This is a genomic window from Ensifer sp. MJa1 (assembly GCF_037026475.1).
Taxonomy (GTDB): Bacteria; Pseudomonadota; Alphaproteobacteria; order Rhizobiales; family Rhizobiaceae; genus Ensifer.
The window spans coordinates 1-57,671 of record NZ_JAKUMO010000015.1 but is presented as its reverse complement, the minus strand read 5'-3'; the positions used below and the strand labels follow the sequence as shown (position 1 = coordinate 57,671).

At 61.8% G+C, this 57,671-nt stretch carries 50 protein-coding genes (1 of these 50 running past the window's edge); 44 read left to right on the top strand and 6 right to left on the bottom strand.

The annotated features are described in order from the left end of the window. The 14 genes from MKZ91_RS19765 to lpxB form a co-directional block, all read left to right on the top strand. A protein-coding gene (locus MKZ91_RS19765; protein ID WP_336172786.1) for a cell envelope integrity EipB family protein crosses the window boundary here: on the top strand, positions 1-191 show its end. The gene continues 637 nt to the left of window position 1, outside the view; 191 of the gene's 828 nt are visible here — the last part of the coding sequence; its start codon lies beyond the left edge, outside the window; its stop codon occupies positions 189-191. Between the two features lie 184 nt (positions 192-375). Next, on the top strand, positions 376-1,143 hold the full coding sequence (rpsB, locus tag MKZ91_RS19760; protein WP_336172785.1) for a 30S ribosomal protein S2: 768 nt from the start codon (positions 376-378) through the stop codon (positions 1,141-1,143). A 254-nt stretch (positions 1,144-1,397) separates the two neighbouring features. Beyond that, positions 1,398-2,321, top strand: coding sequence for a translation elongation factor Ts (gene tsf / locus MKZ91_RS19755; protein WP_336172784.1), 924 nt, complete (start codon positions 1,398-1,400; stop codon positions 2,319-2,321). Between the two features lie 191 nt (positions 2,322-2,512). Next, positions 2,513-3,235: a UMP kinase gene (pyrH, locus tag MKZ91_RS19750; RefSeq protein WP_043622205.1), complete on the top strand. Its 723-nt coding sequence runs from the start codon at positions 2,513-2,515 to the stop codon at positions 3,233-3,235. A 52-nt stretch (positions 3,236-3,287) separates the two neighbouring features. Then, a complete protein-coding gene (gene frr / locus MKZ91_RS19745; RefSeq protein WP_336172783.1) occupies positions 3,288-3,848 on the top strand; it encodes a ribosome recycling factor in 561 nt (186 codons plus the stop codon). A 37-nt stretch (positions 3,849-3,885) separates the two neighbouring features. Continuing rightward, positions 3,886-4,629 (top strand): isoprenyl transferase, encoded by a 744-nt coding sequence (locus tag MKZ91_RS19740; RefSeq protein WP_336172782.1) that lies wholly within the window; start codon positions 3,886-3,888, stop codon positions 4,627-4,629. Continuing rightward, positions 4,629-5,462: a phosphatidate cytidylyltransferase gene (locus MKZ91_RS19735; RefSeq protein WP_336172781.1), complete on the top strand. Its 834-nt coding sequence runs from the start codon at positions 4,629-4,631 to the stop codon at positions 5,460-5,462. The genes MKZ91_RS19740 and MKZ91_RS19735 overlap by 1 nt, the downstream gene beginning before the upstream one ends. A 29-nt stretch (positions 5,463-5,491) precedes the next feature. Beyond that, positions 5,492-6,625: an RIP metalloprotease RseP gene (gene rseP / locus MKZ91_RS19730; RefSeq protein ID WP_336172780.1), complete on the top strand. Its 1,134-nt coding sequence runs from the start codon at positions 5,492-5,494 to the stop codon at positions 6,623-6,625. A 250-nt stretch (positions 6,626-6,875) separates the two neighbouring features. Then, positions 6,876-9,209 carry an outer membrane protein assembly factor BamA gene (bamA, locus tag MKZ91_RS19725; protein ID WP_336172779.1) on the top strand — a complete coding sequence of 778 codons (2,334 nt, stop codon included), beginning with the start codon at positions 6,876-6,878 and terminating at the stop codon, positions 9,207-9,209. A gap of 46 nt (positions 9,210-9,255) precedes the next feature. Next, positions 9,256-10,323 (top strand): UDP-3-O-(3-hydroxymyristoyl)glucosamine N-acyltransferase, encoded by a 1,068-nt coding sequence (gene lpxD, locus MKZ91_RS19720; protein ID WP_336172778.1) that lies wholly within the window; start codon positions 9,256-9,258, stop codon positions 10,321-10,323. Continuing rightward, positions 10,316-10,780: a 3-hydroxyacyl-ACP dehydratase FabZ gene (fabZ, locus tag MKZ91_RS19715; protein WP_034796695.1), complete on the top strand. Its 465-nt coding sequence runs from the start codon at positions 10,316-10,318 to the stop codon at positions 10,778-10,780. The genes lpxD and fabZ overlap by 8 nt, the downstream gene beginning before the upstream one ends. Before the next feature lie 2 nt (positions 10,781-10,782). Beyond that, positions 10,783-11,592, top strand: coding sequence for an acyl-ACP--UDP-N-acetylglucosamine O-acyltransferase (lpxA, locus tag MKZ91_RS19710; protein WP_442892318.1), 810 nt, complete (start codon positions 10,783-10,785; stop codon positions 11,590-11,592). Positions 11,593-11,597: 5 nt separating this feature from the next. After that, the gene (locus MKZ91_RS19705) at positions 11,598-12,485 is read left to right on the top strand and encodes an LpxI family protein (RefSeq protein ID WP_336172773.1); all 888 of its coding nucleotides are present in this window, start codon (positions 11,598-11,600) and stop codon (positions 12,483-12,485) included. Next, entirely contained in the window at positions 12,482-13,675 is a 1,194-nt protein-coding gene (lpxB, locus tag MKZ91_RS19700) for a lipid-A-disaccharide synthase (RefSeq protein ID WP_336172771.1), read from the top strand. The genes MKZ91_RS19705 and lpxB overlap by 4 nt, the downstream gene beginning before the upstream one ends. Positions 13,676-14,014: 339 nt before the next feature. Here lpxB and gltA read toward each other — a convergent pair whose 3' ends face one another. After that, the gene (gene gltA, locus MKZ91_RS19695; RefSeq protein ID WP_336172770.1) at positions 14,015-15,304 is read right to left on the bottom strand and encodes a citrate synthase; all 1,290 of its coding nucleotides are present in this window, start codon (positions 15,302-15,304) and stop codon (positions 14,015-14,017) included. Between the two features lie 450 nt (positions 15,305-15,754). Between gltA and MKZ91_RS19690 the strand changes: the two genes are divergently transcribed. The 9 genes from MKZ91_RS19690 to exoR all read left to right on the top strand — a co-directional run bounded on the left by MKZ91_RS19690 (position 15,755) and on the right by exoR (position 29,365). Then, positions 15,755-18,088, top strand: a complete 2,334-nt coding sequence (locus tag MKZ91_RS19690; RefSeq protein ID WP_336172886.1) for a ComEC/Rec2 family competence protein — start codon at positions 15,755-15,757, stop codon at positions 18,086-18,088. Between the two features lie 175 nt (positions 18,089-18,263). Further along, positions 18,264-19,373, top strand: coding sequence for a tonB-system energizer ExbB (gene exbB / locus MKZ91_RS19685; protein ID WP_336172768.1), 1,110 nt, complete (start codon positions 18,264-18,266; stop codon positions 19,371-19,373). A gap of 3 nt (positions 19,374-19,376) precedes the next feature. After that, positions 19,377-19,802: a TonB system transport protein ExbD gene (gene exbD / locus MKZ91_RS19680; RefSeq protein ID WP_336172766.1), complete on the top strand. Its 426-nt coding sequence runs from the start codon at positions 19,377-19,379 to the stop codon at positions 19,800-19,802. A 249-nt stretch (positions 19,803-20,051) separates the two neighbouring features. Then, complete coding sequence (locus tag MKZ91_RS19675) at positions 20,052-20,717, top strand: protein-L-isoaspartate O-methyltransferase family protein (RefSeq protein WP_336172765.1); 666 nt, start codon at positions 20,052-20,054, stop codon at positions 20,715-20,717. Between the two features lie 288 nt (positions 20,718-21,005). Continuing rightward, entirely contained in the window at positions 21,006-22,370 is a 1,365-nt protein-coding gene (locus tag MKZ91_RS19670; protein ID WP_336172763.1) for a TolC family outer membrane protein, read from the top strand. Positions 22,371-22,574: 204 nt separating this feature from the next. Next, positions 22,575-23,378 (top strand): PopZ family protein, encoded by an 804-nt coding sequence (locus tag MKZ91_RS19665; protein ID WP_336172762.1) that lies wholly within the window; start codon positions 22,575-22,577, stop codon positions 23,376-23,378. A 120-nt stretch (positions 23,379-23,498) separates the two neighbouring features. Then, a complete protein-coding gene (locus MKZ91_RS19660; protein ID WP_336172761.1) occupies positions 23,499-26,339 on the top strand; it encodes a valine--tRNA ligase in 2,841 nt (946 codons plus the stop codon). Positions 26,340-26,803: 464 nt separating this feature from the next. Continuing rightward, positions 26,804-28,081, top strand: coding sequence for an OmpP1/FadL family transporter (locus tag MKZ91_RS19655; RefSeq protein WP_336172760.1), 1,278 nt, complete (start codon positions 26,804-26,806; stop codon positions 28,079-28,081). 477 nt (positions 28,082-28,558) lie between these two features. Then, a complete protein-coding gene (gene exoR, locus MKZ91_RS19650; RefSeq protein ID WP_336172758.1) occupies positions 28,559-29,365 on the top strand; it encodes an exopolysaccharide production regulator ExoR in 807 nt (268 codons plus the stop codon). Positions 29,366-29,406: 41 nt separating this feature from the next. Here exoR and xth read toward each other — a convergent pair whose 3' ends face one another. Then, the gene (gene xth / locus MKZ91_RS19645; RefSeq protein WP_336172757.1) at positions 29,407-30,198 is read right to left on the bottom strand and encodes an exodeoxyribonuclease III; all 792 of its coding nucleotides are present in this window, start codon (positions 30,196-30,198) and stop codon (positions 29,407-29,409) included. Positions 30,199-30,404: 206 nt separating this feature from the next. Here xth and MKZ91_RS19640 point away from each other — a divergent pair, with 206 nt between their 5' ends. Further along, positions 30,405-31,868: a phospholipase D-like domain-containing protein gene (locus MKZ91_RS19640; protein WP_336172755.1), complete on the top strand. Its 1,464-nt coding sequence runs from the start codon at positions 30,405-30,407 to the stop codon at positions 31,866-31,868. A 30-nt stretch (positions 31,869-31,898) separates the two neighbouring features. On the opposite strand, the gene erpA is transcribed toward MKZ91_RS19640, so the two are convergent. Further along, positions 31,899-32,231, bottom strand: a complete 333-nt coding sequence (erpA, locus tag MKZ91_RS19635; RefSeq protein WP_336172754.1) for an iron-sulfur cluster insertion protein ErpA — start codon at positions 32,229-32,231, stop codon at positions 31,899-31,901. An 87-nt stretch (positions 32,232-32,318) separates the two neighbouring features. Next, complete coding sequence (locus tag MKZ91_RS31635) at positions 32,319-32,543, bottom strand: hypothetical protein (RefSeq protein WP_442892317.1); 225 nt, start codon at positions 32,541-32,543, stop codon at positions 32,319-32,321. Between MKZ91_RS31635 and MKZ91_RS19630 the strand changes: the two genes are divergently transcribed. The 15 genes from MKZ91_RS19630 (at position 32,444) to MKZ91_RS19560 (ending at position 49,866) form a co-directional block, all read left to right on the top strand. Continuing rightward, on the top strand, positions 32,444-33,661 hold the full coding sequence (locus tag MKZ91_RS19630) for a deoxyguanosinetriphosphate triphosphohydrolase (RefSeq protein ID WP_336172753.1): 1,218 nt from the start codon (positions 32,444-32,446) through the stop codon (positions 33,659-33,661). The two genes, MKZ91_RS31635 and MKZ91_RS19630, sit on opposite strands and share 100 nt — an antisense overlap. A 96-nt stretch (positions 33,662-33,757) precedes the next feature. Beyond that, positions 33,758-35,518, top strand: a complete 1,761-nt coding sequence (gene argS / locus MKZ91_RS19625) for an arginine--tRNA ligase (protein ID WP_336172751.1) — start codon at positions 33,758-33,760, stop codon at positions 35,516-35,518. 63 nt (positions 35,519-35,581) lie between these two features. Next, on the top strand, positions 35,582-38,593 hold the full coding sequence (locus tag MKZ91_RS19620) for an SPOR domain-containing protein (protein ID WP_336172750.1): 3,012 nt from the start codon (positions 35,582-35,584) through the stop codon (positions 38,591-38,593). Positions 38,594-38,748: 155 nt separating this feature from the next. Then, a complete protein-coding gene (gene nagZ / locus MKZ91_RS19615; protein WP_336172749.1) occupies positions 38,749-39,765 on the top strand; it encodes a beta-N-acetylhexosaminidase in 1,017 nt (338 codons plus the stop codon). A 75-nt stretch (positions 39,766-39,840) separates the two neighbouring features. Continuing rightward, positions 39,841-40,659 carry a segregation and condensation protein A gene (locus MKZ91_RS19610; RefSeq protein ID WP_336172885.1) on the top strand — a complete coding sequence of 273 codons (819 nt, stop codon included), beginning with the start codon at positions 39,841-39,843 and terminating at the stop codon, positions 40,657-40,659. After that, complete coding sequence (gene scpB, locus MKZ91_RS19605; protein WP_336172748.1) at positions 40,652-41,380, top strand: SMC-Scp complex subunit ScpB; 729 nt, start codon at positions 40,652-40,654, stop codon at positions 41,378-41,380. Before MKZ91_RS19610 ends, scpB begins: the two co-directional genes overlap by 8 nt. 79 nt (positions 41,381-41,459) lie before the next feature. Then, on the top strand, positions 41,460-42,572 hold the full coding sequence (locus MKZ91_RS19600; protein ID WP_336172747.1) for an ABC transporter ATP-binding protein: 1,113 nt from the start codon (positions 41,460-41,462) through the stop codon (positions 42,570-42,572). A 90-nt stretch (positions 42,573-42,662) separates the two neighbouring features. Continuing rightward, positions 42,663-42,869, top strand: coding sequence for a twin-arginine translocase TatA/TatE family subunit (locus tag MKZ91_RS19595; RefSeq protein WP_336172745.1), 207 nt, complete (start codon positions 42,663-42,665; stop codon positions 42,867-42,869). Positions 42,870-42,943: 74 nt separating this feature from the next. Next, entirely contained in the window at positions 42,944-43,648 is a 705-nt protein-coding gene (tatB, locus tag MKZ91_RS19590) for a Sec-independent protein translocase protein TatB (protein WP_336172744.1), read from the top strand. Continuing rightward, entirely contained in the window at positions 43,645-44,487 is an 843-nt protein-coding gene (gene tatC / locus MKZ91_RS19585) for a twin-arginine translocase subunit TatC (protein WP_336172743.1), read from the top strand. Before tatB ends, tatC begins: the two co-directional genes overlap by 4 nt. Positions 44,488-44,533: 46 nt before the next feature. After that, positions 44,534-45,817: a serine--tRNA ligase gene (serS, locus tag MKZ91_RS19580; protein WP_336172742.1), complete on the top strand. Its 1,284-nt coding sequence runs from the start codon at positions 44,534-44,536 to the stop codon at positions 45,815-45,817. A gap of 26 nt (positions 45,818-45,843) precedes the next feature. Further along, positions 45,844-46,611, top strand: coding sequence for a 5'/3'-nucleotidase SurE (surE, locus tag MKZ91_RS19575; protein ID WP_336172741.1), 768 nt, complete (start codon positions 45,844-45,846; stop codon positions 46,609-46,611). After that, complete coding sequence (locus MKZ91_RS19570) at positions 46,612-47,265, top strand: protein-L-isoaspartate(D-aspartate) O-methyltransferase (RefSeq protein ID WP_336172740.1); 654 nt, start codon at positions 46,612-46,614, stop codon at positions 47,263-47,265. It begins immediately after the preceding gene. A 183-nt stretch (positions 47,266-47,448) separates the two neighbouring features. Further along, on the top strand, positions 47,449-48,093 hold the full coding sequence (locus MKZ91_RS19565; RefSeq protein ID WP_336172739.1) for a biotin biosynthesis protein BioC: 645 nt from the start codon (positions 47,449-47,451) through the stop codon (positions 48,091-48,093). A 222-nt stretch (positions 48,094-48,315) separates the two neighbouring features. Next, positions 48,316-49,866: a peptidoglycan DD-metalloendopeptidase family protein gene (locus tag MKZ91_RS19560; RefSeq protein WP_336172738.1), complete on the top strand. Its 1,551-nt coding sequence runs from the start codon at positions 48,316-48,318 to the stop codon at positions 49,864-49,866. A 163-nt stretch (positions 49,867-50,029) separates the two neighbouring features. On the opposite strand, the gene MKZ91_RS19555 is transcribed toward MKZ91_RS19560, so the two are convergent. Further along, positions 50,030-50,899: an ATP-binding protein gene (locus tag MKZ91_RS19555; RefSeq protein WP_336172737.1), complete on the bottom strand. Its 870-nt coding sequence runs from the start codon at positions 50,897-50,899 to the stop codon at positions 50,030-50,032. Between the two features lie 292 nt (positions 50,900-51,191). Here MKZ91_RS19555 and yajC point away from each other — a divergent pair, with 292 nt between their 5' ends. The 5 genes from yajC to MKZ91_RS19530 all read left to right on the top strand — a co-directional run bounded on the left by yajC (position 51,192) and on the right by MKZ91_RS19530 (position 56,011). Then, complete coding sequence (gene yajC / locus MKZ91_RS19550; RefSeq protein WP_336172736.1) at positions 51,192-51,527, top strand: preprotein translocase subunit YajC; 336 nt, start codon at positions 51,192-51,194, stop codon at positions 51,525-51,527. Between the two features lie 45 nt (positions 51,528-51,572). Continuing rightward, the gene (gene secDF, locus MKZ91_RS19545; protein ID WP_336172735.1) at positions 51,573-54,143 is read left to right on the top strand and encodes a protein translocase subunit SecDF; all 2,571 of its coding nucleotides are present in this window, start codon (positions 51,573-51,575) and stop codon (positions 54,141-54,143) included. Between the two features lies 1 nt (position 54,144). Beyond that, entirely contained in the window at positions 54,145-54,531 is a 387-nt protein-coding gene (locus tag MKZ91_RS19540) for an Mth938-like domain-containing protein (protein WP_336172734.1), read from the top strand. Between the two features lie 20 nt (positions 54,532-54,551). Beyond that, a complete protein-coding gene (locus MKZ91_RS19535; protein ID WP_336172732.1) occupies positions 54,552-55,394 on the top strand; it encodes a phytoene/squalene synthase family protein in 843 nt (280 codons plus the stop codon). A 149-nt stretch (positions 55,395-55,543) separates the two neighbouring features. Then, positions 55,544-56,011 (top strand): hypothetical protein, encoded by a 468-nt coding sequence (locus tag MKZ91_RS19530; protein ID WP_336172731.1) that lies wholly within the window; start codon positions 55,544-55,546, stop codon positions 56,009-56,011. A gap of 93 nt (positions 56,012-56,104) precedes the next feature. Here MKZ91_RS19530 and trmFO read toward each other — a convergent pair whose 3' ends face one another. Next, positions 56,105-57,523 carry a methylenetetrahydrofolate--tRNA-(uracil(54)-C(5))-methyltransferase (FADH(2)-oxidizing) TrmFO gene (gene trmFO / locus MKZ91_RS19525; RefSeq protein WP_336172730.1) on the bottom strand — a complete coding sequence of 473 codons (1,419 nt, stop codon included), beginning with the start codon at positions 57,521-57,523 and terminating at the stop codon, positions 56,105-56,107. Positions 57,524-57,671 lie beyond the last annotated feature (148 nt).

The following is a 57,671-nucleotide window of genomic DNA, read 5'->3' as shown; positions in this document are numbered from 1 at the left end:
ACAACTATTGGCCGGTGACGATTTCCTATTTCAACGACGACAAGAGCGGCGATGCCCTGCCGATCTACCGGATGTCGTTCAAGCTCTATGAAAATGGAATCACCCGGGACCTGACGATGGACTACGGCGATTTTGTCTTGAGCGGAAAGCTCGCGGACCTCGAAGTCTTCAATTCGGAAGACTGCAAATAGCGGATCTCGGCAAAAAGCCGGTTCCAAGGCTTGATTTCTCGGGCGGTTGCCGTTAAGGGGCTGCCCATTCCACACGTGAGGCATGGGATGTTCCGGGAGAAATCCGGATCGTTCCGCCGGTGGGCGTCTCGAAAGAATGCGCTCGACGTCTCGCGGAGGTTCAACCGGAAAAGGAGACAAAGGCATGGCATTGCCTGATTTTAGCATGCGTCAGCTTCTGGAAGCTGGCGTTCACTTCGGCCACCAGACGCACCGCTGGAACCCGAAGATGAAGCCGTACATTTTCGGCGATCGTAACAACGTTCACATCATCGACCTCGCACAGACCGTTCCGATGCTGTCGCGCGCGCTGCAGATCGTAAGCGACACCGTCGCCAACGGCGGCCGCGTTCTGTTCGTCGGCACCAAGCGCCAGGCTTCGGAAATCATCGCTGACGCTGCCAAGCGTTCGGCCCAGTACTACGTCAACGCTCGCTGGCTCGGCGGCATGATGACCAACTGGAAGACGATCTCGAACTCGATCCAGCGCCTGCGCAAGCTCGACGAGATCCTCGCTTCGGAAGCTTCGGGCTTCACCAAGAAGGAACGCCTGAACCTCGAGCGCGAACGCGAAAAGCTGAACCGCGCTCTCGGCGGTATCCGTGACATGGGCGGCACGCCGGACCTGATGTTCATCATCGACACCAACAAGGAATCGATTGCGATCGAGGAAGCCAAGCGCCTCGGCATTCCGGTTGTTGCCGTCATCGACTCGAACTGCGATCCGGACCAGATCGACTATCCGATCCCTGGCAACGACGACGCTTCGCGCGCCATCGCTCTCTACTGCGACCTGATTGCTCGCGCTGCCATCGACGGCATTGCGCGCCAGCAGGGTGCATCGGGCCGTGACCTCGGCGCTTCGATCGAGACCCCGGTCGAGCCGGCGCTCGACGAGTCTGCCGACGCCTGATCGGTCCCTGGCGGCAGGTGAAACACTGCCGCCCCAATGAAAAATCGGGACGAGGCCGTTTGTGATGAAAAATCTGAACGGCCTTGTTCTTTTCAGCCGGGGATGGCTCGGCCGGCGCGGCTAACAGAGCCCGGATATCGCCGCGATGACGTGTTCATCATGGTGTCACATAGAAAAGCCATTCCCTGCCAAACCTCCTGGCTTTGCGCCACGCGCGGGCAGCGCCCCGCCAAACAGACAAAGAGGCAAAAACGATGACTGTGACTGCAGCAATGGTGAAGGAACTGCGCGAGAAGAGCGGCGCAGGCATGATGGATTGCAAGAAGGCGCTTGCTGAGACCAACGGCGACATGGAAGCGGCGATCGACTGGCTGCGCGCCAAGGGTATCGCAAAGGCCGACAAGAAGTCGGGTCGTACGGCTGCCGAAGGCCTCATCGGCATCGTCAGCGGCGGCGTCAAGGCCGTCGTCGTCGAAATCAACTCCGAGACCGACTTCGTTGCCCGCAACGAAGCCTTCCAGGAGCTCGTTCGCGGCGTTGCCAACGTAGCGCTGACCACCGACGGCACCGTTGACGCCATTGCGGCTGCAACCTACCCGGCAACCGGCAAGTCGGTCGACGAGACGATCAAGGATGCGATCGCCACCATCGGCGAAAACATGACGCTGCGTCGCGCAGCTCTGCTTCAGGTCGAAGACGGCGTTGTTGCCACCTACATCCACAACGCTGCTGGCGACGGCATCGGCAAGCTCGGCGTTCTCGTCGCGCTGAAGTCGATCGGCGACAAGGAAGTGCTCTATTCTGTCGGCCGTCAGGTTGCGATGCACATCGCTGCGACCAACCCGCTGGCGATCCGCTCCGAGGAAGTCGATGCTGCCGTCGCCGAGCGCGAGCGCAACGTCTTCATCGAACAGTCGCGCGCTTCGGGCAAGCCGGACAACATCATCGAAAAGATGGTTGAAGGCCGCATGCGCAAGTTCTTCGAAGAAGTCGCTCTGCTGTCGCAGGCCTTCGTCATGAACCCGGAAATCACCGTCGCCCAGGCCGTCAAGGATGCTGAAAAGCTCGCCGGCGCGCCGATCGAAGTCGTCGGCATGGCTCGCCTGCTGCTCGGCGAAGGCGTCGAGAAGGAAGAGTCCGACTTCGCTGCCGAAGTTGCAGCTGTCGCCAAGGGCTGATTTCTTCACCCATATTGGGAAAACCTTGGGGCATCGCGTGACAACGCGGTGCCCTTCGTGTATCGGGCTTCGTCAATGCGCCGGACCCGCCGGAAAGTGCTCCGCTGCGGTTGAAACCGAGAAGCGCAATATGTCCTTATTCGCTGTGCGCTTGTTTCGCGCACGCGTAACCGATCTGTTCAGGAGCGATGATGCCGGCCGAGCCACTCTACAAGCGTGTTCTACTCAAAGCCTCCGGTGAGGCCCTGATGGGCAGCCAGGGGTTCGGCATTGACGTTGCGGTCGCTGACCGTATCGCGGCCGACATCGCCGAAGCACGCGCCATGGGCGTCGAAGTGGGCGTTGTTGTCGGCGGCGGCAACATCTTCCGTGGCGTCGCGGTGGCATCCAAGGGCGGCGACCGGGTAACCGGCGACCATATGGGCATGCTGGCGACGGTCATCAACGCGCTGGCGCTCGCGACCTCGCTGCGCAAGCTCGACATCGACACCGTCGTCCTGTCGGCGATCGCGATGCCGGAGATCTGCGAGAGCTTCTCCCAGCGCGCGACGCTCTACCATCTTTCCCTCGGTCGCGTGGTCATCTTTGCGGGCGGCACCGGCAATCCCTTCTTCACCACCGATTCGGCTGCAGCGCTGCGCGCAGCGGAAATGGGCGCCCAGGCCATCTTCAAGGGCACGCAGGTCGACGGCATCTATTCGGCCGACCCGAAGAAGGATCCGACCGCGACGCGCTTCGACCGCCTGACGCACAGCGAGGTCCTTGAAAAGGGGCTTGCCGTCATGGATGTTGCCGCGGTTGCACTTGCACGCGAGAATGCCATTCCGATCGTTGTCTTCTCGATCCACGAGAAGGGTGGGTTCGCGGAAATCTTGACCGGCGGCGGTCGCGCGACCATCGTCACGGACAACTAAGAAGCTGCAGTACGGCCCCGGGCCGGCGAATGATAGAACGGGAGTTTCGACCATGAGTGAAGGTGTTGACCTGAAGGAACTGAAGCGTCGCATGGACGGTGCCATTTCCGCATTCAAGAGCGATATCGCATCGCTTCGTACCGGCCGCGCGTCGGCGAACGTTCTCGATCCGGTGACCGTCGAAGCCTATGGCTCGCGGGTACCCCTCAACCAGGTGGCGAACATCACGGTTCCCGAGCCGCGCATGTTGTCCGTGTCGGTCTGGGACAAGCAGATGGTTGGTGCGGTCGATCGCGGTATTCGCGAATCGAACCTCGGCCTCAATCCGATCATCGACGGCCAGAACCTGCGCATTCCGCTGCCGGAACTCAACGAAGAGCGCCGCAAGTCGCTGGTCAAGGTTGCCCATGACTACGCCGAAAAGGGCAAGGTCGCCGTGCGCCACGTTCGCCGCGACGGCATGGATGACCTGAAAAAAGCCGAAAAGGATGGGGAGATCGGTCAGGATATCAGCCGTTCTCAATCCGAGCGCGTGCAAAAGATGACCGACGAAACGATTTCCGAGATCGACCGCTTGCTCGCCGATAAGGAAAAGGAAATCATGCAGGTCTGATCTGCTCGTGATCTGAGTCTCCATTCGCGGACGCCTTATGCAAAACCTCATTTCCACAAACGTTCCGGAACACGTTGCCATTATCATGGATGGCAACGGGCGTTGGGCGAACGCGCGTGGGTTGCCACGCACGATGGGGCATCGCAAAGGCGTCGAGACCGTTCGCGATGCCGTCAAGACGGCAGCCCAATTGGGTATTCGCTACCTCACCCTATTTGCCTTCTCCTCGGAAAACTGGAGCAGGCCAGCGGCAGAGGTGAGCGACCTGATGGGCCTGCTCAAGACCTTCATCCGCCGGGATCTCGCCGACCTCCATCGCGAGAATGTCCGGATCCGGGTCATCGGCGATCGCTCGAACCTGCGCGGAGACATTCTGCCGCTGCTGGTGGAGGCGGAAGAAACGACGCGGGCAAACACCGGAATAACCCTGGTGATCGCCTTCAATTATGGCGCACGCGACGAGCTCAGCCGCGCCATGCGGCGTCTGGCAGCCGAGGTCGCCGAGGGGCGTCTGCGCCCGGAAGACATCACGCCCGAGCGTATTGCCGCGACACTTGACACAGCCGGCATGCCGGACCCGGACTTGATCATCCGCACGAGCGGCGAGGAACGCCTGTCGAATTTCCTTTTGTGGCAGGGTGCCTATTCGGAGCTGATCTTCGTTCCCGAACTTTGGCCCGACTTCACCCGGGAGATCTTCCTGGCGGCACTTGAGAAATATGCCTGCCGGGAACGTCGCTTCGGCGGCCTCGCGGAGCCGACGCTGGCGGTTGGCTCCTGATGCAGACTGAACTCAAGCTTCGCATCGCTTCGGGAGTGGTGCTCGCGGCGGTTGCCCTGGCGGCAACCTGGTTCGGCGGGCTCGCCTTTCAGCTACTTTCGGTCCTGATCGCGCTTTTGGTCTACTACGAATGGTCGACCATTACCGGGCTTGCCGAGAAGGACTTCCAGGGAAACGCCTTCGGCTGGTTGGCCATGGCCACGATCGCGATGCTCGTGGTTACCGGCTACATCGGCTACAGCCTCCCGGTCCTCGCTCTTGCGGTTGGTCTGGCGGTGCTGTGGGTTTTCGTCCAGAAGACCAGCTGGTGGTTGCCCGGCGGCATTGCCTATGCCGGTCTGACCGGCATCTCGATGGCGGCGCTTCGCGGCGCCGATGATCTCGGCCTGATCGCGACGCTGTTCGTTTTTGCCGTCGTCTGGGCGACGGATATCTTCGCCTATTTCACCGGCCGGGCCATCGGCGGCCCCAAGCTCGCGCCGCGCATTTCGCCCGGCAAGACCTGGTCCGGCGCTATCGGCGGTACGATTTGCGGCATTGTCGCGGGCGTTGCCGTTTTTATGGCTTATTTTTCGCTGCAAGATCTACGTATCCCGATCATTGCCCTGGTGCTTTCCGTGTCCAGTCAGGTCGGAGACCTGTTTGAATCCTTCATCAAGCGCCGCTTCGGCGTGAAGGATTCCAGTCATCTCATTCCGGGCCACGGCGGGGTCATGGATCGGGTCGACGGTCTGATTTTCGCCTGCGTCGCAGCGTTGATTCTGGTCATGATTCAGTATTTCGTCAGCGATGGGCGCCAGATCGCCTTCGGATCGGTCCTGCTTGGCCTTTGACGCCGGCCGCAGGTGCTTGAGGAACGTTCATGACATATCTGTTTGATGCGCTGCAGCTCTTGACCGGCTACATCATCCCCTTTCTTCTGGTTCTGACCCTGCTGGTTTTCGTGCACGAGATGGGGCACTACCTCGTCGGCCGTTGGTCGGGCATCCGTATCCTGGCCTTTTCAATTGGCTTCGGTCCTGAGCTTTTCGGCTGGACGGACCGGCATGGAACCCGCTGGAAGCTGTCGGCGATCCCGCTTGGCGGCTATGTCAAGTTCTTCGGCGACGAGGATGCGGCAAGTGTGCCGGACTACAAGCGGCTGGAGGCGTTGGCGCCGGAGGAGCGCGGCCGGACCTTCCTTGGCGCAAAGCTCTGGAAGCGGGCGGCGACCGTTGCCGCCGGCCCTGTTGCCAACTTCATCCTCGCCATCGCGATCTTTGCCGTGCTCTTTTCCATCTATGGGCGCCAGGTGGCCGATCCGGTGGTGGCGCGCGTGAACGAAAACAGCGCAGCCGCCCAAGCGGGCGTCCTTCCCGGCGACCGCCTCGTTTCCATTGATGGCACACCGGTTTCGACATTCGACGACATTCGTCGCTACGTCAGTGTGCGGCCCGAGCTGCAGATCACCATCCGAATCGAGCGCAATGGCGCCACGATCGATCTGCCGATGGTGCCGCAGAGAACGGAACTGACCGACCAGTTCGGCAACAAGATGGAAATCGGCGTCATCGGCATTCTGACCGATCTGGAAGCCGGCAATTTCCGCACGGTGACCTATGGGCCGATCGAGGCGGTCGGGCAGGGCGTCCTGCAAAGCTGGCATGTGATCACCGGCACGTTCGACTACCTCGGCAATGTGCTGACCGGGCGGATGAAAGCCGACCAGATCGGCGGGCCGATCCGCGTTGCTAAGGTTTCGGGACAGATGGCCACGCTCGGCATCCCGTTCCTGCTGAACATCGCCGCCATCCTCTCAGTTTCCATAGGATTGCTTAACCTCATGCCGGTCCCGGTGCTTGATGGCGGCCACTTGATGTTCTATGCGGTTGAGGCCTTGCGCGGGAAGCCGGTTGGCCCAGCTGCGCAGGATGTCGCATACCGGATTGGCTTTGCCATGGTGCTGATGCTCATGGTGTTTGCCACCTGGAACGACATATCGATGTTCTTCGGCTAGCGTTCGGCCGGGGAAACGGCGAGGGGAAATTCGACGGATACTGTGAACGATTGGTTTTCAGCGGCTTGCGACGCAAGGATTTGTTTACGATAACTCGAAGCTGTAGTGGCCGTTAAGCCACGGTTCGAATTGAAGTAAACAGAAATTAACGAGCTGGCTTGCTTGTATGGGAAAAGCGGTTAAAACGGCAACCGTGACCGGAGTCGGCACGAAACTGCCGCGCGACGTTTGGAAAAGGTAAGATTTGAACATGAAAGCTGGTTCAAGGTTTTTGAACGCGGTGTCGGCGGCTGCGCTGTCAACAAGCATTGTTGTTTCTGGCGCTGGTGTTGGTTTGCTCGCAGGCACGTCCGTCGCAGAAGCTGCGGTCATCAATCGTGTTGAGGTGCGCGGAGCCACGCGCGTCAGCGCCGAGACTGTTCGCGCCAACATCACGATCGTCCCGGGCAAGGCTTTCAGCAATGCCGACATCGACGCTTCCGTGAAGCGCCTCTACGCGACCGGCTACTTCTCTGATGTCAGCATCAATGTTGCCGGCGGCACGCTGGTTGTCAGCGTCAGCGAAAACCAGCTCGTCAATCAGGTCGTCTTCAACGGCAACCGCAAGATCAAGGACGACAAGCTGCAGGGCGTCGTGCGCACGCAGCCGCTCGGTCCGTACAGCGAAGCGACAGTCGAGACCGACATCCAGTCGATCAAGGACGCCTATGCTGCCATCGGTCGCGGTGACGTGACCGTCACGACGCAGGTCGTTCCGGTCGCAGAAGGCCGTGTCAACCTTGCATTCGTGATCAACGAAGGTGAGCGCACCAAGATCTCCGAGATCAATTTCGTCGGCAACGAAGCCTACAGCGACGGTCGTCTGCAGTCGGTCATCGCGACGAAGGAATCGGGTATCTTCTCGTTCATCACCCGCAAGGACGTCTACAATCCCGACAAGCTGCGCGCGGACGAAGAGCTGCTGCGCCAGTTCTACTACAACCGCGGTTACGCCGACTTCCAGGTTGTCGCGTCCGAGGCCACGCTTAACGAGGCGACCAACGAGTATACGGTGACGATCACCGTCGAAGAAGGTCCGCGTTACGATTTCGGCGCCGTCAATGTCGAATCGACCGTCGAGGGCGTCAACGCCGAAGAGTTGAAGGGTCTTATCCAGAGCCGTCAGGGTTCGGTCTACAAGGCCAAGGACGTTCAGGACACGATGAGCGAGATCTCGAAGCGTGTCGCTTCGGAAGGTTATCCGTTTGCTCGCGTGACGCCGCGCGGCAACCGCGACCTTGCCAATCACACCATCGCTGTCGATTACCTCGTCGACCAGGGCGAGCGCGCCTATGTCGAGCGCATCGAAATCCGTGGCAACACCCGTACGCGTGACTATGTCATCCGTCGCGAGTTCGACATGGGTGAAGGCGATGCATTCAACCAGGAAATGGTTGCGCGCGCCAAGCGCCGCCTCGAAGCCCTCGGCTACTTCTCGACCGTCAATATCTCGACGGCCCCGGGCAGCGCTGCCGACCGCGTCGTGGTGATCGTTGATGTCCAGGATCAGTCGACCGGCTCGTTCGGTATCGGTGCAGGTTACTCTGCCGGTAGCGGCGGCGGCTTCCTCGTTGAAGCGTCGATCGAAGAAAAGAACTTCCTGGGTCGTGGTCAGTACATCCGCGTTGCTGCCGGCCGTGGCGACGAAAGCCGTACCTACAACGTCTCGTTCACCGAGCCGTATTTCCTTGGCTACCGTCTGGCCGCCGGCTTCGACGTCTTCAAGAACGAGAACGACTTCGACGACGACAACTACAGCTACGAAGATCAGGGCTTCAGCCTACGCGTAACCGCGCCGATCACCGAAAGCCTGTCGACGACGCTGCGTTACAACTTCACGCAGTTCGACTATAGCGGTAACGTCGCGAAGCTGTCGTCGCCGTACGTTCGCGCGGTTGAGGGCGGAAACTGGGTCCGTTCGTCGGTATCGCAGTCGATCACCTACAACACGCTGGACGACGCCCAGTTGCCGCACGACGGTATCCTGGCGACCTTCACGCACGAGTTCGCCGGTCTTGGCGGCGACTCTGACTTCTACAAGATGACCGGTAAGGCCAAGTGGTACTACACTGTCAACGACGAGGCGGACATCATCGCGTCGCTTGCTGGTAGCGCCGGCCATGTCTTCGAAACCGGCAGCGATCTGCAGGTGTTCGACCAGTTCCAGCTCGGCTCCAACGATATTCGCGGCTTCGAACGCAACGGTATCGGTCCGCGCGACCAGGCTACGGGCGACGCGCTCGGCGGCACAACGTACTTCACGGCTTCGGCCGAAGCGACGTTCCCGCTTCCGGGGGTACCGCGTGACAGCGGCTTCCGTGGTGCGGTCTTCGCCGATGCCGGCACGCTCTACAGCAGCAAGGTCACGATGGCACCTGGCGAAACGGTCGAAGGCAACGACTCCTCGCTGCGTGCCTCCGTCGGTATCGGCTTGATCTGGGCATCGCCGTTCGGTCCGCTGCGTGTCGACTACGCCTGGCCGGTCGCGAAGGAAGATTTTGACCGCGTTCAGAACTTGAAGTTCGGTATTTCCTCGTCGTTCTGATAAGAAGCAGTCCAGAACTGCCGAATAAGATCGTTCTGGAGTGTCCATGGAACAGAACTGGTTTTTTCCGCCCCACGAGGGGATTCGCCTGGGTGACCTGGCGGATCAGATTGGGGCGGAATTGGTGGATGGCGCGGTTGCAGACCGTGCCATCCGAGCGGTAGCGCCGGTCTACCGGGCAAAGCCCGGCGACGTCTGCTACATGTTGTCTCGCAAGAGCCGCGCTGAACTCGAAACGTGTCAGGCGTCCGCGATCATTTGCGACAAGACGATCTCTGCTCTCGTTCCTGCCCATATCCCGGTTTTGCTGGCTGCGCGGCCGCACACGGCATTTGCGCTGGCTGGCACGTTGCTGCACGAAGTCGCAATGCGTCCGGCGCGCAATACGAGCGTTGGTGGTGTCGCGCCCGGCGCTTTCGTCGACCCGACCGCGCGTCTTGAAGACGGTGTCGAGGTGGAGCCGACCGCAGTTGTCGGCGCTGGTGCGGAGGTCGGCCGCGGTACGCGGATCGCAGCTGGCTCGGTCATCGGGCCTGGCGTGCGCATCGGCCGCGATTGCACGATCGCCGCTGGCGCAAGCGTGCTGTGCGCCCTGGTTGGCAACAATGTCATCATTCACCCAGGCGCCCGTATCGGCCAGGACGGATTTGGCTATGCGCCCGGTCCCAAGGGCGGGATGATCAAGATCGTTCAGGTCGGGCGCGTGATCATCCAGGACCACGTCGAGATCGGCGCGAACACGACGATCGACCGCGGCACGATGGATGACACGGTGATCGGCGAGGGGACGAAAATCGACAATCTCGTCCAGGTTGGTCACAATGTGCGCATCGGTCGCTATTGCGGCATCGTCAGTGGGGTCGGTATCGCCGGCAGCACGAAGATCGGCGACGGCGTGATGATTGGCGGCGGCAGCGGCGTCAATGGCCACATTACCATTGGCGACGGAGTCCAGATCGCCGCGATGAGCGGCGTGGCGGCCGATGTTCCGGCCGGCGAGCGTTATGGTGGTATTCCAGCGCGCCCGATGCGTGATTTCCTGCGCGACGTTGCGGAAATGGCCATGCGGGCAGAGGAAAGACAGAAAAAGAAGAAGGGCGGCACGAATGAGTGAAGCAGCAACGGTTCTCGGTACGGCGGACATCCAGGAAATCCTGAAACTGCTTCCGCATCGCTATCCATTTCTGCTCGTTGATCGGATCATCGAGATCGACGGCGACAACTCGGCGATCGGCATCAAGAACGTCTCGGCGAACGAGCCGCATTTCACCGGCCACTTCCCTGAACAGCCGATCATGCCTGGCGTTCTCCTGGTCGAGGGCATGGCGCAGACGGCGGGTGCGATCTGCGCGCGCAAGGTCGGCACCGGAACGAATCTCGTCTACTTCATGACCATCGACAACGCACGGTTCCGCAAGCCGGTCGTTCCGGGTGATCGCGTTGAATTCCATGTCGTCAAGCAGAAGCAGCGCGGCAATATCTGGAAATTTCACTGTGATGCAAAAGTTGACGGGCAACTTGTCGCGGAAGCTGATATCGGCGCGATGATCGTCAGCAAGGAAGACGCCTGAACATGATTGCAGCAACAGCGAAGGTCCACCCGTCCTCGATCATCGAAGATGGGGCAGTGATCGGCGAGAACGTCAAGATCGGCCCGTTCTGCCATGTCGGGCCGAAAGTCGTTCTGAGCGACGATGTCGAGCTTCTGAGCCACGTCGTCGTGACTGGCCGCACCTCCGTCGGCAAGGGAACGAAGATCTTCCCGCAGGCCGTCATTGGCGCCGATTCGCAAAGCGTGCATCACAGCGCCGTCGATACTGCGTTGATCATCGGCGCGAACTGCACGATTCGCGAAGGCGTGACGATGAACACCGGCACCGTCGAGTACGGCGGGCAGACCGTCGTCGGCGACAACAATCTCTTCCTTGCCTATTCGCACGTGGCGCATGATTGCCGGCTCGGCAGCAACATCATCCTGTCGAACAACGTGATGCTGGCAGGCCACGTGACGGTCGAGGATCGCGCGATTCTTGGCGGTGGCTGTGCTGTTCACCAGTTCACGCGTGTCGGGCGCCAGGCCTTCATCGGCGGCCTTTCCGCCGTCAGCTACGATGTCATCCCCTATGGTATGCTCAACGGCAATCCGGGCGTGCTCAGCGGCTTGAATGTCGTTGGCATGACGCGCGCCGGCATAGACCGCGCCACCATCCACGTCGTTCGCCGTGCCTACAAGCAGATCTTCGAGGGACCTGAATCGATCCGCGCCAATGCGGCTGCCATTCGTGATGAGTATGCCGACTGCGCACCGGTCATGGAGATCCTCGATTTCATAGCCGCCGAAAGCGACAGGGCGCTGTCGTCGCCTCAGCGCGGCAAGGCGTGAGCGTGATGTCGGCTGCTGCGAGCTCCGCAGCGACCGGCGGGAGGCTTGCCATCATCGCCGGCGGAGGAGCGCTTCCGCACCACGTGGCCGAAGCGCTGCGTGCGCGCGGCGAGAACCCGTTCATCATCGCGTTGTCGCGCGAGGCTGAGGAAGCCGATTGGGTCGGCTTTGACCATTCGGTCCTTGGCATCGGTGATTTTGCCAATATCAGCCGGACGTTCCGCGACGAAGGGATCGATCGCGTCGTTCTTTCCGGCTGGGTTCGCCGCCGGCCCGAATGGCGCGACATCCGCCCGACGCTGCGAACGCTCGCAAAGATACCGTCCGTCCTGAAGACACTGGTCTCCGGCGGAGACGACGCTGTGCTGCGCATGGCCATGGAACTGATCGAGGCGAGTGGCGCGCACGTCATCGGCGTGCACGAAGTGGTGCCGAACCTGCTTGCGGATCCGGGGCCTATCGGCGCGTTCGCGCCCGATGGCGACGATCGCCGTGATATCGAAGCAGGGATCGCCGCTGCCAACGCGCTTGGAGCTCTTGATGTCGGGCAAGGCGCTGTTGCGATTGGGGGGCGCGTCGTGGCGCTCGAGGGCGCCGAGGGTACCGATCAGATGCTGGAGCGTGTCATTGCCTTGAAGGCAGAGGGGCGGGTGTCTTCTCGCCGCCGCGGCGTTCTCGTCAAGCTGTGCAAGCCGGGGCAGGATTTGCGCGCCGACCTGCCGTCAATTGGGCCCTCGACGGTTGCGCTGGCAGAAAAGGCCGGGCTTGCGGGTATTGCGGTCGAAGCGGGGCGCGCCCTCGTGCTGGAGCGCGCCGAGGCAGTCGACATTGCCAACCGCGCCGGGCTGTTTGTCGTCGGGGTGGAACGGGCGTCCGCGAGGGCAGGGCGATGAGCGGCGCCAACTACAGGCTCGCCGTTATCGCCGGCGAAGTATCCGGAGACCTGCTCGGCGCCGATCTCGTGCGCGCGCTTCGGGTGCAAAGCGGACAGAATATCGAGCTCATCGGGGTCGGCGGCGAGGCACTGGAGGCCGAGGGCCTGCGATCGCTGTTCGATTATTCCGAGCTGTCGATCATGGGCTTTACCCAGGTGTTGGCACGCCTGCCGATGCTGATCATGCGGATAAGCCAGACGGCAAAGGCGATCATTGCCGCGCGACCCGATGCGTTGCTCATCATCGACAGCCCCGATTTCACCCATCGCGTCGCGCGCAAGGTTCGCGCAGTGCTGCCGGATCTGCCGGTCATCAATTATGTCTGCCCCAGCGTATGGGCCTGGAAGCCGGAGCGCGCGCCACGTATGCGCGCCTACGTGGACCACGTGCTCGCCGTCCTGCCGTTCGAACCGAAGGCGATGGCGGAACTGGAAGGTCCCCCGACCACCTATGTCGGCCACCGGCTCGCCAGCGATGCCAACGTGCTCGCCGTCCGTGCCAGCCGACAGCAACGCCTGTCGGGGGCGAGGGACGGTCGGGTTTCGACCTGCCTGCTTTTGCCAGGTTCGCGCGCCAGTGAGGTCAGTCGCCTGCTGCCGATCTTCGGGGCGATGGTTGAGGAGCTTGCCAGCCGCCATGCCGGCATCCGCTTCGTGCTGCCGACCGTGCGGCGACAGGAAAAGCTGGTGCGGGACATCACCTCTTCCTGGGTCATCCAGCCGGAAATCACCGTGGGTGCCGCAGAAAAATGGGCGGCCTTCGATCGTGCCGATGCGGCAATTGCAGCCTCGGGCACCGTCATCCTCGAACTGGCGCTGGCCGGTGTGCCCGTCGTTTCGACCTATGATCCAGACTTCCTGGTCAAGCTCCTGCACAAGCGCATTCGCATCTGGAGCGGCGCGCTTCCCAATCTGATTGCGGATTTTCCGATCGTGCCAGAGTACTTCGGCGAATCGATCCGCCCAGGTGCCCTGACGCGCTGGGTCGAGCGGCTGTCGGCGGTAACGGCGCAACGGGCGTCGATGCTTGACGGCTTTGCGCAAGTCCAGCAGCGCATGGCAACGAGCCGTGCGCCCGGTGAAATGGCGGCCGAGATCGTGCTTCGCTATCTCAAGAAGAACGCGTCTTCGCAGAGCGAACTTACCTGAACACGCAGGCAGTGGTCGCCACCGTCCACGATGCCGTAGCCGCTCCAGCGGACGTTGAATGCGTTTTACCGATGGATATCGGCCCATGCACGCCCACGGGGACGGAGGCGTTGTGTTAAGCGGCCGCCTGCACGTGCGGAACCAGTCGAATTGTGGCGCAGGAGGCCTCGTCGCCGTCTTGCAACGAAAAAGCCCGGTCGTCACCGGCCGGGCTTTCTTTCTGTATCGCCTAGAGCGCCGTGCGTTCATTCGAACGCACAAAGGACGCTCTAGCACTTTGATTCTAGAGCATCTTTCCGCCCGCAAGTGTCTCCATTTGAAGGCAGGATGCTCTAGCGATTAGCGCTTGGAGACCGGCACGTAGTCGCGCTGCGGAGCGCCGACATAGAGCTGGCGCGGGCGGCCGATGCGCTGTTCCGGATCCTCGATCATCTCGTTCCACTGTGCGATCCAGCCGACCGTGCGGGCAAGCGCGAAGAGAACGGTGAACATGGTGGTGGGGAAGCCCAGCGCCTTCAGCGTGATGCCCGAGTAGAAGTCGATGTTCGGATAGAGCTTCTTCTCGATGAAGTACTCGTCGGTAAGCGCGATGCGCTCGAGTTCCATTGCGACTTCGAGCAGCGGGTCGTCCTTGTGGCCGAGCTCGGCAAGCACTTCATGCGTGGTCTTCTGCATGATCTTGGCGCGCGGGTCGTAGTTCTTGTAGACGCGGTGGCCAAAGCCCATCAGGCGGAACGGGTCGTTCTTGTCCTTGGCGCGGGCAATGAACTCCGGAATACGGTCAGCCGTGCCGATTTCAGCCAGCATGTTGAGCGCTGCTTCGTTGGCGCCGCCGTGAGCCGGGCCCCAGAGGCAGGCGATGCCGGCCGCGATGCAGGCGAACGGGTTTGCGCCCGACGAGCCGGCAAGGCGAACCGTCGAGGTCGACGCGTTCTGCTCGTGGTCGGCGTGCAGGATGAAGATACGGTCCATGGCGCGCGACAGAACCGGGTTGACGACATATTCCTCGCAGGGAACTGCGAAGCACATGCGCAGGAAGTTCGAAGCGTAGTCGAGGTCGTTCTTCGGATACACGAAGGGCTGGCCGATATGGTACTTGTAGGCCATGGCCGCGATCGTCGGCATCTTGGCGATCATGCGCAGCGAAGCGACCATGCGCTGGTGCGGATCGGTGATGTCGGTCGAGTCGTGGTAGAAGGCAGACAGCGCGCCGACGCAGCCGCACATGACGGCCATCGGGTGCGCGTCGCGACGGAAGCCGGTGAAGAAGCGCGACATCTGCTCATGCACCATGGTGTGGTGCGTGACGCGATAGTCGAAGTCAGCCTTCTGCGCCTTGGTCGGCAGTTCGCCGTAAAGCAGCAGGTAGCAGACTTCGAGGAAGTCGCCGTGTTCGGCCAACTGCTCGATCGGGTAGCCGCGGTGCAGAAGCACGCCCTCGTCGCCGTCGATATAGGTGATCTTGGATTCGCACGACGCCGTGGAGGTGAAGCCCGGGTCGTAGGTGAACATCTTCGTCTGCTTGTAGAGCGAGCCGATGTCTACAACGTCAGGGCCGATCGACCCTGATCGCACCGGAAGTTCCGCCGACTTTCCATCGAATGTTACAACCGCGCTTTTTTCAGTCATCGGACCCTCCGTCTTATGGCACCGTGGCATAGAGATATGCCGCGCAAATGAACGTTGCGAATTTGCTATATGATTTATTTTCGACTGCCAAGCTGTACGAAAGGCAAATTGTGCGATGCGAAAATGTGCATACGGCGACGCAACAATCGCATGTTACGGCAATAAGTCCAGACAGATCAACAACCTCCTCGGATGATGAGGCGGTACCATTCTATATAGGTTTGCCGCTTTTTTCGGCAGGTATCGCTCCGGTTGCAGTTGCGCGCCATTGCTTGCATGATTGCGCGCGGACTTCTCCGGGGTAAAAGTGCAGGCGCGATGAGCGATATCGAGATGCGGCAGGCGTCGCACGATTTGGAGCGGGCCGGCTTCTTGCCGCTTCGCTCCGATGTTGCAGACGCTGGCCCCGTCTCGGCGGCAGAAGTGCGACGCTTCTTGCCTTTACGCTCGATGGGGGAATTGACGCTGGCGATTGGCCGGCGGTCGCAAAGGCTCGGAGCGGCGCTGCGGGAAGCGGTCGAGCAGGAGCGTGCATTCGGACACGGCTTCGTCTTGATCCCGGTGCTGCTGGCTTTCGGCGTCCTCCTGTGGCTGTCGCTGCCTTTTGACCTCGGAATCGCCAATCTTGCACTGCTGCTTTGCATTTTCGGAATGGCGGCGATCGCGTGCCGGCGGAGGTTCGCTCCGCTGCGGGCACCCTTGGGCGCGGCCGCGCTGCTGGCGGCAGGCATGGTGCTGGTCGCCGCCGAGGCGGCACGCCTCGATACCGTCATTCTCGATGCGCCGGTGACAACCAACTTGCGTGGCGTGGTGTTGTCGCGTGAGCAGGATGACCGCGGCCGATGGCGCTATGGCATCGAAATCAAGGAGACAGACAAACCTCGACTGCGACGCCAGCCGTTGCGGGTAACTGTGGTTGCACGAAATGCCGGGGAGCCGTTTGCTGTCGGGTCGACGATTAAGGGCAGGGTGCGGCTGTCGCCGCCCTCCGGGCCGGCATTGCCGGGCCTCAACGATTTTGCCTTCGACAGCTTCTTTAGGGGGATCGGCGCGGTCGGCTTCTTCTACGGTGCGCCTGAGAGCGGCGAGGGCGCTCCATCCGGGCAAACGCCGACACTGCTTTCGTCCCTGGCGACGAAGGTGGCCATGATGCGCGAGGCGGTCGGCGAACGGATCCGTGCGGCGATCGGCGGCGATACAGGCGCCTTGGCTGCAGCCCTGGTCACGGCGGAGGAGCGGGCGATCAGCCGTGAAACGGTTGAGGTTCTGCGCCAGTCCGGGCTCGCGCATGTGCTGGCAATATCCGGTCTCAACATGGCCCTTGCGGCCGGCACGTTCCTCATCGGCGCGCGCACGGTTCTCAGCATGGTTCCGGGCCTCGCCCACCGGCTGCCGATCAAGAAGATCGCAGCGGCCGGAGCGCTCGTGATGGTCTGTCTTTACATTCTCATCTCCGGTGGTGCCGTCTCGGCTCTGCGGGCCTGGATCATGATCTCGATCATGCTCGTTGCCGTGTTCTTCGACCGCATGTCGATCAGCCTGCGTAACGTAGCGCTTGCCTCAATCGTCATTGTGGTCACGACGCCCTCGGCCGTTGCCGGGCCGGGGTTCCAAATGTCCTTCGCCGCAACCTTGGCGCTGGTTGCCGGCTATGCACGCTGGCGCCAGCGGCACACGGGCAGCGGTCGGCCGGTGGAGGGGAAGGGGCGTGGCGGCCGTATCGCCGGCAGTGCCGCAGCGGGCGTCATTATCACCTCGCTGATCGGCGGTTTGGCGACGGCTGTCTATTCGATCGCCTATTTTCATCGGATGCCGGCCTATGGTTTGCTCGCCAACGTGCTCACCATGCCGTTGATCAGCATCGTGGTCATGCCCTTCGGTCTGTTCGCCATGCTGCTGATGCCGTTCGGGCTTGAGCATTATCCTCTGCTGGCGATGGGCTGGGGGCTCGACCGGATGCTCGACGTAGCCCGCTTCGTGACATCGCTCGACGGCGAAGTCGTAACCGGACGCATCGGGCATCTCGGATTTGTGCTGATCGCCATTGGTGGCGTCGTTCTTTGCGTGTTGCGGAGTTGGCTTGCGGCCTCCGGAGCCGTGCTGATCCTCGCCGGGTTTGTGAGCCTCGCGTTCGAAGACCGGAGCCTTCCCGATATCACGATTGCCGAGGACGGCCGCCTGGTCGGCCTGGTCAGCGACGAGGCGATCGCGACCAACCGGTTGCGCCCGTCAGATTTTCTGTTTTCCCAATGGCAACGAGCACTTGCACTCGAAAAGCACGCGCCGCCGAAAGCACTCCAACCGGCAGTGGCCGGCGATCCTTACCCGGCCACCAAATTCGACGCCAAAGCGTCGCATTCGATCGACCAAAAGGACGCGGCTGCCATCCGCGCAGACCTGTCATCAGCGATCGCCTCGAATGCGGACGGCACCTTCGTTTGCCGGGAGAAGCAATGGTGCGCCGCGCGCAGCCGTGTCGGCTGGACAATCATCGCGATCGAGAACCCGCGCCTGTTTCCCGTCTTGTGTGATCAGGCCGATCTGGTCGTCATTGCCGCGCGGATCGATGCGGCGAGCTGCCCGACCGTCCGCGCCCGCATCGTCAGCGCGGAGACCCTTCGTCGCTCCGGCGCGATCGAAGTGCGGGCGGAACCGGGCGGGATGCATGCGCCGCCGACCATGCATTTCCGCCCGGCATTTACCGTGCTTCAGCGTCCTTGGGAGCGCCACCGCGCCTATGATTGGCGCAGCGGAACCTTCGTCGAAGCTCCCCAGGCCTTTTGAAAGCCAGGGCCGGCAATGACTGGTTGCGAAATTATTCTTGATTGATAAACTCCACATATCCTTGTCATTCCATTCACCTTTGCGTAAAGAGCCCGCGAGCAGGCAAGGGAAGCGGCGGAAGGCGGCAGTCCCTTCGTTGCGAAGTGACGAAACGGGCGAGTACGTGAGGAACAAGATGCCGAAACAAGCGCGATCGACGATCAATCTGCTGGCAGCCGCGATGTTGGTCCTGTCATCGGCAGCTTCGCCAACGATAGCATTTGCCCAGGCGACGACGCCCTCGACGCCCGGCACTGTTCAAGGCAGCGAAACGACGCCTACGATTTCCTCCGGCACGCAGAATGCCGCAACCGCGCCGCCGGTGTCGACGCCGGTCACGGATGGCCAACCGGCCGGCAGCAGCGTACCGGTGGTGCAGGCTGGGCCGACTGTACAGGTTGAACCGAGTCCGCAGGTCGAACCGGCCGCTCAGGCGCAGCCTGCACCGCAAGCCGCCCCGGCCGAGAGCGCCGCAGCGAGCGAAGGCGGGGCAAACCCGGTTCTGCCACATGATCTGTCGCCGATCGGCATGTTCCTGGCTGCCGACCTCGTGGTCAAGGGTGTGATGATCGGCCTCGCGCTCGCCTCGGTTGCGACTTGGGCGATCTTCCTGGTGAAGGCGCTCGAACTCTTCGGCGCCAAGGCGCGCCTGACGCGTGCCGTCCGGCTCCTGTCTGTCGCCAACGGCCTTGCCGACGTCAAGGTAGCCTTCGATGGGAAGTCGGGCGCTGCATCCGAGATGGTTGCCGCCGCGATCGACGAGATGGAACGTTCGGAAGCGATCGTCGACCACGCACCGGCCAGCGGCGTCAAGGAGCGCGTCTCCTCGCTGCTGACCCGCATCGAGGTACGCGCCGGCAAGCGCATGACGAGTGGGACCGGTATTCTTGCCTCGATCGGCTCCGTCGGTCCTTTCGTCGGCCTGTTCGGCACGGTTTGGGGGATCATGAATTCCTTCATCGGCATCAGCAAGGCGCAGACGACCAACCTTGCCATCGTCGCCCCCGGTATCGCCGAGGCGTTGCTGGCGACGGCGATCGGTCTGGTTGCCGCGATCCCGGCCGTGGTGATCTACAATTATTTCGCCCGTGCTGTCGGTGGCTACAAGGTCATCCTCGCCGACGCGGCCGCTGCCGTGGAACGGCTCGTCAGCCGTGACCTCGATCATCGCCTGGCGCGCAAGGCACAGCCGCGTCGCCAGGACGGTTTCGTCCATGCCGAGACAACCATCGCAAGGATCGGGTGACCCATGGCCGGAAGAGTAAGCGAAGGCGGCGGCGATCTCGACGAGAACAGCGAGATCAACGTCACGCCGTTCATCGACGTCATGCTCGTTCTGCTGATCATATTCATGGTCGCTGCACCCCTCGCCACCGTGGACATGAAGGTCGATCTGCCGCAATCGGCCGCCAAGCCCGCGCCGCGTGACGACAAGCCGGTGTTTGTGACGCTGAAGGCTGACCTGGTGCTTGCGATCGGCAACGACGAAACGACACGCGAGGGCTTTGCCGACGAGCTGAAGCGCCTCACCGAAGGCAACACCGAGACCCGGGTGTTGCTCAGGGCCGACAAGGCAGTGGACTATGGCGAGCTGATGACGGTCATGAACCTCATCCAGAACGCCGGCTACAGCAAGATCGCGCTTGTCGGACTGGAAGGCGCCCCCGGTCGCTGAGGCGACTGGCGATCTCTACTGCAAAACACCTGATAAAAATGAACGCCGCGCTCCGTCAGCGCGGTGTTCTTCGTTGCCGCCAGGGCTCACCCCCCGTTTTTCCGGCGCATTTTGCCGCTGTCGCTTGAAACCGGCGGGGCGCCGATTTAAGAGCTTACGTCAAAGGCTTTCCGTTGAAAGCTAGAAGACGATCGCGCCGGCTGCCCGGAAAACTGGGCGCCGCGCCTATCCGGATACGAGGGCACGACCATGAATTTCGAAGCAGCGCGCACCAAGATGGTGGACAACCAGATCCGCACGACGGATGTGACGTCCCATTCGATCCTGTCCGCCTTCCTTACCGTGCCGCGTGAAGAGTTCGTGCCCGCAAAGATGCGGGAACTCGCCTACATCGATACCGACATCGCGCTCGACGGCGCCGTTGATGCAGCGCCGCGCTTCCTGATGGAGCCTTCGCCGCTTGCCAAGCTCTTGCAGCTCGCAGAGATCGCCAAGTCGGATGTGGTGCTCGAGATCGGTTGCGGCACCGGCTACGCGTCGGCACTGCTTTCGCTGGTCGCGGGCTCCGTTGTGGCGCTCGAAAGCGATCAGGGCCTCGCAGCAACGGCGACCGAAACGCTGGCGCGACTCGGCTACGACAACATCGCCGTCGTCACCGGTGAACTCGACAAGGGATATGCCGCAGAAGCGCCTTACGACGTGATCTTCGTGCACGGTTCGGTGGAAGTGATTCCGCCCGGCCTGTTCAGCCAGTTGCGCGATGGCGGTCGTCTTGTCGTCGTTGAAGGATTTGGCAACGCATCGCGGGCTAAACTGTATGTGCACGAACATGGAAAGACGTCCGAGCGTGCCGACTTCAATACCGCGGTGAAGCCACTGCCTGGTTTCCGCCGTGAGCGCGAGTTTGTCTTTTGAGGTACCGCTTGTTGAGGTATCTCAACATTTGATTGTCCTGCTAAAATAACAATGTTGCCAATTCGCAACGGGGTACTTGTTTCTTTTTGAAATGCCTGCGCAGAGTATGGCTGCGCAGTTGTCGGAAGTTTCAATCCGGGTTTCAAAGAGTGCAGTGGTAGTGATTTGCTCACCAGTGGGCGGTGTGAGCGCTTCATCGCCGTGTTTAGGCAGTGTCGTTTGTGTAACGAGGACAGCGCTGCGGGAAATAGAGGGCAGGCTCTGCCGCCCCGATCGGAGAGAGAAGTAATGGTGTCGATTGTCCGCAAAGCGGCCCTCCTGGCCGCGGTTTCGACGAGTATCCTGCTTGCCCCGCAGGCGGTGCTTGCCGAGACGATCTTCGGCGCAATGGCCAAAGCCTACGCAAACAACCCGGATCTGAACGCTGCGCGTGCAGGGCTTCGCGCGACGGACGAGAGCGTGCCGATCGCCAAGTCCGGCTTTCGGCCCCAGGTTGCTGCTTTCGCCAGCGGGACGCTTTCGACCATCGAAAGGGAGAGCACCGGTTCCCAGGACCTCCATCAGGGACAGGTAGGCGTCTCGATAACGCAGATGGTGTTTGATGGCTTTCAGACGCTGAACAACGTCCGCGCGGCCGAATCGAACGTGTTCGCCACGCGCGAAGCGCTGCTCGCCAACGAGATGCAGATCCTGCTTTCCGCCGCGACGATCTACTCCAACATCGCCCGCGATCAGCAGCTGGTGTCGATCCGCAAGCAAAACATCGCCTTCCTTCAGGAGCAGGTGAACGCCTCGAAGGCACGGCTTGACGTGGGCGAGGGCACCCGCACCGACGTGAGCCTGGCCGAAGCTTCGCTTGCCAACGCGCAGTCGCAGCTGATCGTCGCGGTCGCGCAGCTCAAGCAGAGCGAAGCGACTTATGTGCGCATCGTCGGCGACGTGCCGAGGGGCATCAAGCAGGCATCGCCGGCGTCGAAGAACCTGCCGCGCACGCTCGACCAAGCGGTCGCAAGCGGCCTGCGCGAGCACCCGACCATTCTGGCGGCACAGTACTCGGTTGATTCGGCCGGTTATCAGGTGAAGTCGGCCGAGGGCACGATGCTGCCTGGCGTGACGCTCCAGGGCCAGGTCGGCCGCAACACCGGCAATGTCACCGAAGACAACAACACGTCGAGCATAACGGCGCGTCTCGAAGTTCCGATCTACCAGGGCGGTCTTGAGTATGGCCAGATCCGGCAGGCCAAGGAACGCCTTGGCCAGCAGCGCATTCTGGTTGATTCGGCTCGCGCATCGATCCAGGAAACGATTGTTTCGGCCTACGCACAGCTCGAAGCAGCAATCGCACGCATCTCCGCCAACAAGGCGCAGATCGATGCCGCCAAGCTCGCCCTTGATGGCGTGATTGAAGAGCGCAAGGTCGGCCAGCGCACGACCCTCGACGTTCTCGACTCGCAGCAGGACGTTCTCCAGGCGCAGGAATTGTTGGCGCTTGCACAGCGCGACGCGGTCGTTGCCAGCTACACGCTTCTTGCCGCATCCGCGCGGTTGACCGTCAAGAGCCAGGGGCTCCAGGTTGCGGAGTACCGCGCAGAGGAACACTACGAGGCGGTCAAGGACAAATGGTTCGGCCTGCGGACCGTCGACGGTCGCTAAAGCGACCTTGTCTTCAGAAATTCTTTAAAACGCCCCGGCATCCCCGGGGCGTTTCTATTTTTGCCGCTGAAAACAAATCTGTGCAAGAATCTGAGTGGCTGATTCGTGGCGTATGTTTCGTTCGCGAACTCACTTAAGGTTTGTCGGCAATCGGCGCATGTCCTGTTTCGACACACATGCCGGCCGCGTCAAACGGGGATAGAAATGGCACAGCTCAATGTCGCGCGCGAACCTTCGATGGATGAGATCCTGGCATCCATTCGCAAGATTATTGAGAGCAATGAGCCAGGGCAGGCAGGCGCCCAGCCGCAGGAACACTTCGAGGACGAGACGAGCGACGAGATCGAGCTGACGATCGACAGCGAGATAGAAGCCGTTGCATTCGGCAGGCGCGACGAGCCGAGCGAAACCGCAAGGCCGACGCCGACGACACCCGCAATCGAACTTGCGGTCCTTCCATCGGAGGCAGCGGCGGTCGCTGCCCAGCCGCCGCTATCACTGGCCGATGTCGCGGCACGCGTACGTGCCGCATCCGAGCGTCATTCAACGGGCTTTGCAACGCGCGAGACGCCGGCTGCAGCCCCCGCGCCGGCCGTTCAGGACAGTCCCGTCGTCACGTCGCGCATGGCCGCCGTTTCGGCGCCGAAGACCCCCACGGTCCAACCGGTCGCCGTGCCGGAAGCCCGCGAGCGCCAGGATGCGGTGACGCCGGAAATCCGGCTCGTTGCCGAAGTCGCCAATCCGCCGGCAGACGTTGTGGCAGATGAGGTGGTGCCGGAGAAGGCGATCGCGGCGATCGTGTCGCCCGAAGTTGGTCGGCAGGTGGCGCAATCGTTTGGCAACCTCGCCCATGCGGTCGATCAGGGCGCACGGCGTTCCTTCGACGAGATTGCCGAGGCTATGCTTCGGCCGATGCTGCAGGAGTGGCTGGATGATAACCTGCCCACGCTCGTCGAGCGGCTCGTTCGCGAAGAAATCGAGCGCGTCGCGCGCGGTCCCCGCCGCTGAAAACCTTAAATCCGCAATGAGGAAGCCGCGCGACGTCGCGGCTTTTTGCGTTCGTGTTGACTTGCACCGGCCGTTCCGGTTTACAAGACGCTGACATCAATCTCCTAAACTGGCTCCAAAATGCTTGATAAGACCTACGATTCCGCAACCGTCGACCCGCGTATCGCCAAGAAGTGGGACGAAGAAAACGCGTTTCGTGCAGGCGCGGGTGCCAAGCCCGGCGCCGATAGCTTCTGCATAGTGATACCGCCGCCGAACGTCACCGGTTCGCTGCACATGGGCCACGCGCTCAACAACACGCTTCAAGACGTGTTGGTTCGCTTCGAGCGCATGCGCGGCAAGGACGTGCTGTGGCAGCCGGGCATGGACCATGCCGGCATTGCCACGCAGATGGTCGTCGAGCGCAAGCTGATGGAACAGCAGCAGCATCGCCGGCAGATGGGACGCGAGGCGTTTATCGAAAAGGTCTGGGAGTGGAAGGCCGAATCGGGCGGTCTGATCTTCAACCAGCTGAAGCGGCTCGGTGCCTCGTGCGACTGGTCGCGCGAACGCTTCACCATGGACGACGGTCTTTCGGAAGCTGTTCTCGAGGTCTTTGTCTCGCTCTACAAGGAAGGGCTGATCTACAAGGACAAGCGGCTCGTCAATTGGGATCCGAAGCTCTTGACGGCGATCTCCGACCTCGAGGTCGAACAGCATGAGATCAATGGCAACCTCTGGTACCTGCGCTATCCGCTCGAGCCGGGCGTAACCTATGAGCATCCGGTCGCCTTCGACGACGAGGGCAAGGCAACCGAGTGGGAGAGGCGCGACTATCTGGTCGTTGCAACGACCCGGCCCGAGACGATGCTTGGCGATACTGGCATTGCCGTCAATCCGGAAGACGAGCGTTACAAGCCGCTGATCGGCAAGCACGTCATCCTGCCGATCGTTGGCCGTCGCATTCCGGTTGTCGGCGACGGCTATGCCGATCCGACCGCAGGCACCGGCGCGGTCAAGATCACGCCTGCGCACGACTTCAACGACTTCGACGTCGGCAAGCGTGCCGGTCTGCCCGCCATCAACATCATGACCGTTGAAGGGCGCATCACCATCAAGGACAACGAGGAATTCCTCGAAGGACTCGCCGATCCGGCGGCCCTGCATGGCGCCTGGGACGAGCTGGAGGGCAAGGACCGCTTCGAAGCACGCAGGATAATTGTTCGCATCTTCGAGGAGGCTGGCCTGCTCGACAAGATCGAGCCGCACAAGCACATGGTCCCGCATGGCGACCGCGGCGGTGTGCCGATCGAGCCGCGCCTGACGGAACAGTGGTACGTCGACGCCAAGACGCTCGCCAAGCCCGCGATTGCCGCGGTGAAGGAAGGCCGCACCAACTTCGTTCCGAAGAACTGGGAAAAGACCTATTACGAGTGGATGGAGAACATCCAGCCGTGGTGCGTCTCGCGCCAGCTCTGGTGGGGTCATCAGATTCCCGCGTGGTACGGCCCGGATGGCCAGGTTTTCGTCGAGAAAACCGAGGAAGAGGCGCTGCATGCGGCGATCCAGCACTATCTCGCCCATGAAGGGCCGATGAAGGCCTATGTCGAGGACCTGCTTGAGAACTTCAAGCCGGGTGAAATCCTGACGCGCGACGAAGACGTGCTTGACACCTGGTTCTCCTCGGCGCTGTGGCCGTTCTCCACGCTCGGCTGGCCGAACGAGACGCCGGAACTGGAGCGCTACTACCAGACCGACGTGCTGGTGACAGGCTTCGACATCATCTTCTTCTGGGTCGCCCGCATGATGATGATGGGCCTGCACTTCATGAAGGACGCCGACGGCACGCCGGTCGAGCCGTTCCACACGGTTTATGTCCATGCGCTCGTTCGCGACAAGAACGGCCAGAAGATGTCGAAGTCGAAGGGCAACGTCATCGATCCGCTGGAACTGATCGACGAATACGGCGCCGATGCATTGCGCTTCACGCTGGCGATCATGGCCGCCCAGGGGCGTGACGTGAAGCTTGATCCGGCGCGCATCGCCGGCTACCGCAACTTCGGGACCAAGCTCTGGAACGCGACGCGCTTTGCCCAGATGAATGGTGTGCTCAACAGCGATGGCTTCATTCCGGAAGCTGCGTCCCTGACCATCAACCGCTGGATCCTGACCGAGCTGTCACGCACCATCCGTGACGTCACCGAGGCGCTTGAGGCCTACCGCTTCAACGAGGCGGCCGGCAGCCTCTATCGTTTCGTCTGGAACCAGTTCTGCGATTGGTACCTCGAACTGCTGAAGCCGGTCTTCAACGGCGAGGATGAAGCGGCCAAGCGCGAGTCGCAGGCTTGCGTCGCCTATGTTCTCGACGAGATCTACAAGCTGCTGCATCCGTTCATGCCGTTCATGACCGAGGAGCTCTGGGAGCAGACGGCAGGCGAGGGGCTCGAGCGTCCATCATTGCTCTGCCACGCCGAATGGCCGGCGGCCTCCTATGCGGACGACGCTGCTGCCGACGAAATCAACTGGCTGATCGATCTCGTTTCGGGCATCCGCTCGGTCCGCTCGGAAATGAATGTCCCGCCGGCAGCAACCGCTCCGCTGGTCGTCGTCGGTGCCAACAACCTGACGCGCGAACGCCTGCAGCAGCACGCCCCGGCGATCGCCCGCCTGGCACGTGTCGAGCATATCGACCATGCAACCGTTGCGCCGCGCGGCAGCGCTCAGATCGTCGTCGGCGAAGCGACGGCCTGCCTGCCGCTTGGCAACCTGATCGACCTTTCCGCCGAGAAGGCGCGCCTGGAAAAGGCAATCGCCAAGGTGGATGCCGAGCGCGAGCGTATTCTCGGCAAGTTGGCCAACGAGAAGTTCGTGGCCAACGCAAAGCCGGAACTGGTGGAGGCCGAACGCGAGCGTCTGGTCGAACTCGACCTTCAGAAAGATTCGCTTGGTGTTGCTCTAACGCGGGTGGCAGAGGCGGGCTAAGGTACGAACCCAATCAGATGGTTGAAATGAAGATCCGCGGCAGTAATGCCGCGGATTTTCAATTTTAGCGACTATGGATATACTTGCGTGTGTGCGCGCACATCGAATCGCACGACCGTAACTGCTGCGGAGCGCGGAATCGCCTGCCGAGCAATAGCGGAGTTTCAGCGGTAAATTTCACAGACAGGCCGTAAAAACCGATATTGTTGTCTCCGCGACACAGCTTTGGTCTGTGTTGGAAGTTTTTCCTATTTTATTGAGTTGTTAAGCTGTTTTCCGGAAAATGATTTCGGAATTGTGCGATTGTGTCTAAATCATGAGAATCTTACGTAAATTCTGTGACGCAGAGTGCCGCACGCAGCCCAATATCCGGCATTTGCGATTTCACGGGATCGTGAGAATACTTCGGCCACACGCGGCATGAGGTGGAATGTCGCAGATTGCAGTGCAGGGGGAGGAGCTTAATGGCTCAAATGAATTTGAAGCGGGGCATCTTGGCGGTGGCGGCAGGCTTGCTGTTTGCATCCGCGGCTCACGCTGGTGGTCTTGAGCGTGGCGGTTACAATATCGACCTGCTGTTCGACCCGTCCGACTACGCCGGCGAAGCTTCGGCAACCTATGTCAATCCGCAGCGCGAGCTGAAAAACGTCGTTGACACCGACACCGGGAACACCAACATCCTCACCGGAACCTTTGGTGGCGGCAATTTGAACAATCGCCCCAATTCGGTCGATGACACGGAAAGCTACTGGGTGCCGCGCGTTGGCATCAAGGCCGCGTTGGGCGACAGTGTCGACTGTATGGCTGATTATTCGCAGCCGTGGGGTGCTCACACCAATCCCGGCCAGAACTGGGCCGGCGCCAACAACAACATCGAAACGAAGGTGGAGAGCGACAACTACGCAGCAACATGCTCTTACAAATGGGACATGGGGCCGGGTCAGTTCCGCGTCATCGGTGGCGTCTTCTATCAGGAAGTCAGCGGCTTCAAGGAGCGTCTGGTTCAGGATTATACCGGCACGCCGCTTTCCGGCCTCTTTACCGGCGTCGGCAGGCTTGAGCTTGAAGGTCATGGCTGGGGTTGGCGCGCTGGTGCGGGCTACGAAATCCCCGAATATGCCGTACGGGCCAGCCTCGTTTACAACAGCGCCGTCGATCTGGATAACCTTTCCGGTTTCATCGACCTTCGTCAGCTAGGCTTCGTCGTTCCGGGCGTTGGCCTCGTGACGGGTACGAAGTACGACGTGAACGGTTCGGCTTCCATGCCTGACTCGCTGGAGTTCAAGCTTCAGACCGGCATTGCTCCGGACTGGGCGGCATTCGGCTCGATCAAGTGGACCGACTGGAGCCAGCTGCAGGTCCTGAAATTCTGCCCGGCGACCGTCTCGCGTACGACGCCGTGCACCAGCCTTGATCTGCTTTATCGCGACGGCTGGACGATCAGCGGCGGTATCGGTCACAAGTTCAACGATCAGTGGAGCGGTGCGCTGAGCCTGACCTGGGACCGCGGCACCAGCCACGGCTACGGTACGCAGACCGACACCTGGATGGTCGGTACCGGCGTTTCCTACACGCCGACCGAAAACCTTGAGTTCCGTCTTGCCGGCGCACTTGGAATTCTGACCAGCGGCAGCTCCGGCGCCGTGAACTATAACGGCGAAGTCATTGGTGACGACGTTTCCTACGATTTCGACAATGATTTCGTCGGGGCGATTTCCACCTCGCTCAAGGTCAAGTTCTGATCTTTCGCCAGTTCTCGAGTTCAAGGCCCGGTCTCTCGCCGGGCCTTTCTTTTGTGCCTGAACGACATCTGTTGGTGACCGTGCCGATGCAACCCAATGTGACGATTCAGCAACACATTTGATGCTAGAGTTTGCTAGGATCGGACTCGTCTAGCCTATGTCCATTTCCCGCCACAAACAGGGAGCAGCGATAGTAGGGACAGACGTGCATTCGTGAATTCGAAAATTGTCACGTTTGTGTGAAATGAGACTTTGACCGTTGAAGTTCATGTCAGGTGTGGCCGCGGGCGCAGGAATGCAAGTGGTTCGGTGAAATGATCTTTTTGAAGGCGTGTTCGGGTTTCGCTTCAGGACTGGGTGTACCGACGGTGTCGGCGGAGTAGCGAAGTTTTGGACGGCGATCCGTCGTCCGGGCGTGTGTGTTTGCAGCGGTGATGAGTTCGGCGTGGCCGGCTGGAACGGAAGAATAAGACTGTGATGCTTGCGGGTGAACTGAAGTCACTGAAGGTTGCGATACTCGGCGTGTCGCTGGCGGTCTGCGGGACCATCACCATGCCGGCCTATGCCTTTGATCCCGGTGCGGGCGTCACCAAGGAATCGGGTCCCTTCGCCCTCTTCAAGTTCGGTTTCTCCGCCTACAAGAATGGCCGCAAGGACGAGGCGGTCGAAGCCTACAAATACGCGGCCGAAAAGGGACACACCGGGTCCCGCTGGGCCCTGGCCAACATGTACGCCTATGGCGACGGCGTCGCCGAAAATGACCTCGAAGCGTTCAAGATCTACAGCGAGATCGCCCAGCAGGGCGTTGAGCCAGGCTCTGAAGATACCGGTTACTTCGTCAATGCGCTGATCTCGCTCGCCGGCTACTATCGCCGCGGCATTCCCGATAGCCCGATCAAGTCGGACATGACGCAGGCGCGACAGCTTTATTTCCAGGCTGCTTCGACCTTCGGTGTGGCCGAGGCTCAGTTTCAGCTGGCACGCATGCTGCTTTCGGGCGAAGGCGGCAGCGTCAACGTTCAGCAGGCCAAGAAGTGGCTCAACCGCGCACGCAAGAGCGGCCACGCCGGCGCCACGGGCGTGTTTGGCAACGTTATCTTCCAGGAGGGCCAGACCATACGCGGTCTTGCCTACATGACCGCAGCGCTCGACCAGTGTTCGCCCAAGGATCGGCCTTGGCTACAGTCGATGCAGGAGCAGGCCTTCTCGCTGGCCACTGAAGATGACCGCCGTACTGCGATCTCCCTGTCGCAGAATCTGCATATGCAGGGCGACGACGACTGACGTCGTTGCCCCGTTCGCTGATCCCATTGTCCGGTTGAGCCTCAGGCCGCCTGGAAGGCGAACTCTCCCGTGACCGGCACATGGTCGGAAGGCTTTTCCCAGGCGCGCACGTGCTTCTCGATCGATGTCGACAACAGCCGGTCGGCCGCTTCCGGCGACAGCATCAGATGGTCGATGCGGATGCCGAAATTCTTGGGCCAGCAGCCGGCCTGATAGTCCCAGAACGAATAGAGCGGCACCGCATCGGTGGTCGCGCGCACGGCATCGGTAAAGCCGAGGTTGCGCAACCGGCGAAATGCTTCACGGGTTTCCGGCAGGAAGAGCGCGTCGTTCTGCCAGACCCTGACGTCCCAGCAGTCGTGTTCCTCGGGAATGACGTTGTAGTCGCCGGCAAGGATGAAGGGCTCTTCGAGCAGCAGGCGCTGTTCGGCATAGGCGGCAAGCCGGCGCATCCAGGCAAGCTTGTAGGGATATTTATCGCTGTCGACAGGATTGCCGTTCGGCAAATAGAGCGAGCAGACGCGGATCGCCCCGCCTTCGACGGAAAAGACGCCTTCGATGAAGCGTGATTGTTCATCCGAATCGTCACCCGGCAGTCCGCGGTTGACCTCGTCTGGCCGCAGTTTCGAAAGCAGGGCGACGCCGTTGAAGCCTTTTTGACCGTGCGTTTCGACGTGATAGCCGAGCGCCTCGATCTCCAGCCGAGGAAATCCGTCGTCGACCGATTTGATCTCTTGAAGGCAGACGATATCCGGATTGGATTCCTTGAGCCATGCCAGCAGGGCGTCGATTCGCGCCTTGACGCCATTGATGTTCCAGGTGGCAATCTTCATGGCTCGAAACGCCCTTCCATTTCGGTTCGTCCTTCCGGAGGCCCCTTGTAGCCGTTCCGGATTCTTTTGACAAATCCGATACCTGCGCCCTTTTTTGGAGCCATAGCGGTCATGCAGTGGCGGCCTGCGCCGAGACGATCGGCCTATACCGTATATGTCGCTGGCGCTTGAATTGATTCCGTTCCATTGCCGGCTATAGTCCCGCCATGATCGATCTCGTGCAGAATTATTGGCCGCATATTCTGGCGGTCCTGTCCTTCGCGCTTGGTATCCCCGCTGCCATTCACGCGGCGATGACCAAGGACGATGTGCGCGCCGCCGCCGGCTGGGTCGGCGTTGTCCTGCTTTCGCCGATCGTCGGCGCTCTGATTTATGCCGTCGGTGGCATCAACCGTATTCGCCGGTCCTCGATCGGGTCACAACGCGCCTTGTTGCAGGGGCAGGGGCCGGATCAATTCGGCCAGTTCGACGTCTCCGAGACCGACATTGCCGGGCGTTTCGAGCAACGCTTTGCGGCGATGAAGATTCTCGGGGATCGGGTTTCGCGCCATCGCATGTGCGCAGGAAACCGGATCGTGGTTCTTTCCGGTGGGGATGACGCCTATGCCGCGATGCTTCAGGAAATTGTCGGCGCCGAGCGCAGCATCCTCGTCGAGAGCTACATCTTCGATCGCGACGTGATCGGCTTGCGTTTTGCCGACGCCTTGATTGCAGCCGTGGCGCGTGGCGTCGAGGTGCGCGTCTTGATCGACGCTGTTGGCGCCCGCTACTCGGTGCCGAGCATTGTCGGTTACCTGAAGGACGCCGGTGTTCCGACCGCCGTCTTCAACGGCAACATCATCATCGGGCTAAGGCTGCCCTATGCCAACCTTCGCACCCACCGAAAGATCCTGGTCGTTGACGGCCGTGTGGCTTTTGCCGGCGGCATGAACATCCGCGCCGGGTTCACGACCGAGATCGCGGGAGATGCCACCGCTCAGGACACGCATTTCCGCATGGTCGGGCCGGTGGTCGCCGATATTTTCCAGGTCGCGGCCGAGGATTGGCAGTTTTCGAGCGGCGAGGTGCTTGCAAGCGACGCCTGGCGGATCGAGGAAGCGCTGTCGCCGGTCGATTCGCTCTCCGTATTGATGCGTGCAGTGCCATCGGGGCCAGACGCCACCAACGAGACCAATCACAAGATGCTGATGGGGGCGTTTTCGGTGGCGCGGAAGAACATCCGCATCATGTCGCCCTACTTCCTTCCGGACCGAGAACTGATCAGTGCGCTTGTCACTGCGGCGCGCCGCGGGGTCGAAGTCGACATTATCGTTCCCGCGGTCAACAATCTGCTTCTGGTCGATCGCGCGATGACGGCGCAGTTCGACCAGGTGTTGAAGGGCCATTGTCGCGTCTGGCGCGCGAAGGGCGCCTTCAACCATTCTAAGCTTCTGACGGTGGACGAGCGCTGGGCCTATGTCGGCTCGACCAATCTCGACCCGCGCTCGCTGCGGCTCAATTTCGAGTTTGATCTCGAGGTGCTGGACGACGGGTTCGCCCAGTCGATCAGCGAAACGATCACGCAGGTGCTGGCGTCCGCCGAGCCGGTGACGCTTGAGCTGCTGCGCGCCAAGCCGTTCATCGACCGCCTGGCAAACCGCATCCTTTGGCTGGGATCGCCGTATCTTTGACCGGATCAGCCATCATGCGGTTTTTGGCGTTCAGATGGAAAAACTCGTTCCGCATCCGCAGCTTGCGACCGCATTCGGATTCTTGATCTGAAACGACTGGCCGAGCAGATTGTCGACGAAGTCGATCTCCGAGCCACCCATGTAGACGAGCGACAGGCTGTCGATCAGCACCTTGGCTTCGTCTTTCTCCAGCACCAGATCGTCGTCGTTGGCGCTGTCGACCAGATCGAACTTGTAGGAAAAGCCGGAGCAGCCGCCACCTTCGACGGATACCCGCATGGCATTGTTGTGGCTGTCCGAACGCAGGATCGTGGCGATCCGCCTTGCAGCAGCGTCGGAGAGGGTCACGGATTCGGTCGTCATATTTGCCTCCTGCCGGGGTCAAGAACCGGAGAGAATTGTCGTTCGTTCAAGCATCACCTCGCGCCGTTTCAGTCCCTGTTTCAAGGGTCAAGGCCAAGCCGTTGCTTTGACTTGCGGAATCGGTCGATGCTTGCGCAACGCTTTCCCGTAGCTTTCACTATAGGTATGAAGGCTTGAATGTCCCGTCAATGGGACGACGATGCAGGTGCAAAATGACATTCGACAAAAATGCGCTCGGTTTCGGTTACGGCGAACACGCGCCGTTTGCATCAAATCCTTGGGAGACGCGCGGGCGCCTTTATACTGAGGCAACGAGCGCAACGCGCTCCGATTTCCAGCGCGACCGGGATCGCATCGTCCACACGACGGCCTTTCGCCGCCTGAAGCACAAGACGCAGGTGTTCATCGCTGCCGATGGCGATCACTATCGCACGCGGCTGACGCATACGATCGAGGTCGCCCAGATCGCCCGGGCGCTGGCGCGTGCGCTGAAGCTCGACGAAGACCTCGCCGAAGGTGTCGCGCTCGTTCACGACTTTGGCCACACGCCGTTCGGCCATACGGGCGAAGACGCGCTGCACGACATGCTGAAGCCCTATGGCGGTTTCGATCACAACGCCCAATCGCTTCGCATCGTTACCAAGCTCGAGCGTCGTTATGCCGAATTCGACGGGTTGAACCTGACCTGGGAGAGCCTGGAAGGTCTCGTCAAGCACAACGGGCCGCTGTTGACCGCAGGCGGGCAGGGAACGCACGGACCGGTGCCGCAACCGATCCTCGACTATTGCGCCGTCCATGACCTGGAACTGGCGAGTTTTGCCAGCCTCGAGGCGCAGGTTGCCGCCATCGCCGACGACATCGCCTACAATACCCACGATATCGACGACGGCTTGCGCGCCGGCTATCTGACCTTCGAGATGCTGGAGGATGTGCCGTTTCTCGCCCGCCTGATGCGTGAGGTTCACGACCGCTATCCGGGCCTTGAGAGCAGCCGCTTCACCCATGAGATCATGCGCCGCCAGATCACAGCGATGGTCGAGGACGTGATCGGCGTGGCGCAGGCCAATATTGCCAGGATTCGCCCGCAGAGTGCCGCAGATGTGCGGCAGGCGGGCACGGTCATGGCGACCTTTTCCGATGAGATGAGCGAGACCGACAAGCAGATCAAACGATTGCTGATGACCCGCATCTACCGCCATCCCGAGGTGATGCGGGTGCGTGAAGGCGCCGCCTCGATCGTCTGCGATCTTTACCGGGCCTTCATGGACAACCCGCTGTTGATGCGCGAACACTATTGGATCGATCAGATTGCCGGCATGGCCGAACCGGCGCGGGCACGCCACGTCGGCGACTATCTCGCCGGCATGACGGATACTTTCGCTATCAGCGTGCATAGGCGCTTGTTTGACCATACGCCTGATTTGCGCTAGGGACGCCCCGCCCGGAGGCTTGCGGTTCGGCCGAACCGAGCCTCCTTTTTGAGTTTTGCGCCGATCAAACGCGATCGGAAAGAGCGGACAGAGCAGATGAATCTTTTTACGGACTTCGAAGCAAGAATTAAGGACATTCTCGAAACGCTTGATAGCGTTCGAGAAAAGCGATCCGAGCTTGACTTCGGCCGTATCAATGTCGAGCCGCCGCGCGATCCGAGCCACGGCGATGTCGCGACCAACGCCGCGATGGTACTGGCCAAGCCGCTCGGCATGAACCCGCGCGCGCTCGCCGAGCTGATCGTTGAGAAACTGAAGCAGGACCCGGAAGTCACCGACGTCTCGGTTGCCGGCCCCGGCTTTATCAACGTCCGGCTTTCCGTTTCCTATTGGCAGAAGCTGCTTTCGGGCATGGTCGGTACCGGCATCGACTATGGACGCAGCACCGTCGGTGGGGGCCGCAAGGTCAACGTTGAATACGTATCGGCCAACCCGACCGGTCCGATGCATGTCGGTCATTGCCGTGGCGCCGTGGTTGGCGACGCGCTTGCCAATCTCCTGGCCTTTGCCGGCTATGAGGTGACCAAGGAATACTACATCAACGACGCCGGATCGCAGATCGACGTTCTGGCGCGCTCGGCTTTCCTGCGCTACCGCGAGGCTCTTGGCGAGGATATCGGCGAGATCCCGGCTGGCCTTTATCCCGGTGACTACCTTGTGCCGGTCGGCGAGGCGCTCGCCGATGAATTCGGCACGAGCCTGCGGCTGATGCCCGAAGACAAGTGGATGCCGCTGGTCAAGGATCGCACGATCGACGCGATGATGGCGATGATCCGCGAGGATCTCGCTGCGCTGAACGTCACCCACGATGTCTTCTTCTCCGAGCGCACGCTGCACGCCAATGGCGCTGCAGCCATTCGCACGGCGATCAATGACCTGACCTTCAAGGGCCACGTCTACAAGGGAACGCTGCCGCCGCCGAAGGGACAGCTGCCGGAGGATTGGGAAGATCGCGAGCAGACCCTGTTCCGTTCCACCGAAGTTGGCGACGATATCGATCGGCCGCTGATCAAGTCGGATGGAAGCTATACCTATTTCGCGGCCGACGTTGCTTACTTCAAGGATAAGTTCGACCGTGGCTTCGACGAGATGATCTATGTTCTTGGCGCCGACCACGGCGGCTACGTCAAGCGGCTCGAGGCACTCGCGCGGGCCGTCTCCGGCGGTTCGTCGAAGCTGACGGTTCTGCTCTGCCAGTTGGTCAAGCTCTTCCGCGACGGCGAGCCGGTGAAGATGTCGAAGCGCTCGGGCGACTTCGTGACGCTTCGCGACGTTGTCGACGAAGTCGGCCGCGATCCGGTCCGTTTCATGATGATCTACCGGAAGAACTCGGAGCCGCTCGACTTCGACTTCGCCAAGGTCACAGAACAGTCGAAGGACAACCCGGTCTTCTACGTGCAGTATGCGCATGCACGCTGCCGGTCGGTCTTCCGCCAGGCTGCGGAAGCTTTCCCGGGCGTCGACATCGAATCGCTCGACCTTGCCGGTGCCGTTCACGGGCAGATCGTCGATCCGACAGAACTTCAGCTCGTCGCCAAACTCGCAGAATATCCGCGCGTTATCGAGGCGGCAGCACTGGCGCAAGAGCCGCATCGCATCGCGTTTTACCTGTACGATCTTGCCGCAGCCTTCCATGGCCACTGGAACAAAGGTAAAGAGAATCCAGAATTACGTTTTGTTAACGATAAAAATAGAGAATTAAGTACTGCCAGACTCGGGCTGGTGCATGCTGTCGCTTCGGTATTGAAATCCGGCCTGTCTATTACAGGCACCTCCGCACCGGAGGAAATGCGATAAGTACTGTCACCATTTTCCCACAATGCACTGGCACATCAATACAGGCAATTGTGAGTGGAGAGCATGGCAGACAAACAATTCGCACGAAGCGGGCCGGCTGAATTCGATGTATTGGCCGACGATGATCCGTTGGCCGAACTCGCCCGGATCGTCGGTTACGATGCCCGGCCCGCTGTTCAACAGTTGCAGGAACTGCAGCGCCACCAGGAAACGGTGCGCCAGGAGCCGGCCTTCGATCTCGAGGATGAGCTCCTTCGCGCCTTCGACAGCTACGAGGCGCCCCGCTCGCAGCCGCAGCCTGCGCCGCAGCCGATAGAAGAACCTCGTTTCGAGCCCGCAGCGCTTGAGCCTGCGCCTTCCGAACCAGTGGCGTCCGAACCGGTCGCTTCGGAGCCGGTGGCGTTTGAGCCGGCCGTTGCCGAGCCTGTGGCTGAGGCGGCTGATGAACCGACGGAGCCGATGTTCTATCAGCCCGAGCCGGTATTTCATCAGCCCGAGTCCGCCGAAGTGCAGCCGACCCCGGCCTTCGCCAGTCACTATGCCGAAGCGCAGTCGCTCCCGGCTGACTCGCTGGCGGATACGCCAGAGCCTGTCGTGGCGACTGAGGTCGAGCCGGCCGCGGATGAACCGATCGCCGACGAGCCGGTCTTTGATCTGGAGCGCGAACTCGAGCTGTCGCTCGGCGAAGCCGACCTTTTGCTTGATGGTGCCGATGAAGCGCAGGCCGTCGAGCCTGAGGCTGCGATCGCCGATGCCTGGCAGGCGCCGGCCACCGATCTCACCGCTGACTGGGCAGAGCCTGCGCACGTCACCGCGCCGCAACCGGCCTATGAAGAGCCGAGCTTCGACATTGCTGCCGAGCTGCGTTCGGAAGAGTTTTCCTACGCGCCCGAACTAAGCGTGGCCGAAGCACGCGTGGAAGAGCCGGCCCACCAAGACGAACTGCTGGCGGATATCGAGCGGTTCCCCGTTCCGGCCGCGACTGCGTTGGTCGCAGCTGCCGTTCAGTCTCATCCAGCCCTTCATGCCTCGGCGCCGCCGGTTGTCGCTCCCGCCGTCGCGACGGCTACTCCGGTGGCGGCACCGGTGAAGAAGAGCCCTTATCCCTTCACGCCGACCTTTAGCCGGGCGACGCCGGTCGCGTCGTCCTCGGGCGTTGCCCAGCAGCGCGCCTTTGCCGGCCCGATCGTGTCGCAGCCGGTTCCGGCCGCAGCCGTTACTGCGCCCATTGCTGAGCCGATGGTCGCAACACCGGCCGCAGCTCCGGTCGCGGAAGTCAGCCGCCCGGCGGAACCGGAGCATGAGCCGAGCTTTGATATCGAAAACTTCGAGATGGAGCTTTCCGACGTTGCGTCCAGCCTCGACCTCAGCGACTTCGGTGCGCTGGACGAGGTTGCGGTCGAAGCCCCGTCGGCAATGGCACGGCAGGTCGACGAGCCCGTTGCTCCGCAGCCCGAATCCGTTTCACAGGCTTTCGAAGTCGCTGCACCGGTTGAACGCCAGGACACCCAGCCTGAAAGCACGCTGCCTTTTGATCCGGCGATGATCGCCGAAGCCGAGAACGGCGTTGCACCGATCGCCGACATGGACGTGCCGCAGCTTCCAGTCATCGAAACGGAGAAGCCGGTAGCCTATCCTGCCGACTATGATCTCGACATCGATGCGGAAATGGCGCAGCTCTTCGGCACGCCGGCGCCGGTCGCCAAGGATGCGCGGCCTGCCGCTGCCGACAAGGCAGAGGTAGTGCGCGCCACTCCGGCGGCCAACGCCAATGCGCCGGGGGGCGCGGGCGCACTTGACGATTTCGACGAGTTCGAGAAGGCGATGGAAGAGGACTTCCGCCGCTCGATCGTCGAACGCAAGACGGTCACCCGTGACGCCGAGCGGCTGTCGGCGGCTCAGAGCCAGGACGATGCCGGCGAATACCGCGAATACGGTGCCGCACGTCGCTCGCAGCGTACGATGCTTCTTGCAGCCAGCGTTGCCGGCGTCATCATCCTTGGCGGGGCAGCCGTGTACGCCTGGATGGGTGGCAGCGATGCCGTGACCTCCGCTGAAGGTCCGAAGATCATCCTGGCCGACAAGGGCCCTGTTAAGGTCGTGCCGGAGGAAAAGGGTGGCAAGACTGTCCCGAACCAGGACAAGGCGGTTTACGACCGCGTTGCCGGCGCGCAGGCAGGTGCCCCGCAGCAGGAGGCTCTGGTGTCCTCGACAGAGGAGCCGATGGATGTCGTCCAAAAGACGCTGACGCCGGAGACCCTGCCGCTGGAAGGCAATGACGATACCGACGGCCTGCAGGCAACCGTTCCGGCCGATGATGAAGACGGCGCTCGCCTGCTGCCGGACGGTGGCAACGCCGAGACCGCGACGCAGGATGAGGAAAAGACGCCCGCCGTTGCACCGAGAAAGGTGCGCACGATGATCGTCAAGCCCGATGGAACGCTTGTTGCTCGTGAAGAGCCGGTTGCAGCGCCTGCGACCGACGTCGCCGGTGCGCAGCCGCTGCCGGAAACACCTTCGAAGGAAGTTGCGGCCGTCGGCGCTGAAGCTGGTGTGGACATCAACGCTGCCGGCCAGGCAACGGGCAACGCCGATCAGGTTGCGCTCGCCGCAACGGGCAATGCCACGATCGACCAGGTTCCGGTCCGCAACGTGACGACGACGGCGACCGCCGACAAGGCGCCGACGCCGCAGACGCGCCCGGCCGAGCAGCCGGCCAAGGTGGCAACCGCCACCACCGAGGGCACCAACCTTCGTCCGGCGGAAGAGCAGGCAGCACCCGCGGCGGATACGCAGGCGGCGCAGCAGATGGCAACCGCCTCGGTTCCGGCCGGCGGCTACTTCATCCAGGTTGCATCGCTGCCGTCCGAAGCCGAAGCGCAGAAGTCCTACAACAGCCTTTCCAGCAAGTTCGGGAACGTCATCGGCGGTCGCGGCGTCGATATCCGCAAGGCGGAGATCGCCGGCAAGGGCACCTACTACCGCGTGCGCATCCCGGCGGGTTCAAAGGAAGAAGCCAACGCCCTGTGCTCCAAATACAAGGGCGCCGGCGGAAGCTGCCTGGTCACCAAGTAAGTCGGCCACTGGTTTGAAGTTCGAGAAGGGCGCGGCCTAGATGGCCGCCCCCTTCTCGTTTTTGGGTTCGCAATCGCCCATGACCTTGTGCATGAAGGGGCCGAGCGTCGTGTTTGTGGCTTCGCGGCGAACGGTGCGCGCTCTATGCTGATCGAATGAGCGAATCAAAAGCATTTATCTCTGGCTGCAAGGGCCTTTCCCTGACGAGCGACGAACGGGATTTCTTCGCGGGCGAACGCCCCTGGGGTTTCATCCTGTTCGGGCGCAACATTGGCGAAGAGCAGCAGATCTCGGATCTGGTGGCGGCACTGCGCGACAGCATCGGCAACCCGAAGGCGCCCGTGCTCATCGATCAGGAAGGCGGCCGTGTTCAGCGCATACGTCCGCCGCTCGTGCAACAATACCCGAATGGTGCTGCGATTGGGGAAGTCTACAGCCGCGATGCGGCGCTTGGCCTGCGCGCCGCCTGGCTGATGGGGCGGTTGCACGCCTTCGATCTCATGCGCTTCGGCATTACGGTCGACTGCCTCCCGGTGCTCGACGTGCCGGTTCCGGGCAGCCATGACGTCATTGGCAACCGCGCCTATGGCCATGATCCCGACAGTGTGACCGCGATCGGCCGGGCCATGGGTGAGGGGCTGAAGGCGGGCGGCATGCTGCCGGTCATGAAGCACATGCCCGGCCACGGCCGCACCTTCGTCGATTCCCATCACAATCTGCCCGTCGTCAGCGCTTCGTTCGACGAACTGGCTCAGAGCGATTTCCTGCCCTTTGCCGCCATGAAGGACGAGGTGATGGCGATGTCGGCGCATATGGTCTTCACTGCGATCGATCCGGACAATCCGGCAACGACATCGGCAAAGGTCGTGCGAGAGATCATCCGCGGCCATATCGGATTCGATGGCCTGTTGATGTCGGACGACGTTTCGATGAATGCGCTTGCCGGCGATATGTCGGCGCGCGCGCGCAACATCATCGCTGCCGGGCTTGATCTCGTCTTGCATTGTCATGGCATAATGGAGGAAATGAAGGCCGTTGCAGATGTCGTGCCGGTTCTCGCCGGCGCGAGCCTGCGCCGGGCACGGGCGGCCGAGGCGGCCTTCCGCGTGCCCGATGATACGAGCGAAAGCGATTTGCGAGCGGAGTTCAACGGTCTGTTCGCAACGGTCTAAAGTGGGCAGGAAAGGATCGGGCTGCCAGTGAGCAATGCGGGCGAAAGACAGAGCAAGCCTGCGTCGAAGGCGCCGATGGATCCGCTGTGGCAGGACGAAGGCTCGGAGCGCGGCTTGCACGAAGAGGCGCTCGTGGTCGACATTGCCGGCTTTGAAGGCCCTCTCGACCTCCTGCTGCATCTTGCCCGCAGCCAGCGTGTCGATCTTTCGCGCATTTCCGTGCTGGCACTTGCCGAACAGTACATCGCCTTCATCGAGCGCGCGCGCAGCATCCGCATCGAGCTTGCGGCCGATTACCTGGTGATGGCGGCCTGGCTTGCCTATCTGAAATCGCGGCTCCTGATCCCGCAGCAGGCAAAGGATGAGGGGCCCTCCGGCGAGGAGATGGCGTCTGCCCTGGCTTTCCGGCTGAAGCGGCTGGAGGCCATGCGTGATGCGGCGACAAGGCTCGTCAATCGAAGCCGGCTTGGCCGCGATGTATTCGTTCGCGGTGCACCGGAGCATATCGTCACCGAAAAGAAGTCCGGTATCGACGCCTCGCTCTACGATCTCCTGAGCGCCTATGCGAGCCTGCGCCAGCGTCAGGCCGTGACCCAGGTGACGATCGAAAAGCGTCATGTCTGGTCCCTGGCCGATGCCCGGCTGATCCTGGCGCGCATGATCGGCGATCTCGACGACTGGACGGCGCTCGACCACTTTCTGATCCGCTACATGACGACGCCCAAGGAAAGGGCGACGGCAATTGCCAGCTCGTTTGCCGCCACGCTGGAGATGGTCCGCGAGGGTCGGCTGGAGATCCGCCAGGAAGAAGCCTTTGCGCCGATCTATCTCAGGCGCGGGCCGAACCCGATCGATGCGGAAACGCTGGCCGATATGGAGGCAGCCCGTGGCTGAAGCGCAGAAGTACATGCCCGGATTTCCTGAAGAGGATGATGAGATCGAGGTGGCCGAAGCCGATCCGCGTTTGGAGCAAGAGGCTGAAAGGATTGCCGAGGCGCTGGTCTTTGCCTCGGCTCAGCCGGTCTCCGAAGCCTACATCGAAAGCCGTCTGCCGCGCGGCAGCGACGTGAAGCGGACCATGGCGCGCCTGAAGGCCTTCTATGCGACGCGCGGCGTCAACCTTGTCCAGGTTGCCGACCATTGGGCATTTCGTACCTCTGCCGATCTTTCCTTCGTGATCCAGACCGACGAGCAGGAAGTGCGCAAGCTGTCGCGCGCGGCGCTGGAGGTCCTGGCGATCATTGCCTACCACCAGCCGGTCACGCGTGCCGAGATCGAGGATATTCGAGGCGTTCAGACGTCGAAAGGCACGCTCGATGTGCTGATGGAGGCGGGCTGGGTTCGCTTCCGCGGACGCCGGCGCACGCCGGGTCGGCCCGTCACCTTCGGCACGACCCGCGATTTTCTTGACCATTTCGGCCTTGAAGAGCTGCGCGACCTGCCGGGCATCGAGGAACTGAAGGGTGCGGGCCTGCTCTCTGGCCGCGTCCCGTCGAATCTCAGCATTCCCGTTCCGATGGGGGACGACGAGCTTTCAGAGAACGAAGACCCGATCACGCAGCTCGATCTCGAAGAATTGGGGCTCTTGACACCGAAGGGCGAAGAAGCCGATTAAAACCTGATTGGGGATATCGGCTTTCCCCGGCACCCGGCACAGGCTCGCCAGGCGCCACTGGTGTCAAGGAATACGCAGCATGGTTTCAGATCCGCAGGATGCTCCCGTCAGGACCACGCGACGGTCGGCCGGCGTATCCTTCGCGGCAAGCCTTGCCTTCGAAGACATTCATCACAGCTACCACGCCAAGGAAACGATCAAGGGCGTCAGCCTGGCCGCCAAGGCCGGAGAGGTCCTGTGCCTGCTTGGCCCTTCCGGCTCGGGCAAGACGACCTTGCTGCGCATCGCCGCCGGCATCGAAAAGCAGAGTGCCGGACGCCTGTTGCTCAACGGCCAGGAGATTTCCGGCCCCTCGGTGTTTGTGCCGCCGGAGAAACGAGGCGTTGGCCTGATGTTTCAGGACTTCGCGCTCTTTCCGCATATGAGCATTCGCGAGAACGTCCGTTTCGGCCTCACGGCGCTTCCCAAGAAGGAAGCGCTGATCCAGGCCGATGCGGCGCTCGAGCGCGTCGGTCTGTCGCACTATGCCGAACAATATCCACATGTGCTTTCGGGTGGCGAACAGCAGCGCGTGGCGCTTGCTCGCGCGCTGGCGCCGCGTCCGTCAGTGCTCTTGATGGACGAACCTTTTTCGGGGCTCGATTCTCGCCTGAAGGACTCGATCCGTGCCGATACGCTCGCGATCCTCAGGGAGACGCGCGCGACCGCCATCGTTGTTACCCATGACGCAGAGGAAGCGATGCGCATGGCGGATCGGATTGCGCTGCTCAAAGACGGACAACTCGTCCAGGTTGGCACCGCAGATGAGCTCTACCGTCAGCCGCGAGACCTCTTTGCAGCCGGTTTCTTCTCGGAAATCAACGTGTTCGATGCGCAGGTGCGCAACGGGCGTGTCGATACGCCGGTCGGCGTCGTGGCGCCGGGGCGGCATTCGGAGGGAGATCGCCTTTCGGTCGCCGTCAGGCTTTCGGGGGTGCGCGTCGGCGAAGATGAAGGCGACATTCCCGCGCGCATCCTGTCGCGCCGGTTCATCGGCGTGGTCGAACTGCTGGAGCTTGCGGTGCCGCAGTGCGAAACCGTGGTGCGCGCGCGCATCCGTGCAGATCAGTTACCCCAAGGATTGCGTGATGTAATGCTTTCGGTTAACGAGCGCGACATATTACTGTTTGAAAAAAACGGTTCCGCATCATAGGTTCTGTGACACGATGGCCGTGTTTGAAGCACGCCTGAAAAATGACATGTGAAAGAGCCTAAATCGGGGAAGGCTCAGAGGAGTAAGAGCATGGGTTCCTTTAGCATTTGGCACTGGCTGATCGTTCTGGTCGTGGTGCTGCTCTTGTTCGGCCGCGGCAAGATCCCTGAACTGATGGGTGACGTTGCCAAGGGCATCAAGAACTTCAAGAAGGGTATGAGCGACGAGGATGCGGCTGCTGCCGACAAGACGCTCGACAGCAAGACCGTCGACCACAAGTCTGACGAAGTTCGCTAACGGTCTCGCGTCGATCGCGCCTGTCCGGTATCGGTACCGGACCGGCCGCATTGCGGGTTTGCAGGACATATCGCATGCTTGATATCGGCTGGACCGAGCTTGTCGTCATCGCAATCGTTCTTATCGTCGTTGTCGGGCCGAAGGATCTGCCACCGATGCTACGGGCTTTTGGTCGCATGACCGCGAAAATGCGTGGCATGGCGTCTGATTTCCGCCAACAGTTCGACGAGGCGTTGCGCGAAGCGGACCTCGAAGAAGTTCGCAAGACGATCAGTGACGCCCAGAGCCTCAATCCGGCCAATGCGCTGCGTGATGCCATCAACCCGCTGCGTCAAATGGGCAATGACATCAAATCGGATCTTCAGAAAGCCGCCACACCTGACAAGCCGGTATCGGTGAGCAGTGTAGAGCCGGTCGCAGCCGTCGAACCTGTTGTCGCCGCACCGGTGGCCGCGGTTGAAGCGAAGCCGGTTGAGGCCGTCGCCGCCGCGGCGATCGGCTCGGCCAATCGCCAGATGGAGCGCGCCGAGGCGGTCGCAACACCGGCCGCAAAGACCAAGCGCGTGCCAAAGGCGACGGTGGATTCGGCGCCGGCGGTGCAGAAGGCGGCAGCGCCGAAATCGGCGGCGTCTGTGTCGTCGGCCGAGACGCCGAAGGCTTCGGCCAAGGCGCCAGCAAAGACCGTCGCCGCGAAGAAGCCGGCGAAGACTGCGGCCGTGGCGCCGGCAGAAAAAGCATCCAAATCCCGCGCGCCCGCGCGCAAGAAAGGTGAAGCATGAGCGGCGATATCGAGGACCGGCCGCAGCCGCTGATCGAGCACCTGATCGAACTGCGCAGACGGCTTATGTGGGCAGTGGGCGCGTTCTTCGTCGCCTTCCTCATTTGCTTCTACTTTGCCAAGGGGCTGTTCAACCTGCTCGTGCTGCCGTTCAAATGGGCGGTGAGTTGGGCTGGCCTCAACCATCGCAATGTCGAACTGATTTACACGGCGCCACAGGAATTCTTCTTCACCCAGATCAAGGTGGCGATGTTCGGCGCACTGGTCATCGCCTTTCCTGTGATCGCCGCGCAGATTTACAAGTTCGTCGCGCCCGGCCTCTACAAGAACGAACGAGCCGCGTTCCTGCCGTTCCTCATCGCCTCGCCGATCCTGTTCCTGCTCGGTGGCGCACTGGTCTATTTCTTCTTCACCCCGATGGTGATGTGGTTCTTCCTGGCCATGGAGCAGGGGGGTGGCGAGGGCCAGGTGGCAATCCAACTGCTGCCCAAGGTCTCGGAATATCTGAGCCTGATCATGTCGCTGGTCTTTGCCTTCGGCCTCGTCTTCCAGCTGCCGGTGATCACCACGCTATTGGCGCGGGTCGGTTTCGTCACCTCGCAGGGACTGGCCGAAAAGCGCAAATACGCCATCGTAATTGCTTTTATCGTGGCTGCGGTGCTGACGCCGCCCGATCCGGTTTCCCAGATCGGTCTTGCACTGCCCGCCATCCTTCTCTACGAAATTTCGATCTATACGGCGCGACTCGTCGAAAGACAGCGGGCAGCAGACGCGCTCAAGAGCGAGGTTGCCGAGTCGCAGGAAGGATCTTCCGGAGAGGTCGGCCCCGCCAAGGGCTGAGCATTCGAGATTTCGCGCCGTGATCTGACCAACGCGTGGAACGACAATGCTTGATATCAAATGGATCCGTGAGAATGCCGAATTGCTGGACGCCGCGCTGGCGAAGCGGGGCGCGGAGCCGTTGTCGGCGTCGCTGATCGCGCTCGACGAACGCCGCCGTTCGATCCTTCAGTTGCTGCAGGACATGCAGTCGCGCCGCAACGCCGCGTCCAAGGACATCGGCGCAGCCATGGCCCAGAAGAACAGCGAGCTTGCGGATAAGCTGAAGGCCGAAGTGGCCGAGCTCAAGAATTCGACGCCGGCACTCGAGGAAGACAGCCGGAATGTCGAGGCCGAGCTCAACGACGCCCTGTCGCGCATTCCCAATGTGCCGCTCGAAGACGTTCCCGTGGGCGCGGATGAAACCGGCAATGTCGTCAAGCACACCGCCGGCGCCAAGCCCACCTGGAACCACAAGCCGCTCGAGCATTTCGAGATTGGCGAGGCGCTTGGCCTGATGGATTTCGAGGGCGCTGCGCGCATTTCCGGCTCGCGCTTCACCATCCTCAAGGGGCAGTTGGCGCGGCTCGAGCGCGCGCTCGGCCAGTTCATGCTTGACCTACACACCCAGGAACACGGCTACACCGAGGTTCAGCCGCCGCTTCTCGTGCGCGACGACGCGATGTACGGCACCGGACAATTGCCGAAGTTTGCCGAGGATCTCTTCCGCACGACGGATGGGCGCTGGCTGATCCCGACTGCGGAAGTGCCGCTAACGAACATCGTTCGCGAACAGATCCTCGAAGGCGAGAAGCTGCCCTTGCGCTTTACGGCACTGACACCCTCCTTCCGTTCGGAAGCGGGCTCGGCTGGCCGCGACACGCGCGGCATGCTGCGCCAGCATCAGTTCAACAAGGTGGAGCTCGTCTCGATCACCGACGCCGAGACGTCGATCGACGAACATGAGCGCATGACGGCCTGTGCCGAAGAGGTGCTGAAGCGCCTTGGCCTGCATTACCGCGTGATGACGCTCTGCACCGGCGACATGGGCTTTGGCGCGCGCAAGACCTATGATCTGGAGGTCTGGCTTCCGGGGCAGGACACCTATCGCGAGATTTCGTCCTGCTCCGTCTGCGGCGACTTCCAGGCGCGCCGGATGAATGCGCGCTATCGCACCAAGGAAGACAAGGGCACGCGTTTCGTGCACACGCTGAACGGTTCGGGTGTTGCCGTCGGCCGCGCGCTGATCGCCGTCATTGAAAACTACCTGAATGATGACGGCTCCGTGTCGGTGCCGGACGTGCTGGTCCCCTACATGGGCGGCCAGACGCGCATCGAGAAGGCAGCTTAAGCGGTCGTCGAGGGAAGGGCATCATCATGCGGATTCTGCTGACAAACGATGACGGCATACACGCGGAAGGCCTGTCGGTGCTCGAAAGGGTCGCCAGGACGATCTCTGACGATGTCTGGGTGGTTGCACCCGAGGCCGACCAGAGTGGCCTGGCGCATTCGCTGACGCTGTCGGAGCCCTTGCGGCTTCGCCAGATCGCCGAGAAGCGCTTTGCTCTGCGCGGAACGCCGACGGACTGTGTCATCATGGCGGTGCGCAAGGTGCTGGATCGCAAACCCGATCTCGTTCTGTCCGGAGTCAACATCGGCGCCAACATGGCCGATGACGTGACCTATTCCGGCACGGTGGCAGGCGCAATCGAGGGTACTTTGCAGGGCATCCGTTCCATTGCGCTCAGCCAGGCCTACCAGCATACGGTCGGCAAGCCGGTGCCGTGGGAGGTGGTAGAGACCCATGGACCGGCGCTGATCCGCAAGTTGATGGCGGTCGATCTGCCCGATGGCACGCTTCTCAACGTCAACTTCCCGAATTGTGCAGCCGATGCCGTCGCGGGTATCGAAGTGACGTCGCAAGGCAAGCTCGAATTCGGATTGTCGATCGATGAGCGGACCGACGGCCGGGGCTTCCCCTATTTCTGGCTGCGCTTTGGCGAACGTTCCGGCGATTTCCGTGCCGGTACCGACATCCATGCCTTGCGCGAGAACCAGATTTCGGTGACGCCGCTCAAACTCGACCTCACGGACTATAGCGTGCAGGAGCGCCTGGCGCGGGTGCTGAGCGAAGGGGCCCGTTGATTGGGCGCGCGTGTGAGTGAACAGGAAGGCTTTGCCAAGATGGTGTTGCGGCTGCGCGCCGAAGGCATCGTCAACCACGACCTGCTGAAGGCCGTCGAGCAAACGCCACGCAGCCGTTTTGCGCCACCCCAATATCAGGCCGACGCCTACTCGCAACGCACCATTCCGCTCGATTGCGGTTCGTTCATGGAGGGATACGATTTTGCGGTGCGCCTGCTGCATTGCCTGAACCTCAAGACGGGCCAACGCGTTCTCGAGGTCGGGACCGGCAGCGGATTCACTGCCGCGGTGATGGGGCGTGTGGCCGAGCGCGTCCTGACGATCGACCGGTATCAGACCCTGGTGACTTCGGCGCAGAAGAACCTGGAAAAGTCGGGCGTTCGCAATGTGATCGTCCGGCACGCGGACGGTAGCGCCGGCGTGCCGGGTGAGGGCACGTTTGACCGCATCCTGATTACGGCTGCCTTCAACAGCCTGCCGCGCATGTTTTCCGATCACCTGGTTTCCGGCGGAACTCTGGTGGTTCCGATCATGATGAGCGAAACGCATTGCCGGATTGTGCGTGTGAGCCGGACCGGCAGCCGCTTCGACCGGGAAGACCTGTTCGACGCACCTTACCTTCCCATCGTGCCGCAACTCGCTTCGTTCCTGTGATCGGTTGCCTCCCGCAGGGACCGTGGGCAAGCCGGGCGCACCGGCTGCATCATTAACAGATCCTTAATTCTCTCCAGCCTCGCGCAAGCTTCGAGCCATACCCGTTTCCTTGAACGACAGGTTCTGCCGGCGAGTCGCGCTTGTGCGCGCGCTTTGCCGATCGTGGGTTGACGGAGACCGCAAATGCAGATCGCAAACAGGCTGACGGCTACGGCATCGGGCGACGGGCTGAACAATCTCGCAGGACGCGGGGCCGGTCAGACGAATGCCAACGGCAAGGACGAGCAGACGGCGCAGGCGCTTGCGGCAAGCTTCTTTGATCCGACGCCGCGCATTTCGCTGTCCGCGGATGCACTGCTTTACTTGAGCCAGACGAAGAAGACGTCGGACGGCCAGCCACCGCTGACCCGCGATGAATGGAACAATCGGCTTTCGCCGCAACTGGCGTCGCGTGAATATCAGGCGTTCGGCAAGTTCCTCGAGATCGGCGACCATCAGGCCTACTACAAGAACTTCATCGACTACTATGACGGCCTCAGGCTCGAGGACCAGAACAGCCTGCGCTATTTTGGGACACGCGAAGCCGCTGTCGCAGGCCTGCGCTCGCTCGAATATGAACACGCCAGCGGTGCGGACGAAGAAACGGCGTTTCAGACCCTGGTGAGTGTCTTGCTCGAGGAAGACAAGACAGCCCAATCCGAGGCTCCTGTCAGTCCGGCAGGGCGTCAGATCTTCGCCTGGGATCTGACGAACATCAGCTATGAAGAGGAGCCGACGGAACGTCGGTCCGTTTCGGAAATCGTGCGGCTTTATTCCGAACTAAGCTAGCATCTGTCCGCAAACGCCATCGATTTTGCGACGTTTATCCCGGATGCTCGGACGAGCGTTCAGGCGGCGCCATCTTCCGTGACCGAAGCGGCGGTCCGCGCGCCTGCCTATGGTTAGCATTTGGTCAAATTAGTCGATTGGTGGTGTCGACCTTAACCGGGCGGTAACTCTAATACGCTTTAATCATTCCACATCGAGTAGCGTTCGGAGTGGGTAAGCGTCATGCGTAAGTTAGTATCTCCCGGGGTTGGAAAGTCGTCGATCCGCCTGTGCGTGGCGGTCTTGCTGGCAAGCGCTGCGACCGGGTGCAGCTCCGACGCAAGCCGATTTGACGGCTTGTTCTCACGTTCGGACAATGTCACCACCAATTCAATCCCGCAGGATGCGACGCCGGTACCGCGCGGCGACGTGGCTGTTGGCCAGATGGCGGCGCCGACGCCCGCCGTCACGCCCAACACGGCCCTTGGCCAACCCTATCCGACGGCGGCAGGGCAAGGCGCCTATGACCCGGTGAACACTGCATCCACGCCCGTTTCGACCGCGCGTGCCGCCGCAACGCCGATCTCGGTGCAGCGCACGACGCTGGCGGACCCGGGCGTTGCAGGCCGCCAGCAGCCTGAGGCTCAGCCGTTCCCGGCAGCACGCCAGCAGGCGGCGCTGGCCTCGCAGCAGACCCTCCCGGCAGCAGCGCAGGAAACGGCGGGCAAGGGCGGCTGGACCACGCAGAACGCGCCGACGATCATGGTGCGCCCGGGCGATACTGTTGCCGTCCTCTCCAACCGCTTCGGTGTTCCGGAGAAGGAAATCCTGAAGGCCAATGGTCTGAAGTCCGCGTCGCAGGTCGAGACCGGCCAGCGCCTCGTCATTCCGACCTTCGGCGTCGCCGGCAGTGCCGCAAAGGCCGCCGCCACCAATTCGATTGCCGATCTCGGCGGTGGCAAGCGCCAGCCGTCGCCGCTGCCGACCGAGCAGCGCGACGTCGCAATCCTTCCGAACGGTGCCCAGTCGCGCGAAAAGGGCGAGGGCAAGACGGATGTAGTTGCCGGCAAGCCAGCAACGAACGGTGAGGGTAGCGGCGGTGGATCTTACACGGTCAAGCCTGGCGACTCTCTGAACCGGATCGCCAAGACGACCGGTGTCTCGATTGCCGCCCTCAAGCAGGCGAACGGCCTGACGGCCGAATCGATCCGCGTCGGCCAGACACTGACGTTGCCGGGCGCGGCAGGTTCTGCCCCGGATCAGGTGAAGACCGCCTCGGTTCCGAAAAAGGCCGAGCAGCAGGTCGCTTCGCTCGACAAGGGTAAGCCGGCTGAATACCAGCCGCCGGTCGCCAAGCAAAGCATTTCAGACGTCGCCACCAAGACGGATGTCGAGGAGGACTCGCCGAAGTCGACGGGCATCAGCAAGTACCGCTGGCCGGTGCGCGGTGCAGTGGTTGCCGGTTACGGTGCCAATGTCGACGGCAACCGCAACGACGGCATCAACATCTCGGTTCCCGAGGGCACGCCGATCAAGGCTGCGGAGAACGGCGTAGTGATCTATTCGGGCAGCAGCCTGAAGGAACTCGGCAATGCCGTCCTGATCCGCCACGACGACGGTACGGTCACGGTCTATGGCAATGCTTCCGAACTCAAGGTCCAGCGTGGCCAGAAGGTCCAGCGTGGCCAGACGCTCGCAGCATCGGGCATGACCGGTCGGGCGAGCCAGCCGCAGGTTCACTTCGAGGTTCGCAAGAACGCAACGGCGGTCAACCCGGCGACCTTCCTCGAGTAGTCGCCAGGCGGGCGAAAGCCTACAGAAATTCAAAAGCCGCACGTTCAATCGAACGTGCGGCTTTTGGCTTTTCGCAAGTGCGGGGTGATTGGTGGGGCTTTGCCCAGGCCGGTCCAAGCCAAATCGCTTCGCGATATTTCAGCGTCGCCTTGTGTGAACGGCGCTAGGCATCGAGACGGTGGCGCATGCGGCCGGCGAGATCCTGGATGAATTGCCAGGCGACGCGGCCCGATCGTGCGCCACGGGTCGTCGACCATTCCAGCGCTTCGGCATGCAGGGTCTCGCGGTCGACAGTAAAGCCGTAGTGCCGCGCATAGCCATCGATCATCGCCAGATAGTCGTCCTGGCTGCATTTGTGGAAGCCGAGCCACAGGCCGAAACGGTCGGAAAGCGAGACCTTCTCCTCGACCGCCTCGGAAGGGTTGATGGCGGTCGACTGTTCGTTTTCCATCATGTGGCGCGGCAGCAGATGCCGCCGGTTAGACGTCGCATAGAGCAGTACATTTTGAGGCCGCCCTTCGACGCCACCGTCGAGCACGGCCTTCAGCGATTTGTACGAGGTATCGTCGTGGTCGAAGGACAGGTCGTCGCAGAAGACGATCACCGGAACCGGCGCAGACTTGAGGATGTCCATCAGCGCCGGCAGGGTGGCGATGTCCTCGCGGTGGACTTCGACGAGCTTGACCGCGACGCCTGTATTACGCGCGACCTGCGCGTGCACCGATTTGACAAGAGACGATTTGCCCATGCCGCGTGCGCCCCAGAGAAGCACGTTGTTGGCCGGGAAGCCTTCGGCGAAACGCAGCGTGTTGTCGAGCAGGATGTCGCGGACGTGATCGACGCCTGTTATCAGCGTGAGCTCGATACGGTTCGGTCGTGGAACGGGCTGCAGGTGGTGCGTGGCCGGAGCCCAGACGAAGCACTCGGCGGCGTTCCAGTCGTTGTTCGCGGCCGCCGGTCCTGCCATGCGCTCGATCGCCGCGGAAAGCTTCTGCATTTCCCTGATGAGAACGTCGATCTTTGCTTCCGGCATCTGTCTCTCTCCACTAGCTTTATCAGTCGTTTGCATGATTCGAGGCGGCGTTGCTCAAGTGTTTACGGTATCCGCTTTGAGGCTGTGCCCCACCAGAAACCCGGTAGCACGCAGGTTTGCGCTGGAAAAGGCCACAGAGCCTCGCTGAGGGGGTTCTCCTGTTGTGCAATTTGTGTCAGAGCCACAGGAACGGGTAAGGGTGCCCGCGGCTTTGCAGAGTGGCCGGGCACACCTATATTCCGGCCGATTTGGCGCGGAGGAACCGCCGATATTTGAACTCAAGGAGTGATCGATGTTCATTACCGAAGCTTTTGCGCAGACAGCCGGCGCCCCTTCCGCCGGCGGCGCGGACATTCTCATGTCCATCCTGCCGTTCCTGCTGATTTTTGTTGTCATGTATTTCCTGATCATCCGCCCGCAGCGCGCTCAGATGAAGCGCCGCGAGGAGCTGCTGAAGAACATCCGCCGCGGCGACCAGGTCGTGACCGGCGGTGGCATCGTCGGCAAGGTCACCAAGGTTGTCGATGATAACGAACTGGAAGTCGAAATCGCTGATGGCGTGAAGATCCGCGTCGTGCGTGGCGGCGTATCGGAAGTTCGCGTTAAGGGTGAACCTGTAAAGGAATAAGATAGGTCAGCAGCCACCACCGAAAGCAACTGGAGCGTTTGAGGCATGCGCAGATTTCCGCCGTTGAAACGTCTCCTTGTCTGGCTGGTAGCGCTTGCCGGCATCGCGTTTGCCTTGCCGAATGTTCTGACACGCGAAGAGGCCGCCGGACTGCCGTCCTGGCTGCCCCATCGCCAGGTGGCACTGGGCCTCGATCTCCAGGGTGGGTCGCATTTCATGCTGCGGGCCGCCCGTAGCGATGTTGCTGCGGAACGGCTCGAAACCGTCGCCACGGAAGTCGGCAAGCTGCTGCGCGATGCCGACATCGCCTATATCGGCCTTTCGGGCGAGGGCCAGACGATATCGTTCCGGGTGCGCGATCGCCAGCAACTTGCGGCCGCCCGCGACAGGCTGAAACCTCTGACGGTGCTGGTCGAGACCGGCGGGTTCGTTTCTGAGCCTATTTCCGAGGTCGTGTTCGACAGCGCCGAAGAGGATGAACTCGTCCGCTTGCGCCTGACCGACGAAGGCATCGATTTCCGGCTGTCGCAGGCTTTGGCACAGTCGATGGATGTGGTACGCGGCCGTGTGGCCGAAGTCGGCGCAGTGGAGCCGTTGATCCAGCGCCGGGGTGAGGATCGCCTCATCGTGCAGGTGCCGGGCCTCAGCGATCCGCAGCGCCTGAAGGATCTGCTCAGCCAGCGTGGCAACCTCACCTACCGGTTGGTGGATACGTCGATGCCTGTGCAGCGGGCGGTCGAGGGTCACCCTCCTGCCGGCACCGAGGTCCTCTATTCCTTTGACGATCCGCCGGTACCCTACCTGCTCGCAAAGGAACCACTGCTTGCGGCAGGCAACTTTGTCGCCGCTGATCCGGAGGCGGACCCGTCCGCAGATACCGCCTCCGTGGTGGTCAAGCTCGATGCCGCCTCGCAACAGCGTGTTGCCGCATTGGCGACACAGCAGCCGGAAGAGAGCGTTGCAATCGTGCTTGATGGCCAAGTTGCGTCAGTGCTCAAACTATCGGAGGCCATCAAGGGCGACACGGCGCGCATTTCTGCCGAACTGCCGGCGGACGCTGCCGCTGATCTCGCGGTCCTTATTCGTACCGGCCCGCTTTCGACACCACTGACCATTGTTGAGGAACGGACCGTCGGTCCTGGGGTCGGTGACGATGCGATTTCCGACGGGTTGATTGCGGGGCTGGTTGCCGCTGTGGCCGTTGCCGCGTCGATGATCTTCTTCTATGGGGTCTTCGGCGTCTTCGCCATTGTCGCACTTGCCCTGAACATCATCCTGATCATCGCAGCGCTTTCGATATCCGGTGCAACGCTGACGCTGCCGGGGATAGCCGGCATCATTCTGACCATCGGCATGGCTGTCGATTCGAACGTCCTGATCTACGAGCGCCTGCGCGAAGAGGTCGGTGGCGGTGAGCCGCTGCGCCGCACGATCAACAATGCCTTCTCGCGCGTGTTCAGCAGTATCTTCGACGCCAATCTGACGATGCTGATCGCCAGCGCCATCCTCTTTTATCTCGGTTCAGGGCCGGTGCGCGGTTTTGCCGTCACGCTGGCGATCGGCAGCGTGACGACGCTCTTTACCGCCTACACCGTGACGCGCCTGATCGTGAAGCGCTGGCTTCGGCAATGGACGTCGGAACGCTTACCAAAGGGCATCCGAACCGGTCGATTGAGCAATCTGGACATTCGCTTCATGCGAATCCGCAACCCGGTCTTCATCCTCATGGCGGCACTGTCCGTCGCCTCGGTGCTGCTGCTTGCCGGCATCGGGCTCAATCTGGGCGTGGACTTCAAGGGCGGCTCCATCATCGAGCTGCATTCTAAGGGCGGTCCGGTCGATGTCGCCGATCTGCGCACGCGACTGGACGAGCTGAACTTCGGCGAGGTTCAGGTGCAGCAGATGGGATCGGACGGGGATGTGCTTGTGCGGGTGCCGTCCCAGGAAGCCGGTGATAACGCAGAGCAGACCGCTGCCGGCGTCATCAGGTCGGAACTGGCAGACGAGTACGATTTCCGCCGTGTCGAGGTCGTCGGCCCCGTCGTCTCTGGAGAGCTGACGCGCGCCGGCACGATCGGACTTGCGGTTTCGTTCCTGGCGATCCTGCTCTATGTGTGGGCGCGCTTCGAATGGCGCTTTGCCGTCGGTGCCATCATCGCCACCTTGCACGACGTGCTGCTGACGATCGGCTTCCTGGTCCTGACCGGCATCGAGTTCAACCTCGGCAGCATCGCGGCGGTTCTGACCATTATCGGCTACTCCTTGAACGATACGGTCGTTATCTACGACCGCATCCGCGAGAATCTCGACCGCTACCGCCGCATGTCGCTTTCGCTGTTGATCGACACATCGATCAACCAGACGCTCTCGCGTACGTTCCTGACCGCGCTGACGACGATCCTGGCGCTTGCAGCACTCTATCTCTTCGGAGGTGGTCTCATCCGCTCGTTCAGCGTTACAATGCTGTTTGGCGTCATCGTCGGGACGATTTCGTCCATCTACATCGCCGGGCCGATCCTCATCCTCTTCAGGAAGCGGACCGATCACATTCCAGGGGACGAGAATCCGTCCGGCGCTGATACGGGTGCCGCCGGTGCGGCAAAGGGTACTGTGTGAAATGCCGAAGGGAATAGAAATTCGCGAAGCGCACTTTCCGGGTCGCGCCCCCATCGATGCCTATGGCAACGGCGGTTTTCGCTTCGCAGACATGTCGCATCGCGGGTCGATCCTGATGCTGCCGTCGGGCGTCTATGCCTGGGACGTCGGGGAGGGCGATCCCCTGCATGTCGACCAATTTCGCAAGGTTATCGACGAGGCGAAGGACATCGAGGTCCTGCTCGTGGGCACAGGCCGGGATATTCGCCCCCTGCCTGCCGACCTGAAGACCGCATTGCGGGCCGCCAACGTTTCCTCGGATCCGATGAGCACGGGCGCTGCCGTGCGGACCTACAACGTGATGCTGGCCGAATCGCGCGCTGTCGCAGTCGCGCTGATCGCCGTCTGACGGGATCCGGGGAAGACCACGTGCAAGCCAATTCCGCCCAGATCCTGGCCGACCTCAGGGATGCGGATCGCGACCGCTATCTCGCCTGCCTGCTCGCACCCGCGGACAAGCAACCTTCGCTCGCCGCCCTCTATGCCTTCAATGCGGAGATCGCGCGCATCCGCGATCTGGTGCATGAGCCGCTTCCCGGCGAGATTCGCATGCAATGGTGGCGCGACCTCCTCGGCAACGATCAGTGGAGAGGCGAGGGGCACCCGCTGGCGCAGGCGGTGCTGCATTGCATCCGCGAACACAGGCTGCCGATCTCGGTTCTTCAGGACATGATCGACGCGCGCATCTTCGATCTCTATGACGATCCGATGGAGGACCGCGCCGCGCTCGAAGGTTACGCGGGCGAGACGGCCTCGGCCCTGATCCAGCTTTCGTCTTTGGTGCTGGATCCGCAGAACGCGGCGAAATCGGCGGAGGCGGCCGGCCACGCGGGTGTGGCACAGACCGTTGCCGGTCTGTTGCTGCTTTTGCCGCTGCACCTTGGGCGCGGTCAGGTCTATCTGCCGGCAGAACTGCTGCGGGCGACCGGTCTTGAGCGCGAGGCGTTCCTTGCCGGTGACGACGCCGAAGCGATCAGCCGGGCCATCCGGGCCTTCGCCGGCTTTGGGCGAGACCATCTGGCCAAGGCTCGCGCGCGGCTCGACACCATATCGCCCTTAAACTTTCCGGCCTTTTCCCCGCTGGCACTTGCCGAGCCAATCTTCGAACGTGCCGAGGCGGCCGGGGCAGGGCTGCTCCGCCAACCCATCCGACCGGCGCAGTGGCGCCGGCAATGGTGGATGTGGCGGGCGAGCCGCCGCCGGCTCTTCTAGAGCGGCCTTCATCCGCGCCCGGTTTGGCGGCGTTTGCTCTTGCCTTCAGCCCAGGGGCAAGCGGCTCCGATTGGTCAAACTGGCACAAGGCTCGCAGCGTATAGAAGCGAATGATCGGCCCCATGCCGAGCAAAGGGGAGCGCCTGCGGATGCTTTGGTTACTGCTCATTGCCGTCGTCGTTTTGGCGGGCGTATTCTACATGTGGATGAACGCGCGTGCCGAGCGGGACTGGGACAATCCCGATGCCGGATCGGCGATGGTGGAATTCGGGCGCGCCTTTCCCGATGAGGCGATCCGCGCGCTGCACTCGACCGCGGACCGCAAGGCGATCTTCCTGAGGCTGCATGACGGAAAGGCCGGCTTCATCCAGTCGCATGGCACCCACTATGTCTGCCACGTGATCCAGCCGGGAAAGGTCCGGGTCAACAGTTCAGAGACCGGCCGCGGCCTGATCGTGCATTTCCCTGACTTTGCCTACCTGGACAATGCCTTCGAATTTCAAAGCGCCGGTGAAGCAGCCGAAGTTTCACTCTGGTTGCTCGGCAGTTTCAGTCCGAAGTCGGAATTCACGCAACCCGCTCCAGAACAGGCAAGCGCGGCACAGGCAAACGAATAGGCGCGAACTTGGCGGCCTTCGGGTCAGAAAAACGAAAGGGCTCGCTCGCGAGGCGCGAGCGGGCCCTTTCGTTTGGTCCGTGCCTCGGCGCCGTCAGGCGGATTTTGCCAGCCATTCGGCACAATCGCTGAGAGCGCGGGATGCCGTCGCCTGCTTCTTGGCAAGCGCTTTTTCCTTGCCGCGGAAACGCTTGGCGCCATCGGGCTTGGTGAGTGCACCCGGTTCAAGCGGCGGGAACAGGCCGAAGTTGACGTTCATCGGCTGGAACGAGCGCTTGCCCGGCTCATCGTCGGAAACGATGTGTCCGCCGGTGATGTGGTTGAGGAGCGCGCCGAAGGCTGTGGTCGCCGGCGGAGCTGTGAGCGTCTCGCCCTTGCGCTCGGCAGCGGCAAAGCGACCGGCGAGCAAGCCGATGCTGGCGCTTTCGACATAGCCCTCGCAGCCGGTGATCTGCCCGGCAAAACGCAGGCCCGGGCGTGACTTCAGCGTCAGCGTTCCGTCGAGCAAAGTCGGCGAGTTGATGTAGGTGTTGCGGTGAAGGCCGCCGAGCCGGGCAAATTCCGCGTTTTCAAGGCCGGGAATGAGGCGGAAGACTTCCGCCTGCGCGCCGTACTTCAGCTTCGTCTGGAAGCCGACCATGTTGTAGAGCGTCCCAAGTGCATTGTCCTGGCGCAACTGCACGACCGCGTAGGGCTTAACGGTGGGGTTGTGGGCATTGGTGAGGCCCATCGGCTTCATCGGCCCGTGGCGCAGCGTCTCGCGCCCGCGCTCGGCCATGACCTCGATCGGCAGGCAGCCGTCGAAATAGGGCGTACCTTCCCATTCCTTGAAGCCCGTCTTGTCGCCGGCGACCAGTGCATCAATGAAGGCGTTGTACTGCTCCTCGGTCATCGGGCAGTTGATGTAGTCCTTGCCGGTGCCGCCCGGGCCGACCTTGTCGTAACGCGACTGATACCAGCACACGTCCATGTCGATTGTCTCGGTATAGACGATCGGTGCAATGGCGTCGAAGAAGGCAAGCGCATCCGCGCCGGTTTCCGCGCGGATCGCCTCAGCAAGCCCGGGTGCCGTCAGCGGACCGGTCGCGATGACGGCGAGATCCCAGTCACGGGGCGGCAGGCCGGTGATTTCTTCACGCACGACCGTGATCCGCGGATGGGCCGCGATGGCGGCGCTGACGGCCTCGGAAAAGCCATCACGATCGACGGCAAGTGCACCACCAGCCGGAACCTGGTTGGCATCGGCCGATTTCATGATCAGCGAGCCGGCAAGGCGCATTTCCGCATGCAACACGCCCACGGCGTTGCTGGTGGCATCATCAGAACGGAAAGAGTTGGAACAGACGAGTTCGGCCAGACCATCGGTCTTATGCGCGTCGGTGCCGCGCACGCCGCGCATCTCGTGCAGGATGACCGGGACGCCGGATTCGGCAATCTGCCAGGCGGCTTCCGATCCGGCGAGACCGCCGCCGATGACGTGGATGGGGGAGTAGGAAGAGGTGTCTTTGCTCATGGCCGGCTTCCTATCACGGCTCAGCCCGTGGTTCCAATGCGAATAAACGAAAACGGCGCCTGAAGGCGCCGTCAGACCGCTGACAAACCCGTCGATATTTTCGGCGGGTTTTTGTTTTTGGGGCAGGCATTTTTGTTCGGGCTGTTTT

Coding starts and splice junctions, on each gene's coding strand:
- MKZ91_RS19655 (WP_336172760.1), top strand. CDS start 26,804: ATGGCTCAAATGAATTTGAAGCGGGGCATCTTGGCGGTGGCGGCAGGC.
- MKZ91_RS19620 (WP_336172750.1), top strand. CDS start 35,582: ATGGCAGACAAACAATTCGCACGAAGCGGGCCGGCTGAATTCGATGTA.
- MKZ91_RS19565 (WP_336172739.1), top strand. CDS start 47,449: ATGCAGATCGCAAACAGGCTGACGGCTACGGCATCGGGCGACGGGCTG.
- MKZ91_RS19675 (WP_336172765.1), top strand. CDS start 20,052: ATGAATTTCGAAGCAGCGCGCACCAAGATGGTGGACAACCAGATCCGC.
- secDF (WP_336172735.1), top strand. CDS start 51,573: ATGCGCAGATTTCCGCCGTTGAAACGTCTCCTTGTCTGGCTGGTAGCG.
- tsf (WP_336172784.1), top strand. CDS start 1,398: ATGACTGTGACTGCAGCAATGGTGAAGGAACTGCGCGAGAAGAGCGGC.
- trmFO (WP_336172730.1), bottom strand. CDS start 57,523: ATGAGCAAAGACACCTCTTCCTACTCCCCCATCCACGTCATCGGCGGC.
- MKZ91_RS19670 (WP_336172763.1), top strand. CDS start 21,006: ATGGTGTCGATTGTCCGCAAAGCGGCCCTCCTGGCCGCGGTTTCGACG.
- MKZ91_RS19740 (WP_336172782.1), top strand. CDS start 3,886: ATGCAAAACCTCATTTCCACAAACGTTCCGGAACACGTTGCCATTATC.
- lpxA (WP_442892318.1), top strand. CDS start 10,783: ATGATTGCAGCAACAGCGAAGGTCCACCCGTCCTCGATCATCGAAGAT.
- lpxB (WP_336172771.1), top strand. CDS start 12,482: ATGAGCGGCGCCAACTACAGGCTCGCCGTTATCGCCGGCGAAGTATCC.
- frr (WP_336172783.1), top strand. CDS start 3,288: ATGAGTGAAGGTGTTGACCTGAAGGAACTGAAGCGTCGCATGGACGGT.
- tatC (WP_336172743.1), top strand. CDS start 43,645: ATGAGCGGCGATATCGAGGACCGGCCGCAGCCGCTGATCGAGCACCTG.
- MKZ91_RS19690 (WP_336172886.1), top strand. CDS start 15,755: ATGGGGGAATTGACGCTGGCGATTGGCCGGCGGTCGCAAAGGCTCGGA.
- MKZ91_RS19665 (WP_336172762.1), top strand. CDS start 22,575: ATGGCACAGCTCAATGTCGCGCGCGAACCTTCGATGGATGAGATCCTG.
- xth (WP_336172757.1), bottom strand. CDS start 30,198: ATGAAGATTGCCACCTGGAACATCAATGGCGTCAAGGCGCGAATCGAC.
- MKZ91_RS19555 (WP_336172737.1), bottom strand. CDS start 50,899: ATGCCGGAAGCAAAGATCGACGTTCTCATCAGGGAAATGCAGAAGCTT.
- MKZ91_RS19540 (WP_336172734.1), top strand. CDS start 54,145: ATGCCGAAGGGAATAGAAATTCGCGAAGCGCACTTTCCGGGTCGCGCC.
- tatB (WP_336172744.1), top strand. CDS start 42,944: ATGCTTGATATCGGCTGGACCGAGCTTGTCGTCATCGCAATCGTTCTT.
- argS (WP_336172751.1), top strand. CDS start 33,758: ATGAATCTTTTTACGGACTTCGAAGCAAGAATTAAGGACATTCTCGAA.
- MKZ91_RS19630 (WP_336172753.1), top strand. CDS start 32,444: ATGACATTCGACAAAAATGCGCTCGGTTTCGGTTACGGCGAACACGCG.
- exoR (WP_336172758.1), top strand. CDS start 28,559: ATGCTTGCGGGTGAACTGAAGTCACTGAAGGTTGCGATACTCGGCGTG.
- MKZ91_RS19660 (WP_336172761.1), top strand. CDS start 23,499: ATGCTTGATAAGACCTACGATTCCGCAACCGTCGACCCGCGTATCGCC.
- erpA (WP_336172754.1), bottom strand. CDS start 32,231: ATGACGACCGAATCCGTGACCCTCTCCGACGCTGCTGCAAGGCGGATC.
- rseP (WP_336172780.1), top strand. CDS start 5,492: ATGACATATCTGTTTGATGCGCTGCAGCTCTTGACCGGCTACATCATC.
- MKZ91_RS19560 (WP_336172738.1), top strand. CDS start 48,316: ATGCGTAAGTTAGTATCTCCCGGGGTTGGAAAGTCGTCGATCCGCCTG.
- MKZ91_RS19600 (WP_336172747.1), top strand. CDS start 41,460: ATGGTTTCAGATCCGCAGGATGCTCCCGTCAGGACCACGCGACGGTCG.
- MKZ91_RS19610 (WP_336172885.1), top strand. CDS start 39,841: ATGGATCCGCTGTGGCAGGACGAAGGCTCGGAGCGCGGCTTGCACGAA.
- MKZ91_RS19530 (WP_336172731.1), top strand. CDS start 55,544: ATGCTTTGGTTACTGCTCATTGCCGTCGTCGTTTTGGCGGGCGTATTC.
- exbB (WP_336172768.1), top strand. CDS start 18,264: ATGCCGAAACAAGCGCGATCGACGATCAATCTGCTGGCAGCCGCGATG.
- nagZ (WP_336172749.1), top strand. CDS start 38,749: ATGAGCGAATCAAAAGCATTTATCTCTGGCTGCAAGGGCCTTTCCCTG.
- gltA (WP_336172770.1), bottom strand. CDS start 15,304: ATGACTGAAAAAAGCGCGGTTGTAACATTCGATGGAAAGTCGGCGGAA.
- serS (WP_336172742.1), top strand. CDS start 44,534: ATGCTTGATATCAAATGGATCCGTGAGAATGCCGAATTGCTGGACGCC.
- MKZ91_RS19595 (WP_336172745.1), top strand. CDS start 42,663: ATGGGTTCCTTTAGCATTTGGCACTGGCTGATCGTTCTGGTCGTGGTG.
- rpsB (WP_336172785.1), top strand. CDS start 376: ATGGCATTGCCTGATTTTAGCATGCGTCAGCTTCTGGAAGCTGGCGTT.
- pyrH (WP_043622205.1), top strand. CDS start 2,513: ATGCCGGCCGAGCCACTCTACAAGCGTGTTCTACTCAAAGCCTCCGGT.
- MKZ91_RS19705 (WP_336172773.1), top strand. CDS start 11,598: ATGTCGGCTGCTGCGAGCTCCGCAGCGACCGGCGGGAGGCTTGCCATC.
- MKZ91_RS19640 (WP_336172755.1), top strand. CDS start 30,405: ATGATCGATCTCGTGCAGAATTATTGGCCGCATATTCTGGCGGTCCTG.
- yajC (WP_336172736.1), top strand. CDS start 51,192: ATGTTCATTACCGAAGCTTTTGCGCAGACAGCCGGCGCCCCTTCCGCC.
- fabZ (WP_034796695.1), top strand. CDS start 10,316: ATGAGTGAAGCAGCAACGGTTCTCGGTACGGCGGACATCCAGGAAATC.
- surE (WP_336172741.1), top strand. CDS start 45,844: ATGCGGATTCTGCTGACAAACGATGACGGCATACACGCGGAAGGCCTG.
- lpxD (WP_336172778.1), top strand. CDS start 9,256: ATGGAACAGAACTGGTTTTTTCCGCCCCACGAGGGGATTCGCCTGGGT.
- bamA (WP_336172779.1), top strand. CDS start 6,876: ATGAAAGCTGGTTCAAGGTTTTTGAACGCGGTGTCGGCGGCTGCGCTG.
- MKZ91_RS19735 (WP_336172781.1), top strand. CDS start 4,629: ATGCAGACTGAACTCAAGCTTCGCATCGCTTCGGGAGTGGTGCTCGCG.
- exbD (WP_336172766.1), top strand. CDS start 19,377: ATGGCCGGAAGAGTAAGCGAAGGCGGCGGCGATCTCGACGAGAACAGC.